This is a genomic window from Gordonia oleivorans (genome assembly GCF_040044975.1).
Taxonomy (GTDB): Bacteria; Actinomycetota; Actinomycetes; order Mycobacteriales; family Mycobacteriaceae; genus Gordonia; species Gordonia oleivorans.
This window is the reverse complement of sequence record NZ_JBDZDI010000005.1, coordinates 229,453-286,673: the sequence shown is the minus strand read 5'-3', so window position 1 is coordinate 286,673 and position 57,221 is coordinate 229,453. Positions and strand designations below refer to the sequence as shown.

At 67.0% G+C, this 57,221-nt stretch carries 51 protein-coding genes, 4 tRNA genes and 3 pseudogenes (2 of these 58 only partly in view); 26 read left to right on the top strand and 32 right to left on the bottom strand.

Annotated features, from left to right (window positions below; genetic code table 11):
* Positions 1 to 384 carry the 5' portion of a DUF1304 domain-containing protein gene (locus tag ABLE92_RS11230; RefSeq protein ID WP_348804831.1) on the bottom strand. It extends 9 nt beyond the left edge of the window, so only the first 384 of its 393 coding nucleotides appear in the window; the start codon lies at positions 382 to 384; the stop codon falls past the left edge of the window.
* 83 nt (positions 385 to 467) lie between these two features.
* Between ABLE92_RS11230 and ABLE92_RS11225 the strand changes: the two genes are divergently transcribed.
* Positions 468 to 1,061, top strand: a complete 594-nt coding sequence (locus ABLE92_RS11225; RefSeq protein WP_348804830.1) for a TetR/AcrR family transcriptional regulator — start codon at positions 468 to 470, stop codon at positions 1,059 to 1,061.
* A 12-nt stretch (positions 1,062 to 1,073) separates the two neighbouring features.
* On the opposite strand, the gene ABLE92_RS11220 is transcribed toward ABLE92_RS11225, so the two are convergent.
* From ABLE92_RS11220 to ABLE92_RS11210, 3 genes are read right to left on the bottom strand one after another with little or no spacing between them, the layout of a single operon-like run.
* Positions 1,074 to 1,886: a mycofactocin-coupled SDR family oxidoreductase gene (locus ABLE92_RS11220; RefSeq protein ID WP_348804829.1), complete on the bottom strand. Its 813-nt coding sequence runs from the start codon at positions 1,884 to 1,886 to the stop codon at positions 1,074 to 1,076.
* A gap of 43 nt (positions 1,887 to 1,929) precedes the next feature.
* Entirely contained in the window at positions 1,930 to 2,559 is a 630-nt protein-coding gene (locus ABLE92_RS11215; RefSeq protein WP_348804828.1) for a TetR/AcrR family transcriptional regulator, read from the bottom strand.
* The gene (locus tag ABLE92_RS11210) at positions 2,556 to 4,784 is read right to left on the bottom strand and encodes an MMPL family transporter (protein ID WP_348804827.1); all 2,229 of its coding nucleotides are present in this window, start codon (positions 4,782 to 4,784) and stop codon (positions 2,556 to 2,558) included. The genes ABLE92_RS11215 and ABLE92_RS11210 overlap by 4 nt, the downstream gene beginning before the upstream one ends.
* Positions 4,785 to 5,036: 252 nt before the next feature.
* Here ABLE92_RS11210 and ABLE92_RS11205 point away from each other — a divergent pair, with 252 nt between their 5' ends.
* A complete protein-coding gene (locus tag ABLE92_RS11205; RefSeq protein ID WP_348804826.1) occupies positions 5,037 to 5,666 on the top strand; it encodes an alpha-ketoglutarate-dependent dioxygenase AlkB in 630 nt (209 codons plus the stop codon).
* A 31-nt stretch (positions 5,667 to 5,697) separates the two neighbouring features.
* Here the strand turns inward: ABLE92_RS11205 and ABLE92_RS11200 are convergent, their stop codons facing one another.
* Both ABLE92_RS11200 and ABLE92_RS11195 read right to left on the bottom strand, forming a co-directional pair.
* On the bottom strand, positions 5,698 to 6,570 hold the full coding sequence (locus tag ABLE92_RS11200; protein ID WP_348804825.1) for an oxidoreductase: 873 nt from the start codon (positions 6,568 to 6,570) through the stop codon (positions 5,698 to 5,700).
* A gap of 69 nt (positions 6,571 to 6,639) precedes the next feature.
* Entirely contained in the window at positions 6,640 to 8,337 is a 1,698-nt protein-coding gene (locus tag ABLE92_RS11195) for an adenylate/guanylate cyclase domain-containing protein (protein ID WP_348804888.1), read from the bottom strand.
* A 228-nt stretch (positions 8,338 to 8,565) separates the two neighbouring features.
* Here ABLE92_RS11195 and ABLE92_RS11190 point away from each other — a divergent pair, with 228 nt between their 5' ends.
* A complete protein-coding gene (locus tag ABLE92_RS11190) occupies positions 8,566 to 9,702 on the top strand; it encodes a GAD-like domain-containing protein (protein ID WP_348804824.1) in 1,137 nt (378 codons plus the stop codon).
* Between the two features lie 19 nt (positions 9,703 to 9,721).
* Here the strand turns inward: ABLE92_RS11190 and ABLE92_RS11185 are convergent.
* Positions 9,722 to 9,794 (bottom strand) — tRNA-Lys (locus tag ABLE92_RS11185).
* A gap of 181 nt (positions 9,795 to 9,975) precedes the next feature.
* Here ABLE92_RS11185 and ABLE92_RS11180 point away from each other — a divergent pair.
* The 5 genes from ABLE92_RS11180 to ABLE92_RS11160 all read left to right on the top strand — a co-directional run bounded on the left by ABLE92_RS11180 (position 9,976) and on the right by ABLE92_RS11160 (position 12,003).
* Positions 9,976 to 10,048 (top strand) — tRNA-Glu (locus ABLE92_RS11180).
* Between the two features lie 34 nt (positions 10,049 to 10,082).
* Positions 10,083 to 10,159: transfer RNA gene (locus ABLE92_RS11175), tRNA-Asp, on the top strand.
* A 27-nt stretch (positions 10,160 to 10,186) separates the two neighbouring features.
* Positions 10,187 to 10,260 (top strand) — tRNA-Phe (locus ABLE92_RS11170).
* 151 nt (positions 10,261 to 10,411) lie between these two features.
* A complete protein-coding gene (locus ABLE92_RS11165; protein WP_348804823.1) occupies positions 10,412 to 10,669 on the top strand; it encodes a helix-turn-helix domain-containing protein in 258 nt (85 codons plus the stop codon).
* Positions 10,666 to 12,003, top strand: a complete 1,338-nt coding sequence (locus ABLE92_RS11160) for a HipA domain-containing protein (RefSeq protein WP_348804822.1) — start codon at positions 10,666 to 10,668, stop codon at positions 12,001 to 12,003. Before ABLE92_RS11165 ends, ABLE92_RS11160 begins: the two co-directional genes overlap by 4 nt.
* Before the next feature lie 35 nt (positions 12,004 to 12,038).
* Here the strand turns inward: ABLE92_RS11160 and ABLE92_RS11155 are convergent, their stop codons facing one another.
* The 8 genes from ABLE92_RS11155 to ABLE92_RS11120 form a co-directional block, all read right to left on the bottom strand.
* Positions 12,039 to 12,794, bottom strand: a complete 756-nt coding sequence (locus ABLE92_RS11155; protein WP_348804821.1) for an enoyl-CoA hydratase/isomerase family protein — start codon at positions 12,792 to 12,794, stop codon at positions 12,039 to 12,041.
* A gap of 18 nt (positions 12,795 to 12,812) precedes the next feature.
* Positions 12,813 to 13,559, bottom strand: coding sequence for an SDR family NAD(P)-dependent oxidoreductase (locus ABLE92_RS11150; protein ID WP_348804820.1), 747 nt, complete (start codon positions 13,557 to 13,559; stop codon positions 12,813 to 12,815).
* The gene (locus tag ABLE92_RS11145; RefSeq protein WP_348804819.1) at positions 13,556 to 14,191 is read right to left on the bottom strand and encodes an acyl-CoA dehydrogenase family protein; all 636 of its coding nucleotides are present in this window, start codon (positions 14,189 to 14,191) and stop codon (positions 13,556 to 13,558) included. The genes ABLE92_RS11150 and ABLE92_RS11145 overlap by 4 nt, the downstream gene beginning before the upstream one ends.
* A complete protein-coding gene (locus ABLE92_RS11140) occupies positions 14,149 to 14,709 on the bottom strand; it encodes an acyl-CoA dehydrogenase family protein (protein WP_348804818.1) in 561 nt (186 codons plus the stop codon). Before ABLE92_RS11140 ends, ABLE92_RS11145 begins: the two co-directional genes overlap by 43 nt.
* A complete protein-coding gene (locus tag ABLE92_RS11135; RefSeq protein WP_348804817.1) occupies positions 14,697 to 15,872 on the bottom strand; it encodes an alpha/beta hydrolase family protein in 1,176 nt (391 codons plus the stop codon). The genes ABLE92_RS11140 and ABLE92_RS11135 overlap by 13 nt, the downstream gene beginning before the upstream one ends.
* Entirely contained in the window at positions 15,869 to 16,978 is a 1,110-nt protein-coding gene (locus ABLE92_RS11130) for a homogentisate 1,2-dioxygenase (RefSeq protein WP_348804816.1), read from the bottom strand. The genes ABLE92_RS11135 and ABLE92_RS11130 overlap by 4 nt, the downstream gene beginning before the upstream one ends.
* Positions 16,979 to 17,049: 71 nt before the next feature.
* The gene (locus tag ABLE92_RS11125) at positions 17,050 to 18,264 is read right to left on the bottom strand and encodes an acyl-CoA dehydrogenase family protein (protein ID WP_348804815.1); all 1,215 of its coding nucleotides are present in this window, start codon (positions 18,262 to 18,264) and stop codon (positions 17,050 to 17,052) included.
* An 11-nt stretch (positions 18,265 to 18,275) separates the two neighbouring features.
* On the bottom strand, positions 18,276 to 19,652 hold the full coding sequence (locus ABLE92_RS11120; RefSeq protein ID WP_348804814.1) for a 4-hydroxyphenylacetate 3-hydroxylase N-terminal domain-containing protein: 1,377 nt from the start codon (positions 19,650 to 19,652) through the stop codon (positions 18,276 to 18,278).
* Positions 19,653 to 19,826: 174 nt separating this feature from the next.
* Here ABLE92_RS11120 and ABLE92_RS11115 point away from each other — a divergent pair, with 174 nt between their 5' ends.
* Positions 19,827 to 20,432, top strand: a complete 606-nt coding sequence (locus tag ABLE92_RS11115) for a TetR/AcrR family transcriptional regulator (RefSeq protein WP_348804813.1) — start codon at positions 19,827 to 19,829, stop codon at positions 20,430 to 20,432.
* A 13-nt stretch (positions 20,433 to 20,445) separates the two neighbouring features.
* Here the strand turns inward: ABLE92_RS11115 and ABLE92_RS11110 are convergent, their stop codons facing one another.
* Positions 20,446 to 21,363: a cytochrome c oxidase assembly protein gene (locus ABLE92_RS11110; RefSeq protein WP_348804812.1), complete on the bottom strand. Its 918-nt coding sequence runs from the start codon at positions 21,361 to 21,363 to the stop codon at positions 20,446 to 20,448.
* 181 nt (positions 21,364 to 21,544) lie between these two features.
* On the opposite strand from ABLE92_RS11110, the gene ppk2 reads away from it, so the two are divergent.
* The 3 genes from ppk2 to ABLE92_RS11095 all read left to right on the top strand — a co-directional run bounded on the left by ppk2 (position 21,545) and on the right by ABLE92_RS11095 (position 23,708).
* Positions 21,545 to 22,393 (top strand): polyphosphate kinase 2, encoded by an 849-nt coding sequence (gene ppk2, locus ABLE92_RS11105; protein WP_348804811.1) that lies wholly within the window; start codon positions 21,545 to 21,547, stop codon positions 22,391 to 22,393.
* 41 nt (positions 22,394 to 22,434) lie between these two features.
* Positions 22,435 to 23,034 (top strand): NUDIX hydrolase, encoded by a 600-nt coding sequence (locus ABLE92_RS11100; RefSeq protein ID WP_348804810.1) that lies wholly within the window; start codon positions 22,435 to 22,437, stop codon positions 23,032 to 23,034.
* 122 nt (positions 23,035 to 23,156) lie between these two features.
* The gene (locus tag ABLE92_RS11095) at positions 23,157 to 23,708 is read left to right on the top strand and encodes a YceI family protein (protein WP_348804809.1); all 552 of its coding nucleotides are present in this window, start codon (positions 23,157 to 23,159) and stop codon (positions 23,706 to 23,708) included.
* A 238-nt stretch (positions 23,709 to 23,946) separates the two neighbouring features.
* Here the strand turns inward: ABLE92_RS11095 and ABLE92_RS11090 are convergent, their stop codons facing one another.
* From ABLE92_RS11090 to ABLE92_RS11075, 4 genes are all read right to left on the bottom strand, one after another.
* Positions 23,947 to 24,621, bottom strand: coding sequence for an RES family NAD+ phosphorylase (locus ABLE92_RS11090; protein ID WP_348804808.1), 675 nt, complete (start codon positions 24,619 to 24,621; stop codon positions 23,947 to 23,949).
* The gene (locus ABLE92_RS11085) at positions 24,618 to 25,313 is read right to left on the bottom strand and encodes a MerR family transcriptional regulator (protein WP_348804807.1); all 696 of its coding nucleotides are present in this window, start codon (positions 25,311 to 25,313) and stop codon (positions 24,618 to 24,620) included. The genes ABLE92_RS11090 and ABLE92_RS11085 overlap by 4 nt, the downstream gene beginning before the upstream one ends.
* A gap of 120 nt (positions 25,314 to 25,433) precedes the next feature.
* Positions 25,434 to 26,345 (bottom strand): alpha/beta fold hydrolase, encoded by a 912-nt coding sequence (locus tag ABLE92_RS11080; protein WP_348804806.1) that lies wholly within the window; start codon positions 26,343 to 26,345, stop codon positions 25,434 to 25,436.
* A 51-nt stretch (positions 26,346 to 26,396) separates the two neighbouring features.
* A complete protein-coding gene (locus tag ABLE92_RS11075) occupies positions 26,397 to 27,971 on the bottom strand; it encodes an MFS transporter (protein ID WP_348804805.1) in 1,575 nt (524 codons plus the stop codon).
* Between the two features lie 119 nt (positions 27,972 to 28,090).
* Here ABLE92_RS11075 and ABLE92_RS11070 point away from each other — a divergent pair, with 119 nt between their 5' ends.
* Genes ABLE92_RS11070 through menC form a run of 3 tightly spaced genes read left to right on the top strand, consistent with a single transcriptional unit; the run spans position 28,091 to position 31,026 of the window.
* Positions 28,091 to 29,035 (top strand): alpha/beta fold hydrolase, encoded by a 945-nt coding sequence (locus ABLE92_RS11070; RefSeq protein WP_348804804.1) that lies wholly within the window; start codon positions 28,091 to 28,093, stop codon positions 29,033 to 29,035.
* A gap of 18 nt (positions 29,036 to 29,053) precedes the next feature.
* Entirely contained in the window at positions 29,054 to 29,920 is an 867-nt protein-coding gene (locus tag ABLE92_RS11065) for a GNAT family N-acetyltransferase (RefSeq protein WP_348804803.1), read from the top strand.
* A complete protein-coding gene (gene menC, locus ABLE92_RS11060) occupies positions 29,917 to 31,026 on the top strand; it encodes an o-succinylbenzoate synthase (RefSeq protein ID WP_348804802.1) in 1,110 nt (369 codons plus the stop codon). Before ABLE92_RS11065 ends, menC begins: the two co-directional genes overlap by 4 nt.
* Positions 31,027 to 31,186: 160 nt before the next feature.
* Here menC and ABLE92_RS11055 read toward each other — a convergent pair whose 3' ends face one another.
* Positions 31,187 to 32,404 (bottom strand): CaiB/BaiF CoA transferase family protein, encoded by a 1,218-nt coding sequence (locus tag ABLE92_RS11055; RefSeq protein WP_348804801.1) that lies wholly within the window; start codon positions 32,402 to 32,404, stop codon positions 31,187 to 31,189.
* A gap of 131 nt (positions 32,405 to 32,535) precedes the next feature.
* On the opposite strand from ABLE92_RS11055, the gene ABLE92_RS11050 reads away from it, so the two are divergent.
* From ABLE92_RS11050 to ABLE92_RS11030, 5 genes are read left to right on the top strand one after another with little or no spacing between them, the layout of a single operon-like run.
* Positions 32,536 to 33,660 carry an MBL fold metallo-hydrolase gene (locus tag ABLE92_RS11050; RefSeq protein ID WP_348804800.1) on the top strand — a complete coding sequence of 375 codons (1,125 nt, stop codon included), beginning with the start codon at positions 32,536 to 32,538 and terminating at the stop codon, positions 33,658 to 33,660.
* On the top strand, positions 33,657 to 34,418 hold the full coding sequence (locus tag ABLE92_RS11045; protein ID WP_348804799.1) for a crotonase/enoyl-CoA hydratase family protein: 762 nt from the start codon (positions 33,657 to 33,659) through the stop codon (positions 34,416 to 34,418). The genes ABLE92_RS11050 and ABLE92_RS11045 overlap by 4 nt, the downstream gene beginning before the upstream one ends.
* A 13-nt stretch (positions 34,419 to 34,431) precedes the next feature.
* Positions 34,432 to 35,829, top strand: a complete 1,398-nt coding sequence (locus ABLE92_RS11040) for a family 1 glycosylhydrolase (RefSeq protein WP_348804798.1) — start codon at positions 34,432 to 34,434, stop codon at positions 35,827 to 35,829.
* 9 nt (positions 35,830 to 35,838) lie between these two features.
* A complete protein-coding gene (locus ABLE92_RS11035) occupies positions 35,839 to 36,774 on the top strand; it encodes a LysR family transcriptional regulator (RefSeq protein WP_348804797.1) in 936 nt (311 codons plus the stop codon).
* Positions 36,775 to 36,777: 3 nt separating this feature from the next.
* Positions 36,778 to 37,653: a LysR family transcriptional regulator gene (locus ABLE92_RS11030; RefSeq protein WP_348804796.1), complete on the top strand. Its 876-nt coding sequence runs from the start codon at positions 36,778 to 36,780 to the stop codon at positions 37,651 to 37,653.
* A 223-nt stretch (positions 37,654 to 37,876) separates the two neighbouring features.
* On the opposite strand, the gene ABLE92_RS11025 is transcribed toward ABLE92_RS11030, so the two are convergent.
* The 7 genes and pseudogenes from ABLE92_RS11025 to ABLE92_RS10995 form a co-directional block, all read right to left on the bottom strand.
* Positions 37,877 to 38,377, bottom strand: a complete 501-nt coding sequence (locus ABLE92_RS11025; RefSeq protein ID WP_348804795.1) for a hypothetical protein — start codon at positions 38,375 to 38,377, stop codon at positions 37,877 to 37,879.
* 39 nt (positions 38,378 to 38,416) lie between these two features.
* Positions 38,417 to 38,626, bottom strand: a complete 210-nt coding sequence (locus ABLE92_RS11020; protein WP_348804794.1) for a helix-turn-helix transcriptional regulator — start codon at positions 38,624 to 38,626, stop codon at positions 38,417 to 38,419.
* Between the two features lie 68 nt (positions 38,627 to 38,694).
* The gene (locus ABLE92_RS11015; protein ID WP_348804793.1) at positions 38,695 to 39,921 is read right to left on the bottom strand and encodes an acetyl-CoA C-acetyltransferase; all 1,227 of its coding nucleotides are present in this window, start codon (positions 39,919 to 39,921) and stop codon (positions 38,695 to 38,697) included.
* Positions 39,922 to 39,967: 46 nt separating this feature from the next.
* Positions 39,968 to 41,612: pseudogene (locus ABLE92_RS11010) on the bottom strand (class I adenylate-forming enzyme family protein).
* Positions 41,609 to 42,373, bottom strand: a complete 765-nt coding sequence (locus ABLE92_RS11005; RefSeq protein WP_348804792.1) for an SDR family NAD(P)-dependent oxidoreductase — start codon at positions 42,371 to 42,373, stop codon at positions 41,609 to 41,611. The pseudogene ABLE92_RS11010 and the gene ABLE92_RS11005 overlap by 4 nt, the downstream one beginning before the upstream one ends.
* A 28-nt stretch (positions 42,374 to 42,401) precedes the next feature.
* Positions 42,402 to 43,537: pseudogene (locus tag ABLE92_RS11000) on the bottom strand (thiolase family protein).
* A 105-nt stretch (positions 43,538 to 43,642) separates the two neighbouring features.
* Positions 43,643 to 45,044 (bottom strand): annotated as a pseudogene (locus ABLE92_RS10995) (MFS transporter).
* Positions 45,045 to 45,331: 287 nt separating this feature from the next.
* Between ABLE92_RS10995 and ABLE92_RS10990 the strand changes: the two are divergent.
* Together ABLE92_RS10990 and ABLE92_RS10985 are read left to right on the top strand one after the other, a co-directional pair.
* Positions 45,332 to 46,528 carry an acyl-CoA dehydrogenase family protein gene (locus tag ABLE92_RS10990; RefSeq protein ID WP_348804791.1) on the top strand — a complete coding sequence of 399 codons (1,197 nt, stop codon included), beginning with the start codon at positions 45,332 to 45,334 and terminating at the stop codon, positions 46,526 to 46,528.
* Between the two features lie 13 nt (positions 46,529 to 46,541).
* Entirely contained in the window at positions 46,542 to 47,699 is a 1,158-nt protein-coding gene (locus ABLE92_RS10985; protein ID WP_348804790.1) for an acyl-CoA dehydrogenase family protein, read from the top strand.
* 31 nt (positions 47,700 to 47,730) lie between these two features.
* Here ABLE92_RS10985 and ABLE92_RS10980 read toward each other — a convergent pair whose 3' ends face one another.
* The 4 genes from ABLE92_RS10980 to ABLE92_RS10965 all read right to left on the bottom strand — a co-directional run bounded on the left by ABLE92_RS10980 (position 47,731) and on the right by ABLE92_RS10965 (position 52,939).
* Entirely contained in the window at positions 47,731 to 48,360 is a 630-nt protein-coding gene (locus tag ABLE92_RS10980) for a TetR/AcrR family transcriptional regulator (RefSeq protein ID WP_348804789.1), read from the bottom strand.
* Positions 48,357 to 49,346: a sterol desaturase family protein gene (locus tag ABLE92_RS10975; RefSeq protein WP_348804788.1), complete on the bottom strand. Its 990-nt coding sequence runs from the start codon at positions 49,344 to 49,346 to the stop codon at positions 48,357 to 48,359. Before ABLE92_RS10975 ends, ABLE92_RS10980 begins: the two co-directional genes overlap by 4 nt.
* A gap of 142 nt (positions 49,347 to 49,488) precedes the next feature.
* Complete coding sequence (locus ABLE92_RS10970) at positions 49,489 to 51,519, bottom strand: NAD(+) synthase (RefSeq protein ID WP_348804787.1); 2,031 nt, start codon at positions 51,517 to 51,519, stop codon at positions 49,489 to 49,491.
* 16 nt (positions 51,520 to 51,535) lie between these two features.
* Positions 51,536 to 52,939: a WS/DGAT/MGAT family O-acyltransferase gene (locus ABLE92_RS10965; RefSeq protein ID WP_348804786.1), complete on the bottom strand. Its 1,404-nt coding sequence runs from the start codon at positions 52,937 to 52,939 to the stop codon at positions 51,536 to 51,538.
* A 157-nt stretch (positions 52,940 to 53,096) separates the two neighbouring features.
* Between ABLE92_RS10965 and ABLE92_RS10960 the strand changes: the two genes are divergently transcribed.
* The 4 genes from ABLE92_RS10960 to ABLE92_RS10945 all read left to right on the top strand — a co-directional run.
* Complete coding sequence (locus ABLE92_RS10960; protein WP_348804785.1) at positions 53,097 to 53,612, top strand: nuclear transport factor 2 family protein; 516 nt, start codon at positions 53,097 to 53,099, stop codon at positions 53,610 to 53,612.
* Between the two features lie 244 nt (positions 53,613 to 53,856).
* Positions 53,857 to 54,849 carry an acyl-ACP desaturase gene (locus ABLE92_RS10955; protein ID WP_348804784.1) on the top strand — a complete coding sequence of 331 codons (993 nt, stop codon included), beginning with the start codon at positions 53,857 to 53,859 and terminating at the stop codon, positions 54,847 to 54,849.
* A 38-nt stretch (positions 54,850 to 54,887) separates the two neighbouring features.
* The gene (gene dusB / locus ABLE92_RS10950) at positions 54,888 to 56,072 is read left to right on the top strand and encodes a tRNA dihydrouridine synthase DusB (RefSeq protein ID WP_348804887.1); all 1,185 of its coding nucleotides are present in this window, start codon (positions 54,888 to 54,890) and stop codon (positions 56,070 to 56,072) included.
* A 506-nt stretch (positions 56,073 to 56,578) separates the two neighbouring features.
* On the top strand, positions 56,579 to 57,221 hold the beginning of the coding sequence (locus tag ABLE92_RS10945) for an LCP family protein (RefSeq protein WP_348804783.1). Its footprint extends 1,727 nt past the window's final position; only the first 643 of its 2,370 coding nucleotides appear in the window; the start codon lies at positions 56,579 to 56,581; its stop codon lies off the right edge, out of view.

The window sequence follows — 57,221 nt, the reverse complement described above, 5'->3', positions numbered from 1 at the left end:
CGGTGAGAGAAGCGCGATACTCAGGGCGACCACCGCGATCAGCGGAAGCGCCGACTGGGTGATGGCTGCCCGCGCCTTGTCCGGCGAGGAGATCAGCAGCACGAGACCCGCGGCGAGCATCGATCCGGCCCCGGCGTAGATCAACGCGGCGCCGACGGCCTCGTCGACGAACCAGGTCACCGCACCGATCCCGGCGATCAACGCCAGGAAGAGGTTGTAGAAGCCCTGATTGAAGGCCATCTCGCGGGTCGCGACCGCCTCGTCGGCGGTGGTGCCGAATGTGGCGCGGGTCGACGGGTGAGTCCAGCGCCACGACTCCAGCACCCAGATGTAGACGTGCAGGGCGGCCGCCAGAGCGGCGAACACGATGGCGACGATACCCACGGCAACTCCTTTGTGAACCGAACGTTCCACAACTATACTAGAATGATCGTTGCACAATCTGTCAACCAGGAATCGAGGAAGTCATGGGACGCGCAGTGACCCACGATCGCGGCAAGCTCGTCAGCGACGCGCGTGACATGTTCTGGCGCAAGGGTTTCGACGCAGTATCCGTGGCCGACGTGGAGGCGGCCACCGGGGTCGGACGATCCAGCATCTACCACGCGTTCGGCAACATGCGCGGCCTGTTCGACGCTGCGGTGACCGACTATCTCGACACCATCGTGCGCCCCCGGCTGCGCCCGATGACCGTCGAGAAGGTCGACGGCGACGCCGTGATCGACTACCTGAGCCGGCTTCGCGATGCGATCGCCGTCATCGACCGGGACGGCGCGGCACCGGCCGGTTGCCTCCTGCTCACGACCGCGGCCGGCAACATCGGCGGCGATGACGCCGTCGCGCAGGTCGTCGCCGCCTATCACCGGGAATTGTCGACGGCGATCGCGCGTGGCGTGCAGGCTCATCTGCCCGACGCCGACGCCACCACGCGGGACCGAATGACCCGGATGACGGTGGCGGCGAGCATCGCCGGGCTCTCACTGGCCCGCGTCGACGCCGACGCGGCCTGCGCCACCCTCGACGCGGCGATCGCGACACTGGCAGAACAGCGCCGCCGGTAAATCATAGTCGGCTCAGAAGTGTTGCGCCCCACCGTCGACGGAGATCGATTCGGCGGTGATGAACTTCGATTCGTCGGAGGCCAGGAACGCCACCGCGTTGGACATCTCCTCCGCCTCGGCCACGAACTGATTGACAAAGGTCATGCCCATGCCCGCCAGCCGCGGGTTGGCCGCGTTGGTCTGCTCGATACGCGCGACCATCTGACCCGAACCCATCGGGGTGGCGACCGCCCCCGGGTGCACCGTGTTGACCCGGATGTCGTGGGCGCCGAGTTCGGCGGCGAAGGCCCGGCCCATCCCGACCAGCGCATGCTTGCTGGTGGTGTAGTGAACCATGAACGGCTGCAGCTTCTTTCCGGCCAGGGAACTGATGAGGATGATCGACCCGCCGCCGCGCGAGATGAGGTGATTCGCTGTGGCCGTCACGGTGTTCCACACACCGATGACGTTGATGTCGATGGTGTCGCGAAAGCTGGTGGGGGTCACCTCGTCCCACGTCTCGGGGATACAGATGCCGGCGTTGGCCACCACGATGTCGAGGCCACCGAGTGCCTCGACACCCTGCGTCACGGCTGCGGTCATTGCCTCGAGATCACGCACATCGCATTGCGTCAGAAGGGCTGTGGCGCCTTGTTCTTCGACCAGCCGGGCGGTTTCGGCGAGATCCTCGGGTGTCGCCGAATCATAGGGCACCCCGGGCAGCGGCCCGGCCAGATCGAGTCCGATGATCTGGGCGCCTTCACTCGCCAGCCGAACCGCATGCGCACGTCCCTGACCGCGCGCCACACCGGTGATGAAGGCGACCTTGCCGCTCAAACGTCCCACGATGCACATCCTTTCCCCGCGGCGTCGTCGCCACGGACCAACACTATCGGCCGCGATCGAGCGGCAGTCCTTGTTCCAGTAGATCGATGGCGTCGAGCAGGGTGCCCAGCACGTCGCCGTCGCGCGGATCGACGACGGACTCGGCGATGTGGAACATCACCCCACTGGTGGCGGCGATGAACACCCGCAGGCACGGATCGTCCACCGGCACATCCAGATACGCGGCGAAGTACTCGGCGCCCTGGGAGATCGACGCATCCGCCTCGATCCGATAAGCCGTCCGCAGCGCCGGTTCGGACCGGATGAGCTGCAACCGTTGTGGATTCGATGCCCACGGATCCTCGAGGGCGATCCGACCCTGCGTGGTGACCAGCGCACGAAGCAGATCGAAGTGCCCGAGCCCCTTCGGAATGGCCGCCGCGGCGGCGTGCCGTTCGTCGTCGAGCCCGTCGGAGATCACCACCTGCTCCTTGGAGGCGAAGTACCGGAAGAAGGTGGTGTGGGACACCTGCGCCTCGCGCGCGATCTGCTCGACGGTCGTCTGCGCGTACCCCTGCGTGGCGAACAGCCGCATGGCCGCATCCCGGATCGCCTGCCGGGTGCGCTGTTTGTTCTTCTCGCGCAGCCCGGCAGGACGAACCGTGGGCGTCACCGTATCCGGCAGGTCGGTCATGACGCCGGCGTCAGGGCCTTGTCGTCCTCGGCGGAGGGCACGCCCCGATCGCGGACGGCCCCGCCCTCGATGTCGAAGTCGAACACCAGCTTGTCCAACCACTTCGGCAGACTCCAGGCACGATCGCCGAGCATCGCGATCACCGCGGGCACCACGGTCATCCGGATGATGAAGGCGTCGAAGAACACCGCGATGGCCAGCGCGAATCCGAGCATCTTGGAGGTGGTGTCCGGGGCGAGCATGAAGGAGGCGAAGACGCTGATCATGATGATCGCGGCGGACGTCACCACGCGCGCACCGTGCCGGTAGCCGGCGATGATCGCGTCCTTGGCACTCATGCCGTGGACGTACTCCTCGCGCATCCGGGTCACCAGGAACACCTGGTAATCCATCGCGAGACCGAAGACCACGCCGATCAGGAAGATCGGCAGGAACGACAGTGTCGGGCGGGTGTCGGAGATGATCCCGAGGTAACCCTCCTGGAAGATCGCGACGGTGACACCGAAGGTCGCCAGCACCGAGAAGATGAACCCGACGGTGCCCACCAGCGGCACCCAGATCGACCGGAAGACACCGATCATGATCAGGAATGCCAGCCCCACCACCACGATGAGATACGGGATGAGCGCCTTGTCGAGCTTGGCCGAGAGGTCCGACATGATCGCGGTCTGCCCGCCGACGTGCATCTCGACGCCGGCCTTGTCGACCTGCGGCCCATAGTCACGGATCGTCTCCATCAGGTCGTGCGTCGCCTGATCCGACGGCGCACTGGTGGGCGTGACCATGATCAACGCCGTGTTGGCACCGACGTTCGGGTTGGCACCGGCGCCGTTGCCCGTCCAGGCCAGCGACGCCGCGTTGGCCACGCCGGGCAGCGTCTTGATGTGTGCGACGGCCTCGTCGGCGGCGGTGGCGACCTGCCCGTCGTCGTCGTGCAGGATCACCAGCAACGGCCCGTTGATGCCCTCGCCGAAGCCCTTCTGCAGCAACGCCGATGCGCGCGCCTCGTCGGCGTTGGACAGGTCCATGCCGAGCTCGAGCTTGCCCACCGGGATCGCCGCGAGGACCAGGACGGCGAGTCCGGCGATGATGAACGGCAGCGGCCGCTTGACCACCTGTTTGCCGAAGCGCACACCGTTGGTCTCGGCGGTCATCGATTCCTCGGCATGCTTGATCCACGGGATCTTCGGGGTGAAGGCGAACCGTCCGGTGGCTCCGAGCAGGGCCGGGATCAGGGTGAGCGCCGCGATGACCGCGATGATCACCGCGACCGCCGCACCGGCACCCATCTGGGTGATCAGGGGGATGCCGACGACGGTCAGTGCCACCACCGCGATCACCACGGTCAGACCGGCGAAGACCACCGCGGTGCCGGCCGTGCCCACCGCACGTCCGGCGGCATCGGCCGGGTCACCACCGCGGTGCCGTTCGGTCCGGTACCGCGACACGATGAACAGCGCGTAGTCGATGGAGACCGCGATACCCAGCATCGTGACGATGCCGGTGGCGGTCTGGTTGACGGTCATGAACTCCGCCGACAGCGTCACCAGCATCATCGTCAACGCGACGCCGACGATGCCGGTGACCAGTGGGATGAAGGCCGCCACCAGGGCCCCGAAGGCCACGATCATCACCACGAAGGCCACGGCGAAGCCGATGAGTTCGGCGGTGCCGCCCTGTTCCATCACCTGCATGAGCGACCCGGTGGCCTCGACCTGCAGTCCGCCGCCCCGGTTCTGTTCGAGTACGTCGATCAGCTGTTGTTTCTGGTCGACCGTCAGGTCCTGGATGTTGGTGGTCACCTGTACCGAGATGAGGCCGACGTGACCGTTGTCGCCGATCACCGACGCGGCCATCTCCGGTTTCGCCTGGGCCACCGCGAGCGGGCTGACCACGGCCTGCGGGTCGGCGATGTCGGAGAGCCCACGCAGGTCGGTGGCAAGCTTCTGCAGCTGTTCGGCATGCGCGTCGAGACCGTCGGCGGCGTACACCACGACCGTCGCCGATCCCTGCGACTGCTGCTCCATGACCTTCGGGAAGTACTCCTGCAGCTGGCTGGTCGCCGTCCCGGAGTCGGTTCCCGGCAGATCGAAATCCTGCGCGAACTTCGGCTTGAGCAGGCCGACCGACCCGATGACCACGACGAGCAGGATCAGCCAGGTGGCGATCACCCACCACTTGTGCCGGAAGGAGAACCGGCCGAGCCGGAAGAGTATGGATGCCATCAGGGAGTCCTCGAAAGACGGGCGAACGGGCGGTGTGTGCGGACGAATCTGGGCCGCCGGGGAGTTCTCCGCGGCATCCCGCCACCCACAAAAGTGTGAGTGACTAACACTTGACAATGTTTACTCCACTTTCGTCGCGACAGCCAGATCGGATCGCGATTGTGGGCGAACCCACTCACGCCGGCGTCGGCCCGCCGGCATCACACCGCGGCCTATCTAGAACATTCTTTCGATCGACGCTAGGCTGGGCGGATGACCGTCGGCATGCAGGGTTCGATCTTCGACCTCACCGAGACCACGCCGGAGATCGGGGCCGTGGCCACCGGAGTGACCCGCCGCGAACTCACCGACGGCGCGTGGGTGGACGTGCGCCCCGGCTGGATCACCGGTTCGGAACTCCTGTTCGACGCACTGCGGGAGAAGGCCGCCTGGCGCGCCGAGCGACGTCGGATGTATGACCGGGTGGTCGACGTCCCACGCCTGCTGGCCACCTACCAGGCCGACGAACCGCTCCCCGATCCTCTTCTCGCCCAATGTCGTTCGATGTTGACCGGCCACTACCGCGACGAACTCCCGGAGGGCTTCGCCACCGCCGGACTGTGCCTGTACCGCGACGGTTCGGATTCGGTTGCCTGGCACGGTGATCGGATCGGACGCGGCGCCACCCACGACACGATGGTGGCGATCCTCTCGCTGGGCTCACCGCGCGCACTGACCCTGCGTCCGCGCGGCGGCGGCGCATCGTTGCGTTTCGTGATGGGTTCCGGTGACCTGCTCGTCATGGGCGGCAGTTGCCAACGGACGTGGGAACACGCGGTCCCCAAGAGCCCGGGCGCCGGAGCACGCATCAGTGTGCAGTTCCGGCCGCCCGGGGTCTGGTGACGGCGTGGTCACGTTCTTCGGCGCGGCGCCCTCAGATCCCGAAGGTGACCCCGGTGAGCTTCTCCGACGCGGCCCAGAGCCCGTCCCGGATGGCCCGATCGTTCGCGCGCCCGGAGTATGACGACACCCCCGGCGCCCCACGCATCCCGAAGAGCGCCGTCGGACCGTAGAAGGTGCCGTTCACCACGTCGGGCGAGGTGGCGGCGTACAGGGTCGGCAGGGCTCCCGACGCCGCCGACTGCGCGAACAGATTGCCCACCTTCATCACCTGATCCATCAGCGATTCGGTGTGCCCCTGCAGTTCGGTCGCGGCGTATCCGGGGTGGGCGATCAGCGACAGTCGGCCGTCGTCGGCGGCGTCGAAACGGTCGGCGAGGTCCATCCCGAACATCAGATTGGCCATCTTCGAATCGCCGTACGCCTGCCACCGCTTGTACCGGCGCGACCGCCAGTCCAGATCGCCGAGGTCGATGCGCCCGAGTTGATGCAGGCCCGACGACAACGTCACCACCCGCTCGGAGATCTTCGGCAACAGCAGCCCGGTCAGCGCGAAGTGCCCGAGATGGTTGGTGCCCATCTGCATCTCGAAACCGTCGGCGGTGCGCCGTAACGGCAGCGCCATCACACCGGCGTTGTTGATCAGCACGTCGGCGGCGGGCGCCGAGTCGGCGAAGGCCCGCACCGACGCGAGGTCGGCGAGGTCCAGGGACGCGACGCGCACGCGGTCCCCGAGTCCGGCGGCGATCGCATCGGCCTTGTCGGTGTTGCGGCACGCCATGACGACGCTCGCGCCGGCGGCCACGAGGGCCTTGGTGGTCTCGGCGCCGAGTCCACTGTTGGCGCCGGTGACGATGTAGGTCTTGCCGGACTGATCCGGGATGTCTGCGGTTGACCATCCGCTCATGTGCGAGTCCCTTCGTGGACGAACGTGACGTTCGTCGCCCAGCGTAGGCGTCGGACGGGCCGGGGCGGGTCAGCGCAGGCGCAATAGTCCGGCCGATCCCAGCCATTTGGTCGGACGCAAGAAACCCGACAGCATCTCACCCATCGACGGCGCGTTCCGGGCGACCAGGTCGGCGGGCGCGAAGATCTCGGTGGGTTCGTTGCGGCCGCGCATCACGCGCCGGTCCAGCAGCGTCCACTTCTGCGTTTCGTCGCCCGCGGCGGTGACCGCGGGCCCGCTGGCCAGCACCGGTACCCGACTGGTCTTGGCCATCTCGGACAGTCGGGCGCATTCGTTGACCGGGTCGCCGATGACGGTGTACTCGTAACGGCGTTCGGCGCCGATGTTGCCGGCGAACACCATCCCGAACGACACCCCGATCCCCCACCGAACATCGAGTGCTTCGGTCAGCCCCGCTGCGAGGTCGCAGGCGGCGGCCAGCGCCGCGCCCGCCGGATTGTCGATGGCGACGGGAGCGCCGAACACGGCCAGGGCCGCGTCACCCTCGAACTTGTTGACGAAGCCGGCGTGATGGTCGACGACCTGCGCGACGATCTCGAAGAACTCGTTGAGCAGCGCCGCGGTGTCCTGCGGACAGCGTTCCTGGGCGATCGTGGTGGAGCCGATGATGTCGACGAGCAGCACCCCGACCTCGGTGTTGGTGCCGTGCAGACCCATCCCGTTCTCGATGGCCAGTTCGGCCACCGTGTCACCCACGTGCCGGGCGAACAGCTCCCGCATGCGCTCACGTTCATCGAGCCCGGCCACCATCTCGTTGAATCCGTGCTGCAGCACCCCGAGCTCCGAGGAGTCGTAGACGTCGACGTGGACATCGAAATCGCCCTGATCGACCTTCTCGACCGCGTCGCGCAACTCGGTGAGCGGATCGATCAACGACTGCCCGACGAGCGCGATGATCCGGGCTCCGGCGGCCAGGCCCACGATCGCCAGCACCACCGACGCCCAGTCGACATCCCCGACCACGGCGGGCAGCAGATGTATCCGCCGGCCGATGTTGAGAATGATCAGGCCGATCATCGGGACCGCCGAGCTGATCGCCCACACCGCGAACATCCGCTCCCGGACACCGTGCACCACACGCGAGGTGGGGTCAGAGGCCAGCGCGACCATCATCAGCGGGCGGGCCGCCCGTTCGGCGAACAGGTACGTCAGACATGCACTCGACATGCCGGCGAGGAAGAAGGCGACGGTGACCCCGACGAGCGTCGACACGGTGAGCGTACGCGCCGCCAGGAGCACGTAACACAGCAGCGAGGCTGCCCACGCGACGCTCGTCCCGATCACCTGCATCATCGGGATACGTTGCACGGCAAGGCGTCTGGCGTGGTCGGCGACCTCTCCGCCGACAAACCAGACGATCTGCGGGCGGAGCAGTACGACACCCAGAACCACATTCACCACGATCGACACCGCGATCGCGGCCACGATCGCCGGGAAGTTGGGCGCACCGATCGTGGCGTCCACGGTCAGCAGTCCACCGTTGTAGGCGAGTTGGACGAGAAGGAAGGTCTCCAGACCGATCAGTGCGTTGCTGCCGACGATCGCGGCCACCGAGACGGCCACCGCCCGGCGGGCCAGGCGCCGGCGTCCGTCGATCCCCAATTGCTCCCACTCGGCCGCGGTCGGCTCGCCGGCCACACCCCAGACCCGGGCGGCGTATCGGCGTCGCGCATTCGACCACCGCAAGCCGTCGAGAGGGGGCCGCATATGCGGTTGCCCGTCGGCGGAACTCGGTGATGGGGTCATGCGCCTTCCCTGCCGATCGATGTCACACGTGAGATTACCGAATGACACCGCTCACAAAAGGGCCCGATGGTCCCGCGGGGGCCGGGATCGCCGTCATTCGGTGGGCGTCGTGCGGCCCGGCCCACCGCGCCGGGCGCGTTATCGTCGCACCGTCACCCACCCCGACACGCCGACACCCGCGGAGGTTTCATGAGCCAGAGCACCCCGCCGAGCAGACGAGAGGCGGTATTCGAACGGTGGCTCGGCCAATTGGATCGCTACCCCGTCACCGACCGCGTCGTGACGATGAGCGAGGTCCATCTGCAGCGGTTCGACGGCGTCGTTCCGGAGTTCCTCATCAGGATCTGGCGTCGCTTCGGGTTCGCCGGGCTCTTCGACGGGGCGATCTGGTTCACCGACCCCCTCGAGTGGGCCGACGTCGCCGCCGAGATGTTGCGCGGTGTGACCGTGCCGGGTTGGCCCGCCGGTTCGCTGGTACTCCCGTTGGCGCGCAGCGCATTCGGAGAGTTCTGGTTCTACAGTCCGGGGAACTCGGGCTGGCTGGGTGTGCATCCGGGCACCGGCCACATGAACGCGGACGGCACCGCGAAGTACGACGGTGAACCCGACGCGGACATCATGTCGTGGTTCAACCGGATCAACGACTACCCCAGCCTGATCGAACCGGAGTTCACGCTGCTCGACGAGGTGTGCGGGACCCTCGCCTACGACGAGTGCTACGCCTACACGCCGGCGCTCACCGCGGGCGGAAAGGCCCGCGACACCCATGCATCGCTGGTCTTGATGCGCGACCACCTGCACCTGCTGGACAACCTTCGACGGCGGCCGAGCGCGACACTGAGTGCCGACTACGGGATGTTTGACCCCGACGGTGAGCTGATCTACCGACTCGAGTCGTACGGACCAAACGAGCGACCCGCCAATCCCTACGCGTCGGGCCGCCCCGATGAGGAGATCATTGCCGATATCGTGACCGCTCTGCGCGTCGTCGCCGACGAGACACTGCCCGACTGGCGATGCGTCGTGCTGGGGCTGGCACGGGTCGGCCGAAAGTCATATCAGTCCGCGGTGATCGCCTACAGCGCCGACGAGGGCAGGCTGTCGCGGTCCGGTCATTGGTCACGTGAGATGCGGCGCAATGTCACCGCACTGCTGACTCCCATGCCCTGGGAGCAGAAGGGACTGAAGCTGATCGTGTATCGGGCCGGCCGGACCCGGATCGAACGGACCGAGGACGCCGCACAGGCCGTATCGTGGACAGCCCGCGGACTCGGATCTCCGCCCGTCGACGTCCTCGTCGAGGCGATGCGACCCAGGATGCTGTGACTCTCGTCGGCACCTGCGGTGCCCCCAGTAGGGCTCGAACCTACGACCTGCGGATTAAAAGTCCGTAGCTCTACCAACTGAGCTATAGGGGCAGTCCTTCGTCGAACGAAGGCGGATGCGAGTTTACCCGGTCGCATCCGACGCCGGTGCGGACGGTGTGCGCTGTGCGTGTCATCGTTGAGAAACCCGCCCTGACATGGCGATTTGTGTTTTCTCCGCGCGGTGTCCTAATCTAAGTCGGCTCCCAACGGAGCGCCTCCGAACGGAGAACCGGCCCCCTTCGTCTAGCGGCCTAGGACGCCGCCCTTTCAAGGCGGTAGCGCGGGTTCGAATCCCGTAGGGGGTACGCTGCGGGTTTCGACCGGCAGATAACTGAACATGGCCCTGTGGCGCAGTTGGTTAGCGCGCCGCCCTGTCACGGCGGAGGTCGCGGGTTCGAGTCCCGTCAGGGTCGCCAAAGGTTTCGGTATGTACCGGACCTTCCGGCCAGGTAGCTCAGTTGGTACGAGCGTCCGCCTGAAAAGCGGAAGGTCGCCGGTTCGATCCCGGCCCTGGCCACAGACATTGCCCCGACTTCGGTCGGGGCTTTTTCTGTTGGTGCTTCTTCCGCAACAAGTCAGTTGATGTGGCGTTTTCTTGACATCTGACATATACGAATCCGATGTGACGTTTTCTTGACATCAGCATCCATGGCCCATAATGTGGCGATATGTCAACATCCGAGGGTATCGACGATGTGCGGGTCCGATCCGCTTCCGCACTGGGCCGAGTCCTCCGGGCCGCACGTCAGTCACGCGGCATGACCCAATCCGATCTCGCCGAGATCTCGCGCACCAACCGTTACACCTTGGCCCAGATGGAGGACGGCGACGCCACCAAGGCCGTCGACCGGCTCTTCGATGTGCTCGCCGCACTGGAACTCGAACTCGCGGTCCGTCCTCGCCGACGACGCCCGGCCGGCGAATGACCGAGCTGGACATCTGGCTCGACGGCGCGATCGTTGCGACGGCCGCGATGACATCTCGAGGCCGCAAGGTCGCGGTGACCTACACGGATGCCGCGACCGAAGCCAACGAGCAAGGCGACCCGATCCTGTCGTGCTCGCTGCCCGCGCTACCGGGAGCAAACCCGCCCGCCGCCTCACGCGCCTTTCTCGAGGGCCTGCTGCCAGAAGGACGGGCGTTGCAGATCGCGGCCGCACATCTGCACGGCGTGGGCCTGGATTCGTCGGGCGCACCCGAAACCGCCGCCGACTCGATCCGACTGTTGGCAGAGTACGGAAGGGACTGCGCGGGAGCCGTGTCCGTCCTCCCGGCCGGCGAGCCGCCTTCGGCGAATGCCCGACCATCCGCACCGTTGACCGACGAAGAACTCGGTTCGCTCATCGTCGATCTTCCGGTCCGGCCCCTGGGCGCGGACCCGGGCAAGGGGATTCGCATGTCCCTCGGCGGAGCGCAAGACAAGCTACTGCTCACCCGGGTGGGCGACGACTGGTGCACACCACTGGACGGCTATCCGTCCACCCACATCCTCAAACCCGCGACCGTCTGGAGTCACAGCGCCGAGAACGAGGCGTTGGTGATGACACTTGCGAGGACATGCACATTGTCCGACACCGACGTCTGGGTCGAATCAATCGGCGGCAGAAGCACATTCGTGACCACACGATACGACCGGATGGTCGGCGAGGACGGGACGATCACCCGCATCCACCAGGAGGACATGTGCCAGGCACTCGGGATACGACCGAAGGACAAGTACCACGTGGGTCGCCCCGCGGAGCGCATGGCGCGGATCCTGCGTGAGTTCGCCGATTCACCAGGGCACGAGGTGCTCAGACTCTTTCGCCAAGTGGCATTCCGGGCCTTGGTGGGCGATGAGGATGGCCACGGAAAGAACTACTCCCTGCTGCTGCGCGGCGGCTCCGCCACCGTCGCCCCCATCTATGACTCGCTGTGCACCCTCTACTACCCCGAACTGTCCGCACGGATGGCACTGCCCATCGGCACCCAGACTTCGTTGGCAAAGGTCGACCGCGCCGCACTGATCGCCGAGGCGAGGGCAATGCTCTTGCGGGAGGCCGATGCTCAAGCGGCCATCGATGACCTGATCGCCGGAGTCCGCGCTGGGCTGGAATCGCTGCCCGACGAGGTGACCTCCGGTTGGCCGTCGCATCGTCTGATCACCACCATCACCGACCGGGCCCGACGCCTGGAATCGGGTCAACCTCTGGGCGGCAACGGTTCCCGTTCACGGAGGCCCACTCTCGACGAGGCCACTGCGCGTCGGCACACACCGTGACCGACCGGCGACCGCAGGCCCGTGACCGGCCCAGGTCACCGATCGGGCGACGCGGCGCCGAACGCCGAGATACCCTCGCGGGCAGCATCACCGGCAATCACCCGGAGCTGATTGTCGGTCTCGGCGCGCAGCGCGCCGGCCAGATCGTGCTCCCAGGTCTGGTTGAGCAACGCCTTGGTGCCGGCGAGGGCCTGACCCGAATACCCGGCCAGGCGACCGGCGATCCCGGACCCCACGGTGATCAGATCGCCGGCAGCGACCACCCGGTTGATCATTCCCATCGCCAATGCCTCCGCCGCCGGGATCTTCTCGCCGAGCAGGCACAGTTCCCGCGTCCGTCGCTCCCCCACCAGTCTCGGCAGTAGCCAACTCGCACCGCTGTCCAGCGACAGGCCACGATGGATGAACAGTTGCGCGAACTGCGCGCGATCGGAGGCGTAGACGAGGTCGCATGCGAGCGCGAGGTTCACTCCCGAGCCGGCGGCGATGCCGTCGACGAGCGCGATGGTGGGCATCGCCAACTGCCGCATCGCCAGTACACACCGATTGGACACGTCGATCCGGTCCGGCAGGGACTCCGGATCATCGAGCAGCCCAGCGACATCCGATCCGCCACAGAAGGCGCCACCGGCGCCGGTGATCACCAGCACCCTGTCCGTGCCGTTGACGTCGAGGGAACCGATGTGCGCGGCGAACATCGCCCACATCTCGTCGGTCATCGCGTTGCGTTTCTGCGGTCGATCGAGCGTGATGGTCACAACTCCGTCAACCCGTTCCAGCCGTACGGTCATCGTGGAATCACCGTGGAATCACCGTGCGGTCCAGCCACCGTCGACGGCCAGGGTCTGCCCGGTCAGGAAGGTGCTCGTCGGTGATGCGAGCAGCAGAAGCGCGCCGTCGAGTTCGTCGAGGCGGCCGGGCCGGCCCATCGGGGTGTTGCGCCGAATCCAGGCCATGGCCCGCTCGTCGGCGAACATGTCGTCGGTCTGCTCGCTCGGAAACCAGCCCGGCGCAATCGCATTCACCCGGATACCGTCCTTGGCCCACTCCGCGCCGAGTTGACGGGTCAGGTTGACCACGCCGCCCTTGGCCGCGCAGTAGGCGGCCTGGTTGATGGGCCAGGCACCGACCAGCCCGAGGATGGAGGCGATGTTGATGATCGCCCCACCGCCCGGCATGGCGTTTCCGGCCGCCTGTGCCACCGCGAAGGTGGCGGTGAGGTCGACGTCGATGGTCCGCCGGAACTCGTCCATCGGGACGTCCTTGGCCGGGTGATCATCACCGAATCCCGCGGCGTTGACCACGATGTCGGGGCCGCCCAGTGCGACGGCGGCGTCGATCAGCGCGGCCACGTCGGGAGCGGCACCGACGTCGCACCCCACCGCGACGGCCGCGTCACCGGCCGCGACGAGGGCGTCGAGACGGTCCTTGCGGCGTGCCGCGGCGACAACGGTGGCGCCGTTGCGGGTCAGCACCGAGCAGAAGTGCGCACCGATGCCACTCGACGCCCCGGTGACCACCGCGACCAGTCCGCTCAGATCGGCGCTGAGGGTCATGAGCGCGCTTCCGAGAGCAACAGGTCCAGGCATCCGGCCCGCACCGCCGCGTCGCGCAGGCGGGCGGGAATACCGCCGAGCGCACCGGTCGCGCGGGCTCGCCGGAAGTAGAGATGCGCGTCGTGTTCCCAGGTGAATCCGATCCCGCCGGACACCTGGATCAGGGCGTCGGAGGCCGCGGCCTGCGCGTCGGCGCTCTCGGCTCGCGCCAACAGGGTGAACTGGGTTGCCGCGGTGTCGTTTCCGCGGTCGATCTCCTCCGCGGCCGCGGCCACCAACGCCCGGGCCGCCGCGATCGACACCGCGGTGCGGGCACAGCGGTGCGAGATCGCCTGATACGTGCCGATGCGTACGCCGAATTGTTCACGGAAGGAGGCATATTCGACCATCTGTTTCAGACATCCCTGGGCGAGGCCGACCTGCTCGGCGGCGAGCAGGAGCATCTGCGCGTTCCGGAAACGTTGCAGGCCCACCATATTCCCGGGTGCGACGAGCACGATCGCGGGGACGTCGACGACCGTGACGTCCGCCAATGGCGTCGCCAGATCGATGGTCGGTACCGCACTGCGTTCGACGGACCCGCCGGCGCTCACCGCGACGGCGGCGATCGCCGGACCGTCCGCGGTCTGCACGGGGCCACGATCACCTCGGCCACGTCACCATGGGTGCACGCGCCGATCCGTCCGGTCACCCCGCCGACCCGGAACTCGGGAACCGCCGACCCATCACCCCGGTCACTCGCCCCGACGATCGCGGTGCCCGCCAGCGCATCCTCGAGGCCTGCGCGTACCGGCGGCGCCACGTCGTCGGGTTCGATGCCGCCGAGCATCCGGGCCAACAGCGTCGCCGCGCGTACCGGCCCGGGATACAGTGCGGCACCGCACTCCTCGACGGCGGCGACCGCGTACGGGACGCCGAGACCGAGCCCACCCCAGGAGACCGGGGCGGTCATCGACGTCAGGCCGACCTGCTGCGCCAGTCGTCGCCAGCCGGCACGGTCGACACCACCGGTCACGGCGTGGGGGTGATCCCGGTTGCGGCGCACCTCGTCGAGACCACTCCCATCGGCGAAGTAATCACGCAGCGCCGCGCGGACCTCGTCGGCGGAGATCTCCTCCGACGAATCACTCTCCGCCGTCACTGCACCCACGACCGCTCCCCCAGCCAGGTGGTGATGGTGTCGACGGCCTCCTTCAGATACGGCAGCTGCGCCCGACCCGAATAGTAGTGGGTGGCACCGGAAATGGTGTGCATGGTCTTGTCCGGATGTCCGACGGCGTCGAAGAGCCGTTGGGTGTGGCTCGGCGTGCAGGCGTTGTCCGCCGAGTTGCCGATCACCAGGGTGGGTATCTCCAGATCGGCGGCACATCGCGGCCCGTCGCCGTTGGCATCGTCATAGCTCCACTGCGACAGCCAACTTCGCAGTGTGGTGAACCGCGCGAGGCCGACCGGCCCCATGTTGACGATGCGCGGATCCCCGAGGTAGCAGCCGAGCGCACGATCATTGGGATCGAGGGTGAGGTCGAGCCACCGCGGGTCGGCCATCGTGCCGTGCACCACGAACCCTTTCTCCATCAACGGTTCTTCCCGCCCACGCAGGTCGTCGAGTTGCTCCTTGACCCACGCGGTGATGCGGCGATTGCGGTCGATCTGGGCGCCGCGATACCGCTGGACGAACTCCTCGGAGTAGGGTGCCTGATTCGGATTGTTCGGGTTGTACAGGTCGAGTTCCGGATCCCGTTTCTCCGGATCGGTCTCGTCGAGGATGGACGCGTCCATCCATTCGGTCAGGGTCCCATGGCGACTGACGTGCGCGGCCAGCAACATCATCCCGTCGGCCGCGGGCAGATCGAGCTCGGTGAGGTCGGGGCCCTCCCCGGCGGGGGTGGCGGTGACCGTCGCGTGTTGGGCCTGCTGTTGGTAGTAGAGCGAGAGCGCACCGCCGCCGCTCCACCCGGCCAGGATGACCGTCGTATAGCCGAGGCGTTCGCGCGCATCCTTGACGCAGGCGCCGAGGTCCTGGACCACCTTCTCCATGATGAGGGCGCTGTCCACGCCGCGGTACCGACTGTTGCAGTAGATGACGTGATGTCCGGCGCGGGGCAGGGCGTTGGTCATCGGCAGGTAGGCGCCGCCGCCGATCGGGTGCATGAAGATGATGACGGTGTCGGAGGGCTTTCCGGTGGGCCGCAACAGGTAGCTCTCCAACACCACCGACTCGGTGACCCCGCCGTAGGTGTCCCGATAGGCCGAGGTGTCGTCGAAGACCACCAGGTACGGGATGCGTTCGTAGTCGAATCGTTCGTCGCTCATACCTGAACCTCCTGCGCGACCTCGACCGGAGCCGAGGCGAACATCGCCGGTGTCGGGGTGAGCCGACGATGGGTGTCGATGGCGATGACCTGCCATTCGACGCGTTGATCCTTCTCGAAGCGACGACGCGCACGTTCCCGCGCACGTTCCGGGATGCCGTGGTGAATCCCCTGTGGCGCATGGGAGATCAGCCCCGCCGGCATGTCGACGCCGAAGACGCTGCCGCCGTGGTAGAAGGCGATCTCGTCGAAATCGGTGTTGCGGTGATACCAGGGCAGACGTTCGGTGCCCGGGCGGCCCTCGACCGGCCGCGGCAGGAAGTTCATCACGTACACACCGGTGGCCTGCATGAACAGATGCACCGTCGGCGGCAGATGCACTGTCTCCGAGGTGATCACGTCGTAGTCCTCGATGTTGAAGGTGAAGGCGAAGTTGTCGCCCTTCCAGCCTTCCACGTCGAGCGGGTTGAACGGGTAGAAGATCGAGGTCTTGCCCTCCCGCTGCCGGAAGCGGACCTCGTACTCCTCGCGGCCGTCGTCGGGGAACACCTCGGCCACCGGGACGGTGACCAGTGACGAGTCGAACGGGAAGAACCGTCCCAGCACCCCGGCCTCCGGTACCCGGAACTCCTCGACCGCCTCGATGATGAGGAACACGCAGCGGTCGTCGGGAACCTGCCGATACGTCGTGCCCTTCGGGATGTAGACGTAATCGCCGGGGCGGTAGGCCAATCGGCCGAACTCGGTTTCGAACTCCCCGGTGCCGGCGTGGACGAAGATGAGTTCGTCACCGTCGACGTTGCGCGTGTAGAAGGGAGCCACCTCGCCGCGGCGACTCAGGGAGATCCGCACGTCGTCGTTGTAGAACATGACCAGTGGCTCACCGGCGGCGTCGATCTGGTCGGTCGGGGTGAGTTCGAATGTCTGCCGATCCAGTCCGGCGTGATCGCCGACGGCCCGGAACGCGGTGGGATCGTTGCGGCGATAGAGGTGGGCGGTGCGACCGGTGAAGCCGTAACGCCCGAGTTCGTCGTCCTTGAGGTCCTCGACGTCTCGGTGCACCTGCCGCGGGGTGCGTCCGCTGCGGTGATGGATGAACGATTCCATGTCTCACATCTCCTGTAGGGGGTGAATCGGATTGCCGGTCAACGGATATGAGTGGCACCGGCTTGGCGTGGTCACTTGCGTGGCAGGCCCAGCCCGCGCTGGGCGATGATGTTGTACTGGATCTCGTCGGTGCCACCGGCGATGTGCAGTGCCGGAACACCGAGGATGAATTCCGACCACGCGAAGGAGTCCTTCGCACCGAGGTCGATGAACGCCGCGTCGCCGAGGACCGCGGCCGCCAGGGTGGCGATCTCGTCGGCCGCGGCGGCCATCAGCATCTTGCTCACCGACCCGGACACCGGTGCCATGGTGTGCGACCAGGATCCGGGGGTGAGATCGGCGGCGGCTCGCATCGCGGTCACCGCGGCGACGGTTCGCGCGATCTGCGGTCGGTGGATCGGGTCGGCCTCGGCGCCGAGCCGACGGACCAGTGCCACAACGCGTTCCATCACATACGGGGTGAGCGGTCCGGCGGCGCCGCTCATGGTGGCGCGTTCGTTGCCGAGACTGGTTGCGGCGACCCGCCAGCCCTGCCCGACATCACCGATCCGATGGGTGTCGGGTACCCGAACCCCGTCGAGGAAGACCTCGTTGAAGGCGGCGCCACCGGTCATCTGGCGGATCGGGCGCACCGTGACACCCGGGGCGTGCATGTCGACACAGAACATGGTGAGGCCGGCGTGTTTGGGGGCCTGCGGATCGGTGCGGACGAGTGCCTCACCGACATCGGCGAGGTGACCCATCGACGTCCACACCTTCTGCCCGGAGAGAATCCAGTCGTCGCCGTCGCGGACCGCCCGGGTGTTCACGCCGGCCAGATCCGATCCCGCGTCCGGTTCGGAGAACAGTTGGCACCCGATGAGCTCGCCGCGGAACAATCCGGTCACCACCCGCTCCCGCAACTCCGGCGGGGCGTGGTGCACCAGCGCCGGAGCGACGATGTTGAGTCCGACGAACAACGCCTCCCGGGATGGGAATCCCAACTCGTCGAGCACCGTGTCGAGCACCTGGTCGTGTGCGGCGGTCAAGCCGAGCCCCCCGAGGTCCACCGGCCCACTGGGCCAGGCGATTCCGGCGGTGAACAACGCACCCTGCAGGGCCCGGACCCGTGCGACGATCTCCTCGTGACCCTCGCGCAGTTCTTCGACGGCCGCGATGCGGTCACCGGAACCGTCGTCGTGGCCGTCGCCGCTCTGCGTGAACTCGCCGACCAGCGAGGCCAACCGCTCGCGCAGGAAAACCGCGAACTCCGAGATACCCTGTGGCGCTATGCCTGTCGTCGTCACCGACGTCACCGTCAGGCCAGTCCCGCGAGTTCGAGCGCGAGCCGTTTGGCCTTGTCCATGTCGTAATGCTTGCGGGCGACGAGCCGCTGGGCGTAAAGCCCACCGCCGGACTGGATCATGGTGACCAACTGCCAACCACCGTAGGCGTCGGCGGTGAAGTCGCGGATCGCATGGAAGAGCCGCGTCCGGTACTCCCCCGAGATACCGTCCTTGGTGGCCATGTACTTCTCGATGAACGGGCCCACCTCGTCGTTACGCAGGTCGGCGACCGACGGTGCGGTGAGGATCGAGCCACCCCCGATGTCGTGCAGGTGGCGCACCATCAGGCTGTATTGCTCGGCGGCGTAATGCTTTGCGGCGTTGGTGTAGAGCTCGCTCGGGAAGTACCAGCCCTCCGGGCTGGGTTCGGCGTTGGCGATCGCCGCCTCCAGCCCGGAGCGCGTCATCGTCGCGTAAATGACCATCTCGGCGATCTTCTCGCGGATGTGATTGATCCGTTCGGTGCCGTTGGCCTCGGCGATGAGCTGGGCCAGACCCACCAGCTGGTCCGCGAATTCGGCCATGTGGGCGGTTCCGCCGAGCCGTTCCCACAACCCGAGGGCGTGGGCGAAGGTGGCCGAATGGCCGGTCTCGCCGGCCAGGAAGACGCGTTCGTTGGGCACGAACACGTCGTCGAAGATGATGAATCCCTCCGGCATGTTGTGCTTTGAGCTGACCGGGAAGTCCTCTTCCCGTTCGCGCGGTGCGTAATTGGTGTTGACGATGCGGACGCCGGGTGCGTTCACGGGCACCGCGCAGGCGACGGCGTAGTCCTCCTCACCGGGCTTCATGTTCTTCGTCGGCATGACCACCAGCTCGTGGCAGACCGCCGCTGAGGAGATGTGCAGCTTGGCGCCCCGGATCACGATGCCGTCGGGACGGCGCGCCACGATGCGTGTGTATACATCCGGGTCGGTCTGCGCACCCGGTGCCAGCCGCCGATCACCCTTGGCGTCGGTGATGGCCTGCACACACCGCAGATCGTTGCGTTTGCAGTACTCGAAGTAGTCCTCGATCCGCGTGGCCAGCTCCGGGTGATCGGCGCGCATCCGGGCCGCCGCGGTGAGCAACGCGAGCAGTCCCTGGCTGGTGGTCACCGTGACCATGTCCCAGCCGAGCAGCTGCTCCAGGATGACCTTGAGATCGTCTTTGCTCTCCGGCACCGCGAAGTACGGTCCACTGGCGTCATCACCGGGGACGTGGTGCTGCTGGTATCCGTCGCCGATCAGTGCGATGGCCGTGGCGAACTGCGGGTGTTCGGCAAGTTGTTTGACCTCTTCACCCTCGGCGAAGATCCGCCTGCCGTCATCGAGCGACGCGATGTAGTCGTCCCTGGTCATCATCGCCATGCGCATTCTCCTTCGGTGGTCACCCGCATTGTTTTCTGATGCTAGATTCAGTTTCAGGAAATCACAAGGAGTCGGCGTCGGACGCGACGAACTCGCCGACACATTCGGCGAACATGCATACTCACAACCACAGGTCGGGGCGCCGACCACGACGAGACGAGGAAGCGGGGTCACGTGCCACCCACCACGAAGGGCCGTCGAACCGAGGCCGCCTTCCTCGACGCGGCGCGTCAGGTGTTCTCCGAGAAGGGATATCTGAACGCGAAGATCTCCGACATCGCCGCCGCGGCCGGCCGATCCACCGGATCGTTCTACAACTACTACGAGAACAAGGAACAACTCCTCGAGGCATTGCTCGAGGAGTTCGGCAGCGAGGTGGTGGCGGGTTCACTGTCGAGCAAACACGCCGATCCGGAGGCCGGGATTCGTGCCGCGGTGACCGCCTACTGGACCACCTACAAGAAGTACCTCCCCGAGATCATCGGCCTGTTCCAGATGTCGATGCTCGACGAGACCTTCCGGCAGCGCTGGCGCAGCAACCGGGCCTCGGGCATCGAACAGATCCTCAGCGGCCTGCAGGGCGCCGAGCGGGCCGGCTACCGCATCGGCCTGCCGCTCGACGCACTCGCCTCCGCCCTGGTCACCACCCTTGAGTCCTATTGCTACACATGGCTTGCCACCGATGGAGACATCGGCGTGGCACGCCCCGACGACGACACCGCCATCGAGATCCTGACCGCGATCTGGTACCGCACGGTGTACGGGCCCGGCACCGGGTAACCCCGGCGGACGCTCAGCGCCACCGCTGCTGCAATTGCGGATCGGCCTGCCACCACAGGCCGGGTGACGCGCTCGGCACGTCCTCGCCGTCATCGGCGGCATCGAGGACGGCGTCCACCGCGTCGGCGCTCTCACGCTCGTCGAGTCGGAATCGGTGAAACAGGACCAGCAGGAACGGCAGGCCGACGAGATCACCGAATATCCAGAAGACTCCCGCGCCGATCGTCTGGTCGGTGCGCAGCGACGGCCCCCACGTCCGGTGCACGGATGCGTAATAAGCTGCAGCAATCAACGGCCCCTGCCACATCACCACGCCGAGTACGCCGTCACCCAACGTCTCGACGATGGTGATCAGCAGCGACAGACTCGGCGAGTACCGTCGCGGCACCGGGTCGAGTTGCAGGCGCGCATAGAAGTAGCCGAAACCGCAGAGCACCAGCAGGATTCGGGTGAGCACATCCATGGCGTCGGAGCGCAGCACGAGCGGATACCAGCCGGTCAGGTAGATCAGCCAGGGCGTGAGCACCACGCCCGCCGATGTCACCACCGGCGATGCGAGGACGCGAACGACCCTCGAGGCGAGCGCATCGTCGACGAGTGATGCGCGATCGGGTCCGAGGGCCCGACACAGGACCGATACCGGCCGGCCGAGGGCCAGACAGAATGGCACGGCGAGCAACACCACGACGAACTGCAACGACCGCACCCAGAACAGGGTGTCGGCGTACACGCCGATGAAGCTGCACGCTCCGATGACCCACAGCACGACACCCGCCGCGAACGCACCGGCCGGCCGCCACCCGATCCCGGCGCGGCGCGCACCCCACGAGTAGGTGAGCGCTATCGCCACGACGAGGAGCAGCGTCGGCAGGTCGGCCCGCCACGAGGCGAACGCCGTGGTGAGTGTCAGTGGGGCAAGCGTCGATGACACGCGACCAGTATGCGCACACCGGGGACCAGGTAATCGACTCGTAAAGTGCAGGACTGCAACCGGATTCGGTTGGCTCAGACATTGCGGGGAAGATGGGGGATCGATTGCCACAGATGACGCCGCAGGCGATCACCGGTGGAATAGGGTGGACCCCACGGATCGTCGACGCGGAGGTCGGAACATGGGCAAGAAGAAGCACAAGCACGACAAGCGCCACGAACCGGCGGCGATTCCGCCGGCTCCGCCATCATCCGACCGTGAACCCATGTCCAACAAGGAGTTTCGCAAGCTCATCAAACCCCTGCACGCCGAGCTCGTGGCCCTGCAGGAATGGGTGAAGTCCACCGGGGCCAAGATCTGCATCGTCTTCGAGGGCCGGGACACCGCCGGTAAGGGCGGGGTGATCAAGGCGCTCACCGAGCGGGTCAGCCCACGCGTCTTCCGCGTCGTGGCGCTGCCCGCCCCCACCGAACGCGAGAAGTCGCAGATGTACATCCAGCGGTACGTGCCGCATCTGCCGGCGGCCGGCGAGGTGGTGATCTTCGACCGCAGTTGGTACAACCGTGCCGGCGTCGAACGCGTGATGGGATTCTGCACCGAGGAGCAGAGCACGCAGTTCCTGGCCGACACTCCCGGCTTCGAGAAGGCCGTGGTCGCCTCCGGGATCATCCTGCTCAAGTACTGGCTCGAGGTTAGTGAGGAACAGCAGACACTGCGGCTGCAGGGGCGGATCGATGACCCGCGCAAGTACTGGAAGCTCTCCCCGATGGACCTGAAGTCCTACACACATTGGGATGACTACAGCCGGGCGCGTGACGAGATGTTCCGCACCACCGACACCGGGTGGGCGCCGTGGTACGTCGCCAACACCGACGACAAGAAACGCGGACGCCTCAACGTCATCCACCATCTGCTCGAGCAGATTCCCTACACGCCGCTCGAACCCCTCGACATCACACTGCCGGAACGGACGGTCGGCGAGTATCGCGCCGCCGACCTTCCACTGCGCCGGATCGCGACGCCGTACTGACGGACCGGCATGGTCACCGAGGGGCGTGGTCAACTGAACGGGTGACCCATCCCGATCGAGACACCCTGACCGCACGCCTGGACGCCTTCGACCGCCGCGGTACCGAGCTCCCCGGTACCGCCGCCGCGGTGGCGGTGGTCATCACCGAGCGCGAGGGCACCCTCGGCATCTGGCTGATGAAACGTCCGGCGACGATGCGTCGGCACGCGGCGCAGTTCGCCCTTCCGGGTGGCCGGTGCGACGCCGGCGAGGACGCCCCGACGGCCGCGTTGCGCGAACTGCACGAGGAGATCGGCATCGCACTCGACGACGACGCCGTCGTCGGCCTCCTCGACGACTACCCCACCCGCTCGGGATTCGTGATCACCCCGGTCGTCTGCTGGGCGGGGGCAACCGAGGACCCCACGCCCAACCCGGCCGAGGTGGCACAACTGTTCTTCGTGCCTCTCGACGACGTCCTGGTCACTCCGCGGTTCCTGTCGATCCCCGAGTCCCCGCGCCCGGTCATCCAGTTGCCGATCGTCGGCGCCCTGGTCCACGCGCCGACGGCCGCGGTCATCCATCAGTTCGCCGAGGTGTGCCTGCGCGGTCGCCACACGCGCGTCGACGGATACGAGCAACCGGTTTTCGCCTGGTCATAGGCCCACGGAAAAAAGATTCGCGAATCCGGGAATGAAATCGGACCGCGGTCCGCTTATACTCGGCGATGGGTCACGACGGCCCAGAGACCACCAAGCATCACCAACCGAGCGTAGGAGCCACCATGAGCACCCCCACCGTCACCGCACCGATCGCCGCCGGCACCTGGACCATCGACCCGACCCACTCGACCGTCGGCTTCTCCGTGAAGCACCTGATGGTCAGCAAGGTCCGCGGCAAGTTCGACACCTTCAGCGGCACCATCACCGTCGCCGAAGACGGCACCCCGTCGGTGCAGGCCGAGATCGACGTCACCTCCATCACCACCGGAAACGCCCAGCGTGACGGCCACATCAAGTCGGCCGACTTCTTCGACGCCGAGAAGTTCCCGACCGCCACCTTCGTCTCCACCGACGTCCGACCCTCCGGCGACGACTACAAGCTCGTCGGCGACTTCACCCTCAAGGGCGTGACCAAGCAGGTCGAGCTCGATCTCGAGTTCAACGGCCAGAACCCGGGCATGGGACACGGCGCCGTCGCCGGCTTCGAGGCCAACACCGTCATCAACCGCAAGGACTTCGGCATCGACATCGAGATGCCGCTCGAGGGCGGCGGCGTGGTCGTGGGCGACAAGATCACCATCACCCTCGAAATCGAGGCCGTTCAGCCTTCCTGAAATCGCAGGCCACTTGATATTCTGAAACTCCCTTCTCACAGGGAGCGGTGACGAACCGATCGGCGTCATCGCACACGAGACCGATACCGCGACCCCCGACTGCGGTATCGGTCTCGTCGTATGTGGGGGATCGTGGCGATGCCTGGCCATATCTCTTGGCGCCGGACCGATGAGCGTGTGTCGCCGAATGACGACGACGGATGTGTGCCGCCGGCCGATGGTGCTGTTGCGGTGTCGGTCAGATGATGAGGGACAGCCCAACGCGGTAGGCGAAGGTTTCGACGGCGGGGCGCAGGGCCAGGTGGTTGAGGGGTTCGTTGAGGTCTGGCCGGTCGGGCAGTGCGTCGGCACCGCGTTCCCAGAGTGCGATGGAGCGGTTGGCCGGTTTGTTCGAGGTGGTGTAGATCAGACCGTCGACCGCACCGGCGCCGGTGTAGTGGTCGTAGATCGCGGAGGCCCACCGGCGGGCCGTGTCGCGGCGGCCACCGGAGATGGCGGCATTGGCACCGGCGATAGTCACCCAGTCACTGTCGGCGAGATCCAGCAGCCGCAGCGGCCGCGTCGGCGTGAAGAGGACGAGGTGTGGGAGATCTGTGGATGCGTCGACGGTGCCGGTGTCGCGGAAGCATTCCACGAGCGCGGTTTCCAGGACGGACATCGTGTACCGGCTGTCGGTGAGGGCGGGTGCGAGGTACATGATGGCGCGGCCGGTGTGTACGCGTGCCGGCGGTTGGTGATGGTCGAAACGCGACCCTGTCGGGCCGAACCACCGGAAGTCGTCCCACACTGCCGGGAACGGGCCGCCGGCGAAGTAGATGCGGCCGACCGGCACGCCGGGCCTGATGAGCTGCACGTGCTCGTCGGCGAGAACGGGGAACCGGGTCGGGTCCGGCGGCGGGAGGTATTCGGTCACGAAGCGTGCACAGCGAACGCGGTCGTGATGAGGTCGACGACGCGGTCGATGTCTCCGCCGCCGGCCAGCCACTGGCTGGGCGACAGGGATTCACCGGCGGCGGTGAGATCAGGATGTGGGGTCTGCATGAACCAGGCGACGGCGGTCGGGTGCGCGGTGGAGGGAAAGGCCGGCGCGACCCGATCCCATCCGGGGAGTTCACCGTCATCGGTGAACTGGAAGGCCGGAAGCCGATGTGCGGCACCGACCTTCACCGCAAGGAGGGTGCGATTCGACAGTCGTTGACGTACTCGTCCCGCAGTGACCCCCAGTCTGACGGCGGCCTCGTCGGTGCTCAGCGCGGTCGCGAGTAGGTCACCGGTGCGGTGCAGGGCGGTCGTCGACGCCCGTTCCTCCAGGGGTGGCATCTCGTCGACGAACGATCCCGCGGCCCGCAACGCCGCTTCCTGATCGGCGGTCATCATCCGCGACACCGACGTTGACGGAGCGGCTGCGAGGTTGTCTGCGAGGACCCGGAGAACGTCGACCATCGGTACGCCGAGGGACTGTTCGATCTCGTGCAGACTCGTCACGATCGCGCCGAGCTCGCCGGGTTGCGAAGGCCCGGTCATCGCCGGGCGCACGATCGAGTCGAGATCCCGCATCCCCCGACTGACCAGGGCGTCGCGGTGGGCGCGTGCCGGAGTACCCATCACACCCCTTTCCTATCGCGAATGCGTCAATGATCGCGCGCGATAGAACGGGGAAGGCCCTGGTGAAGAGACGAGTAATTGCACATCGGCGCCGGCCGCGCGGGAAGTCCGACCGCCGACTCAGGGCAGGATGAGCCGCGGCGGTGTGCTCACATTGGCCGCGCTCACAACCGCGTCGACCGCATTGAGGAACTGCGGGACGAATTTGTCGGCGCCGAGAACACAGCAGGCGTGCCCGCCGTCGACGTCGAAACGTTGCGCGCCGGGGATGCCATCGACGAGGAGCTGCTGACGTTCGGGCGATACGGTCTTGTCGCGGGTCGAGACGACCACGGCGGTGGGAACGTCGATCGTCTGCAGCCACTCACGAGAATCGAAGCGGCCCAAGCCTTCCCCGAAGTCGCCGGTGTGCGACAGCGGCGTGGACAAGAACTGGCGCATCCCCCACACCATGGTGTTGGAGGTCGGCTTGTCCAGGGTCTGCCCCGTCGGCCGCGGGATCACCTTGTAGACGGGCTTGAGCATGCGGCCGGTGCGATTGGCCTGTTCACGCAGCCGTGGATCGTTCGTACTGAAGAACGGACCGGTCGAGCACAGCACCAGGCCGGCGACGCGATCGGCATGCCGGCGCCACGCCAGCTGCGAGATGCCACCACCCATCGAGAACCCGGCTGCGACAAAGCGTTCGACGCCCAGGACATCGGCCAGTGCCGCCACGTCGTCGGCGCAGTCGAGCAGGTTGAACTCGGTGGACCGGATACCCCGGCCGTGCCAGCGGTGGTCGAGCGTGATCACCCGGTACCGCTGATTCAATTCGGGGATGGTCGGGTACCAGCACAACAGGCCGGTCGTCATCACCGAGTGCTGCAGGATGATCACCGGGGCGTCGGCCGGACCGGAATCGGTGACGAAGGTGGCACCCCGACCCGGGAGTTCGACCATGCGGCCGGCCGGCAGATCACGGACCCGCGGGTAGGGCGACTGCCCCAACGGCAAGGCTCGTGCCACCCGATCCACCACTGACGTACTCACCGGTACGACGGTACGCGAGGATCCTTCCCGGGACCTGTGGACAGGCGCGTCCTAACCCACCGGCACGCAGAACAGATGTTCCTGACGGGACCGCCCGTCCTCGGTGAGGGCGAGCGCGTCGGCCACCCGCTGATGGTCGTACTCGGTCCAGCGGTCGATGCGCTGACGCTGGTACTCCGACCACGAGCCGACGACGAACTGCTCGACGAATGCGTCGGCATCGGCTCCGTCGCGGAACAGATGCCAGTTGCGCGCGCCGGTCCGCCGCCGCGCCTTGGCCACGGCCGCCATCCGGTTCATGAACTCGTCGTGATGGTCGGCCGCGACTCGATAGAACGCGCTCACCTGCACCGGGCCGTCGTCGGGAGCGGGTTCGAAGATCAGCGTCGGTTCCGGCCATGCCGCCGAAACGGTGCGGTCGAGCGTCCCGGTCTCGGCGTGGATCGGCAGCGCCACCACGCTCACCGCGGTCACCACGAGGCCCACCGCGGCGATGATCAGAGCCCACCGCACGCTCAGTGCGCCGCCGACCGCGCCCCAGACGAGCGAGCCGACACCCTGCGATCCCATGAACACCAGCAGGTAGGCGGCCATACCGCGGGCGCGCACCCAGGTTGGCAGGGTCAACTGCATCTCGGCGTTGAGAGTGGACAGCGTCGCAATCCAGGCGATGCCGGTGGGGATGAACACGATGACCGCCACGATCGCCGGGGCGACGGCGGCGGCCAGGGTGCCACCGGCGAACACCACCGCCGAGGACGCGAGGATCACGTTGGGCGGCAGGTGATCACGCATCCAGGGCAGCGCGAAAACACCGATGATGGCGCCGGCACCCAGAACGCCCAACACGATCCCGTAGCCGGTCGATCCCCACCCGAACGAGTCGGAGACCACCACCGGCAGCAACGCCCACAACGCCGACGCCGGAAACGCGAAAAGCCCGGAACGCACCAGGATGCGCCGAACGATCGGTGCGGCGATCACGTACCGCACGCCGACCACCAGCGATGTCCCGAGGTGCTCGGGTTCCAGTTGCGCAGTGGCCGCCGGACGCCGCCACGTCAGCAGCGCCGCCACCACCGCCACGTAGGAGAGCGCATTGATCGCGAACACGACCCCGGCACCGCCGACGGAGAACAACACACCGGCCAACGCCGGTCCGACGGCGCGGGCCACGTTGATCGACATGCTTCCCAGGGATGCCGCGTCGGCGATCTGCTCGCGGGGCACGAGATCGGGATTGACCGCCTGAAAGGCCGGCGCCGCCAGCGCCGACCCCGCTCCCAGCAAGAACGTCAGGATGAGCAGGGTCACCGGATCGAGCAGATCGGCCCAGGCCAACACCGCCATGACCGCGGCGACCACCGTTGCATACGCACTCATCACGACCAGCAGCCACTTGCGATCCAGGATGTCGGCCAGCACCCCGGCGAGCAGGGATAACAGCACCGTGGGGATCAGGCTCGCCGTTTGGACCAGTGAGATCACCGTCGGGCCGGCGTGCGCGTCGACGAGGAACCACTGTGCGCCGACGGTCTGCATCCAGAGGCCGATGTTGGACACCATCTGGGCGATGAAGAGGTTGCGGAACACCCTGTTGCGCAGTGGCGCCATTCCCCATGACATACAAACCCCATTTCGTTCGCCGGGCGAATTGTTCTCCACAGTGCCCTATTCGCGTTCATCGGGACACCGACCGTCGACCCGCCTTCCCCGACGCGACCCCACAGTGCGATCCTGATCACATGATGGAAATCGACCGCCCGAAGATCGAGGGTTCGGTGGCCGTCGACGCCGGACGACGCCGTATCGGGTTTGCCGAGTTCGGCTCGGCCACCGGCCGCGCCGTGATCTGGCTGCACGGTACGCCGGGTGCACGCAGGCAGATCCCGACCGAGGCGCGCGCCTACGCCGCCGAGAACCACATCCGCCTGATCGGCCTCGACCGGCCCGGTGTCGGCAGTTCCACCGCCCACCGCTACCAGCGGGTCGCCGACTTCCCCGCCGACCTCGACCCGGTCCTCGAGGCACTGGGCATCGAGAAGTTCGTGGTGATCGGCATGTCCGGCGGCGGCCCATACGCCCTGGCCTCCGCCTACGCCTTCCCCGACCGGGTGGTGGCCGCCGGGATCGTCGGCGGCGTCGCACCGACCGTCGGCCCCGAGGCCATCGGCGGCGGGGCGATGCGACTGGGGACACTCGCCGCACCGATCGTCGGTGTGGCAGGTGCGCCGGTGGGCAAGATCATCAGCTCGTTCCTGGGAGTGGCCCGGCCGATCGCCGATCCCGCGATCCGTCTCTACGGGCAACTATCTCCGCGAGCCGACCGCGAACTCCTCGCCCGCCCGGAGTTCCGGGCGATGTTCCTCGACGACCTGCTCCACGGCGGGAGCCGCCGGATGGACGCGCCGTTCGCCGATATCCTGGCGTTCTCCCGCGACTGGGGTTTCCGCGTCGCAGACATCTCCACCCCGGTACGGTGGTGGCACGGCGACCACGACCACATCATCCCGTATGCTCATGGGACACATATGGTTTCGCTGTTGAGTGATGCCAAGCTGTACGAGCTTCCCGGTGAGAGTCACCTCAGTGCGCTGGGTGCCTCCACCCAGATCCTCGCCGAACTGATGGCCCTATGGGATTCCGCTGACGCCGCCGAGGAACCCGCCGGACTTCTCATCGAACCCTGACCGAGGGGTCGGCCCGCCATGACCGCAGACTCCATGTTCCCCAACGACTTTCCGGGCGTCCGGATACGCGAACTGAGTTCCACCGACGACCTCGATGCGCTCACCCGGGTGTTCGACGATGTGTGGCACCCGGATCCGACGAATCGTCCGGTGAGCGTCGACATGCTCAAGGCGTTGTCGCATGCCGGCAACTACGTCGTCGGAGCATATGTCGACGGCGAACTGGCCGGCGGGACCGTCGCCTTCTTCGGCGCCCCGGTCGGTGAAGTTCTGCACAGTCACATGACCGGGGTGTCGCGCCGCGGCATCGGACGTCGGGTCGGATTCGCGCTCAAACTGCATCAGCGCGACTGGGCGCGCGCGCAGGAACTGGCGCGCATCACCTGGACCTTCGATCCGCTGGTGGCACGCAACGCCTACTTCAACATCGCCAAACTCGGTGCCGTACCGGTGGCCTATCATCGTGACTTCTATGGCGCGATCGGCGACGAACTCGGCGGCGCCGACGAATCCGACCGGATGGTGATGAGCTGGGCGATCGATGGACCGGACACGGTGGGCCGCAACGGCATCGCCACGGTGGACAGCCTGCGTGCCGCCGGTGCGGTCGTCGCGATCGACACCACCGACCCCGCACATCCCGTACAGTCCCTCGAGGAGCCACGACCGGACGACACCGTGCTGGTGGAGATCCCGCGGGACATCGAGGCGATGCGTCGAGCACATCCCAGAGAGGCGTCGCGCTGGCGGCAGGTGACGCGAGACGCGTTGTCGCCGTTGCTATCCGATGGGCCGTTTCGTCCGGTGAGCTTCCTGAGATCGGGGTGTTATGTCTTCGGTCCGGCAACCGAGCGCGAACTCGACCCGATGAACGGAGCGTCGTGAAGATCACCGGAGTCGAGTTGCGGCGGGTGGAACTCCCGCTGGTGTCACCATTTCGGACATCCTTCGCCGTCGAGCACAGCCGCAACGCCCTTCTCGTGCGGGTGGTCACCCCGGGCGCGGAGGGGTGGGGTGAATGCGTCAGCATCGACGAGCCGGTGTATTCGTCGGAATACACCGACGGAGCGATCGACGTCCTGCGGCGCTTCCTGATTCCGGCAGTGACCAACGGCGACGACGTCACCGCGGTTGCGGTGGCGCCACGCCTGGCCCACATCAAGGGACACCGCATGGCCAAGGCGGCGTTGGAGGCAGCGGTACTCGACGCCGAATTACGTTCGGCGGGGATGTCATTGGCGTCCCGACTGGGCGGCACCGCGACGTCGGTGCCGGTCGGGGTGAGCGTCGGCATCAAGGACGACATCGGCGCCCTGCTCGATGAGGTCTCCGGATACCTCGAATCCGGTTACGGCCGAATCAAACTGAAGATCCAGCCCGGATGGGATGTGGAGCCGGTCGCGGCCGTGCGGGACCGCTGGGGTCCACGCCTCCCATTGCAGGTCGACGCCAACACCGCCTACACCCCGGCCGATCTGCGTCATCTGACCCGCCTCGACGAGTACGACCTCCTGCTCATCGAGCAGCCGTTCGACGAGGAGGACATCGCCAGTCACGCACGGCTGCGCCAGATCTCGACGACACCGGTGTGCCTGGACGAATCCATCCTGTCGGCCGCGGGCGCGGCCGACGCGATCACCCGCGGGGCCGTCGACATCGTCAACATCAAACCGGGCCGCGTGGGCGGATACCTCGAGGCTGCCCGCATCCACGATGTCTGCGCCGCGCACGGAATCCCGGTGTGGTGCGGCGGCATGCTCGAGACCGGGATCGGTCGCGCCGCCAACCTCGCACTGGCCTCACTGCCCGGCTTCACCCTGCCCGGCGACATCTCGTCGTCGGCACGCTACTTCCACACCGACATCACCGAACCCTTTGTGGCACAGGACGGTCGGATGACCGTACCCACCGGACCGGGTATCGGCGTCACACCACTGACCGATGCCCTGGCGGCCCTGACCACCTGGAGTGAGTGGATCACCGGGCCGTGAGCGTTTCGGCCACTGCGACCAGCGATCTCACCGCCGCTCGACCGCGCCGCCACCCCCGCCGGTCGAGTGCGCCGCGCGAGCGAAGCGAGCTCGTCGCGTATCGAGACCTCGCAAGCCGAAAGCCCGACGCACCCCACAGCTTCCGCTTGCACAGATGCCGTTACGGCGCGTCGTCGGCGTCGAGTTCGGCGAGGATGGCGTCGGTGTGCTCACCGAGGGCGGGGACCGCACCCATCGACAGTTCGACGTCCTCAAAGGTGATGGGCGGCAACAGTGCTCGGATCGGGCCGATCTCCGTGTCGACGGTGCGCCACCGATCGCGGGCGGAGAGCTGCGGATGTTCCACCAGGCCGGCGACGTCGCGGATCTGTGCGGCCGGGATGCCGGCCTTCGCCAGCCGCTCATCGAGGTCTCCGCTGGAGAAGTCGCAGGTGCAGTCGGCGACGAGTCCGTCGACCTCGGCGCGGCGGGCGACCCTCTCGATGTTGGTGGCGTAGCGCGGGTCATCGGCGAGTTCGGGGCGACCGAACACGTCGGTCACCAGAGTGCGCCAACCGCGGTCGTTCTGAACGCCGATGAGGATCTCACCGTCACGCGTCGGGTACGCGTCGTAGGGAACGATCGCGGCGTGCCCCACCCCGCAGCGTGGGATCTGCCGATCCTCGTACATCTGGATGTACATGGCGTGGCCCATCCACTCGACGGTGGCGTCGAACATCGACACCGAGATGCTCGCGCCGCGTCCGGTCACCCCGCGACGCACCAGCGCCGACAGGATCGAGGTGAGCGCATACATCCCGGCGGCGATGTCGGAGGTCGGTACGCCGGTCTTGGTGGCGTGCTCGGCGGTACCGGTCACCGAGATCAGCCCGGCCTCGGCCTGCACCAGCATGTCGTAGGCCTTGCGGTCACGCATCGGGCCGGCGGTGCCGTAGCCGCTCATGTCGACCACGATGAGTTCGGGATGACCGGCCCGCAGTGTGCCCGCATCCAACCCGAGACGGGTCGCGGCGCCCGGCGCCAGATTCTGCAGGAAGACATCGGCGCGGTCGATGAGGCGGCGCACCTGCAGCTTACCCAGCTCGGACTTGAGGTCGACCGCGAAGGACTCCTTACCGCGGTTCAGCCACACGAAATGCGACGCCAGCCCCTCGACGGCGGCGTCGTAGTTGCGGGCGAAATCCCCCTCACCGACACGCTCCACCTTGATGACGCGCGCTCCGAGGTCTGCCAGGTGCCGGGTGGCCAGCGGCGCGGCAACCGCTTGCTCGACGGCCACGACGGTGAGGCCGGCGAGCGGCAACCCGTCTTCGGTGCCAGAGTCACCGGCGCCGGAATCACCGGCGGGGTCAGCAGCGGTCGCATCATCGAAGCCCACTGCGCCACCCTGACCGTCGCACTGTCGGCGTGTCAACGTCCGAGCACATCTGTGACACATAGGGTTTACCTCACGATGCATGAGCCCAGAAATGGTTGCCCGATGCACCTATCCCGTGATCGTATGGATCGATGAGCACTGCATCGGATACCGAGCCGACGGGCTTGTCGGTGGTGGTCACCGGCCACCGACAGCGCGAGGCCTGGGCCGAGAAGGTTCTCCCACCGGTCGAAGAGGTCCGCCCCGGCCTGTTCTCCATCCCGGTGCCGATGCCGGGCAATCCGCTGCGCTACATCCTGGTGTACGCGCTGGTCACCGCCGATGGCGGACTGGCTCTCATCGACACCGGCTGGAACACCGACGAGTCGTGGGACACCCTGGTCGCGGGGATTCATGCCACCGGGCACGACCTCTCCGACATCACCGATGTCTTCATCACCCACCTGCACCCCGACCACTTCGGCCTGGTCCCCCGCCTGCTCGAGCACACCGATCCGCGGCTGGGTATGCACCGCAACGACGCCCGGTTCCTGCGTCATCACGACGAGGAGGAGGTGGCCCGTCAGGTCGCCGACGCCCAACTCGATCTCCTGGAGCTGGGCGCCCCCACCGAGATCGTCGACGCCGGAATCCGTGAGATCGTGCGTCTGCCGAAGGGCCGCACGATGGACGTCGAACTGGACGGCGGCGGGCCCCTGGACATCCCCGGCTGGAACCTGCGTGCGATCTGGACCCCCGGTCACACGGCCGGCCACCTGTGTTTCGCCGACGACGACGCCGGGGTGATCTTCACCGGCGATCATCTGCTCCCCCGGATCAGTCCGAACGTGTCGACCAACCCGTTCCAGGGCCGGAGTCCACTGGCCGACTACCTGACCTCACTGGCCAATACCGAGCACCTCGGTGATCTCGAGGCGATGCCGTCACACGAGTACCGATTCCGCGGCCTGTCCGACCGCGTCACCGATCTGCTGTCCCATCACGAGGAGCGGCTGACCGAGATCGCCGAGACCATCACCGACGCACCGGGATCCACCGCCTGGGAGATCACCCGGTCGGTCACCTGGTCGCGGCCGTTCGAGCAGCTGTCACTGCCCCTGAGCCGGATGGCGTTGCGCGAGACCAATGCCCACCTGGTGGTATTGGCCGAACGCGGACTCATCAGGGGCGTCGGCACCGAACCCATCGGGTGGTTCCCGACCGCCCCGACCTCGACTGAACCCCATCCCCCTGCTCGAGAGGACATTCCCCGATGAGTCCGGTCACCACCGAATTCGCCGACGGCGTCGCCGTTTTCACCATCAATCGGCCCGAGGCACGCAACGCGGTCAACCGTGAGGTCGCCGAACTCCTCGCCGCTGCCATGGACGAGTTCGATTCCCGCGACGACATCACCGTCGGCATCCTCACCGGAGCGGGTGGAACCTTCTGCGCCGGAATGGACCTGAAGGCCTTCACCCGCGGTGAGGTTCCGAGCGTTCCCGGTCGCGGCTTCGGCGGCATCACCGAGAAGCCGCCGAGCAAGCCGTTGATCGCCGCGGTCGAGGGCTGGGCCCTGGCCGGCGGTTGCGAGCTGGCCCTGTCCGCGGATCTGATCGTCGCCGCCGACAACGCGAAATTCGGTCTGCCGGAGGTGAAGCGCGGACTCGCCGCCGCTGCCGGTGGACTGCTGCGGCTGCCGAAGATCCTCCCCTATCAGCTGGCCATGGAGATCGCCCTCACCGGAGACCCGATCACCGCGCAGCGTGCGCACGATGCCGGCCTGGTCAACGTCCTCACCGCCCCCGGCGGGGCGCTCGACGGTGCGCGGGAACTCGGCGCACGCATCGCCGCCAACGGCCCACTCGCGGTCCGCGCCACCAAGGAGGTGGTCGGCATGGCGATCCGCTACACCGATCCCGACCTCGTCACCGCACAGCGCAGTGTCCTCGACCCGATCTTCGCCTCCGCCGACGCACAAGAAGGCGCGTTGGCCTTCGCCGAGAAACGTGCGCCGAAGTGGACCGGGAGTTGAGTACTCTGCTCCCATGAGCACCCCGGCGCCGCACCATCCGAGCGTGTCCCGCAGACAGCTCCTCACCGGCGCCGGGCTCGGTGCCGCTGCACTGGCAGTTGGAGCGCTGGGCACCGCCAAAGCACCTGCCGCGCCCGCAGATTCATCCTTCGCCTCCCCGACACCGGTAGCCGGATGGACCGAAGGCTTCCACTTCGGTGCCGCCAGTTCGGGTTTCCAATGCGAGGGATTCAACCCGGACTCCAACTGGCGACGCTACACCGACCGGGCGGCGAAGGCCGGCACCGTCGATCCGGTGCGCAACGCCGCCGACTTCCGGCACCGCTACGCCGAGGACCTGGAACTGGCGAAGGGGATGGGACTCAACACGTTCCGGATCGGCATCGAATGGGCCCGCGTCGAACCCCGGCGCGGCCACCATGACCCCGCCGCACTCGCCTACTACGACTCGGTGATCGCGACAATCCGGTCGCTGGGCATGAGCCCCATGATCACCCTGGTGCACTACGTGTACCCGGGCTGGGTGGCCGATCAGGGCGGTTTCCTCGCCGCGGCGACCCTACGCGACTTCGAGCGGTACGCCCGCATGATCACCGCCCGCTACGCAGACGCGTGCACGATGTGGATCAGTTTCAACGAGCCGTTGGTGTTCTACGGCCACGAGACGGAGATAGGCGCGATCACCACCGCCGACCTGCCGCGCTTCCTCGACGCCATCGCCGATGGGCATCGCATCGCCCACCGGGTGGCGCATGAGGCCAATCCGGATGCGCGGGTGGCCGTCAACGAGGCATTCCTGCCGGCGGTGACGCCGGTGACCGACGCGATGTTCTTCGATCGGGTCGTCGATGTCCTCGACTTCGTCGGCATCGACTACTACTACGGCGCCGCGCTCAGCAATCTCACCACCATCTACGGCGCCACCAGCGAATTCGCCCGCATCACACCACAACCCGACGACATCTATCAGGCCTGCCACCATTACGCGCACGCGTTCCCCGGGAAACCGCTGTACATCGTCGAGAACGGGATGCCCACCGACAACGGCCAACCGCGACCCGACGGCTACACCCGCGGAAACTTCATCCGCGACAGCCTGTTCTGGTTACAGCGGGCCCGCGGCGAAGGCCTGCCCGTCGTCGGATACAACCACTGGGCGATCACCGACAACTACGAATGGGGTACCTACGATTCACGTTTCGGTCTGTACCAGGTCGACGTACTGACCGATCCGAGCCTGACCCGGAAGCCGACGACCGGCGTCGACGCATATCGGGAGATGACCGCGCAGTCCGGTCCACGCGCCGGATACCGCCCCGTGATGGCCCCGGCCACCGGGTCCTTCGCCCGCATACCGCAGTCCTGGACGTCGCCCTCGGTGGTGGCCGGGCCGCGGGCGCGGCTGGCCTAGGATTATCGGGTGGACCTGCATCTCGCCACCTACTTCGTCGCGGTCATCGACCACGGGGGCATCACCAAGGCGGCGCAGGCTCTCTACATCTCCCAGCCGTCGCTGTCGCAGGCCATCCGCACTCTGGAACGTCGCCTCGGGGTCACCCTGTTCGACCGCACCGGACGCCGCCTCGAACTCACCGACGCCGGACGCCGGGTGGAGGTGGCCGCGCGACGCATCCTGGCCGACGTCGACCGCGCCAAGGCCAAGGTCGCCGCGGTCCGCGAATTGCGTTCGGGACGTGTGGACATCGTCGCCGACGCCTCCTTCGCGATCGATCCGCTGGTGTCGCTGGTACGGGCCTTCCGCACCCGGTTCGATCACGTCCTGGTGCGGATCACCGCCGCCGACGGCCCGGCCGGCATCCTCACCGCACTGCGCAGCGGCGACGCCGAGATCGGGGTGATGGATTCCGACGCCGACCACGCGAGTTTCACCGCGCTGCCGCTGGGGACGCAAGAGCTGGTGCTGGTCGCCGCGCCGGGCATCGTCGACGACGATCTACCCGACGCCGACGGCACACTGTCACACCCGAGCGTTCGTGACCTGCCGTTGATCGTCGATCTGTCCGATCAGGCCAGTGCTGCGGTTCTCGCCGGGATCGTCGCCGACGGCGCCCGCAATGTGGTCGTGGATTCGGCGCATCCCAACGTGACGTGGGATCTGGTGTCACGCGGGGTCGGTGCGACCATCGCGCCGCGGGCGGTGGCCGCCGACGAGGCACCGGCATTGCCCGTCTACGAGTTGCGGCCGCCGCTGCGACGCCACTACGGCCTGGTCCTGCGGTCCGGTCAACCCTCGCCCGCCGCGGCGGCGTTCATCGCCACCGCGCGCGGTGTGCTCGGTTCGCCGTCGGCACCCGGCTCGGAACCCGGTCCACTCGACGACGTGGCGGTGTGGTGAGCCATGGAGTTACGTCAGATCGAGTACTTCCTCGCGGTCGTCGAACACGGCGGCATCGGCGGCGCGTCGACCGCGTTGGGCGTCACCCAACCGACTGTGTCCCAGGCACTTCGGGCTCTGGAACGGGAACTCGGGGTGCAACTGTTCCACCGCATCGGACGCGGTATGGTGCCGAGTTCCGCCGGCCGCGCCCTGGTGGGCAGCTCACGGCAGATCATCCGCGACGTCGGCGCCGTCGACGATGCACTGTCGGCTGCCGGCGGCGAGGTGACCGGCCGGGTGGAGATCCTGGCCTCGCCCTTCGTCGAGGGACAAGCCGTCACCGACCTGATCCAGCGCTTTCGGCTCGACCATCCCAGTGCCACCGTTCATCTCGGCGACCTTCGCGACGAGGAGCTGGCCGCGACCATGCTCGAGGAGGGTCGCTGCGAGTTCGTGATCACCCACTTGTCCACGGTGTCCGACGATCTCGACGCCATCGTGCTCGGTGAGCACGAGTACTGGCTGGTCTGCCCACCGGGCACCGAGCTTCCCGACGGTCCGGTGGCGGTGGCCGACATGCCGCTCATCCCGATGATCTTCGTCCCGCGGGGCGGTTCGGTGGCCGACGAGATCGAAAGCGCCATAAGCGAATCCGGGGTTCGGCTACCCCTCGCGGTGATCTCCGCGCATCGGCAGGAACGCTTGCCGATGGTGCTCGCCGGGATCGGCGGCAGCCTCCTCGAACGGCAGATCGCCGAATCGGTCGCCGACCGCGCCGTCGTGCGCCCGATGAGTCCGCGTTTCGCGCGGACCTTTGCGCTCGTCTTCGATCCGGGCGCTCTGTCGTTGGCGGGTCAGGCGTTTGCCGATACCGCGCGGGCGATGGTCGGCGGCTGACGAGCCGTATCCGCCGGGCCGAGCTTCTCGAGGTCGAGGCCACTGCTGGTGGGTCGAAGCGGTTGCTTGCGTGACGCTCTCGTCTTGCGGAAGTGGCCTCGATACGCCCCTCGTTCCTCGGGGCTACTCGACCAGCGGGTGAGGCGCACCCAACCAGCAGGTGGGGCTGAATCGACCAGCGGGTGGGCCACTTCGGTGACTGGGCGCCGGTGCGTGCGTGGGGTCAGTGGTCGACGTCGTCGCCGGCATCGGCGGTCGCCATCGTCGCCTTCGCGCGACGACGTTTGGCCAGGAAGGTCACCGACCCACCGACCGCACCGCCCACAACGCCACCGACGATGGTCCAGACGACCAGACCCGATGAACCGTCGTCGGGCACCACAGCGCCCCATACGGCGAGGCCCATCGACACCGAACACGCCCCGACCAGCACACTGAGCAGGACCATACGCGTGCGCGCCGCGCGCGCATACGCGAGTGCCTGGGCGTCGACACCGCGCGCCTTCGCGAAGCGTTGCCACTCCCACGCGGGCACCACCAGCACCAGCCACAGCGCGATGGTCACCCAGATCGGGATGAACCAGGCCGCCACTGCCCCCAGCACCCAGAGCGCGATAGATCCCAGGATGTAGATATACGCGTAGCCGTCCAGCAGGACCGATCGCTCCCGCTCGTCGCCCCATGACCCGTCATCCGGACCCAGCAGCAGTTCCGGCACAGTCATTTTCGTCGAACCCATCTCACTTACCCCGTTCGTGAATCGTCATTCGTCGTCGGACAACGGAAACAGTTCCTCCACGGTCGCACCGAGAGCTCGTGCGATCCGCAACGCCAAGTACACCGACGGCGCGTAATCGCCACGTTCCAGCGACACGATCGTCTGCCTGCTCACCCCGACCGCCGATGCCAGATCGGCCTGTCGCATGGCGTTCCGGGTCCGCGCCACCCGTACCGGTGACTCCCGATCCGCCATGCCACGAGTAAAGCCCGCTTGACATGACATGTCAAGCGGGCTTTACACAGAACGTGTGGCTACGGGTGTCAGCTCACCCGCTCGAACACAGCCGCCAGACCCTGACCACCGCCGATACACATGGTCTCGAGACCGTAGCGGGCCTCTCGGCGGTGCAGTTCCCGGGCCAGCGAGGCGAGCATCCGGCCGCCGGTGGCACCGACCGGATGCCCCAGCGAGATACCGGAGCCGTGGACGTTCGTGCGCGCGAAATCCGCACTGTCGGTGGAGAACCGACCGAACCCCCATTCCCGGGTGACCGCGAGGGCCTGCGCCGCGAATGCCTCGTTCAACTCGATGACGTCGATGTCCGACAACGCCAAACCCGCTTTGGCCAAGGCCTTTTCGGTGGCCGGAACCGGACCGATACCCATCGTGCGAGGCGGTACGCCCGCCAGACCCCAGGACACCAGCCGCACCAGTGGTCGCAGCCCATGCTTCTCGGCAACATCGGGGGTGGTGACGATGCACATCGACGCGGCGTCGTTCTGGCCGCTGGCATTGCCCGCGGTCACCGTGGCATCGGGGTCGGTTTTGCCCATGATCGGCCGCAGACCCGACAGTGCCTCGAGCGAGATGTCGGCCCGCGGATGTTCGTCGGTGTCGATGACGTTCTCGCTCTTACGGTTCCGTACGGTGACCGGGATGATCTCCTCGGCCAGGATGCCGTCCTTCTGTGCGCGGACGGCCCGCTGATGGGATTCGACGGCGAGTTCGTCCTGCTCGGCGCGGGAGATGTCGTACTCCGCACGCAGGTTCTCGGCGGTCTCGATCATCCCGCCGGGCACCGGGTAGTTCTTACCACCGGCGGTCGAACGCGCGCGAACGAGACTGTCGTGCATGGTGATTCCGGTGCGTGCGCCACCCCAGCGCATGTCGACGGAGTAGAACGACGCGTTGCTCATCGATTCGGCCCCACCGGCGATCACCAGATCGTTGTCACCGGCGGCCACCTGATAGCCGGCCTGGATGACGGCCTGCAGGCCGGAGCCGCAGCGGCGGTCGATGTGCATGCCGGGTACCGTCGTCGGCAGTCCGGCGTCCAGCGCCACCACCCGGCCGATGGCCGGCGCCTCGCTGTTGCCGTTGCAGTGTCCGAGGATCACATCCTCGATGACGTCCGGCGCGGTACCGGTGCGCTCGAGCAGGCCGGACAGTGCGCTCACCCCCAGCTCGACGGCGGTCAACGCCTGAAACATGCCGCCGTAGCGGCCGATCGGGGTGCGAACCGGTTCACAGATGACCACGTCGCGCATGGGGTCTGCCCTTCTCCTTCGTGAACGATCAAAAGAATGTCGTGATTCAGCATGCCGCGAGCTGGGCCCGCAACGCCACCTTCTGGATCTTGCCCGCCGCCGACGTCGGCAGGGCGTCGACGACGATGACGTCGCGGATCTTCTTGTACGGCAGCACCTGTTCGGCGACGAAGCCGATGACGGCATCGGGGTCGACGTGATGACCGCCCTCGGCCACCACGAACGCCACCGGTTCCTGCCCCTTGGCGCCGGCCTCCCGGGCCACCACCGCGGCACTGGAGATGTCGGGGTGGGTCACCAGGATCTCCTCGAGCTCCCGCGGATATACGTTGTAGCCCTTGTAGATCAGCATGTCCTTGGCGCGGTCGCAGATGTAGAGGTGGCCGTCGTCGTCGAGGTAGGCGATGTCGCCGGTGTCGAGCCACCCGTCGACGTACTGCGCGGCGGTGACATCGGGATGATTCAGGTAGCCGGCGGTCACCTGCGGGCCGCGCACCCAGAGCCCGCCCCGCTCGCCCGGTGCGAGCACCGTCGCCTGATCGTCGAGCGAGCGGATCTGCACCTGGGTGTCGAAGGTCGGCAATCCCACACTGCCGAAACGGTAGTCACCGATCCCCGACGCACCGGCGGTCAGTGGCGCCGACGACACCAGGCAGGTGGCCTCGGTCAGACCGTAACCCTCCACCACCGAGCCGTGCGGGAACGCGGCGGCCAGCCGCTCGAGGGTGACGTGGTCGATCGGTGCGGCCCCCGACGAGACCACCCGCACCGACGACAGGTCCCGGGTCCCGACGTCCGGATGCGCGGCCAGCGCATGCCACATCGTCGGGCTCCCGGTGATGTAGGTGGCGCGGTGGGTCTCGATGAGCTCGAGCATCCGCGCCGGATCGAACCGCTGCGCGCCGGTCACCGCCAGCGCATGGGTGGCGCCACACAACAGCAGGAAGGACATGTTGATCAGGGCGTGGGCATGGAACAGCGGTGAGACCACCACGGTCGCGGCAGCTCCCGGCACCACGCCGCGATTCGAGTCTTCTCGAGCCACCAGCGTGAAGCCACCGTCGGCGTCCTCGGTCACGGCGTGTCCCGCCCGCCAGGCGATCATCTGCGTGGCGTTGGCGATCACGTTGCGGTGCAACACCTGCACGCCCTTGGACACCCCGGTGGTGCCGCCGGTGAAGGCGAGGTGAGCGACGTCGTCCCCGGTGATCGTGAGCTCGGGAACCCCGGTGGCGTCGGCGGTCAGTTCGGCGAGGGTGATCACCCCGGCCGGGGCCGCCTCGCCGTCGACGAGGATCACCGCACGCAACGCGGAATCGGCTGCGGCCAAAAGGGTGTCGAGTTGCTGCGCTCCGGTGAACACCGCCACGGCGGCGGTTTCGACGAGCTGGGTCCGCAGACCCGGCACCGGTTGTGCCGGGTTGATCAGCGTGACCGCGGCACCGGCCCGCAACGCACCGTAATAGGCGACGACGAACTCGATGCTGTTGGTGAGATGCAGTGCCACCACATCGCGTTCGGCCACCCCGGCCGCCCGCAGCCCGGCGGCCACCGCGGCGGTACGCACGTCGAGGTCGTCGTAGGTGAGGACGGTGACACCGTCGACGACCGCCGCACGTCCCGGGTAGAGGTGCGCCATGCCGGCCGGGGGGGTCGGCGAGAGTGAGTGCCGGGTAATGGAGTTCGCTCATCGGGGCGCCATCCGGATGGCGCCGTCGAGCCGGATGGTCTCGCCGTTGAGGTAGCTGTTCTCCAGGATCGACACGGCCAGCTCACCGAATTCCGACGGCTTGCCCAGCCGCGACGGATTGGGGATGCTCGCGGCCAGCGACGCGCGTACATCGTCCCGCAGACGCGCCAGCAGCGGTGTGTCCATGGTGCCGGGGGCGATGGTGTTGACGCGGATCAGCTTGCTCGCCAGGTCACGCGCGGCCACCAGCGTCATGCCGACGATGCCGGCTTTGGAAGCGCTGTAATTGATCTGGCCGATCTGGCCCTCGAAGGCGGCGACCGAGGCGGTCATGACGATGGCGCCGCGTTCGCCGTCGATGTCGTCGAGGCGGGCCATCCGTTCGGCCCCCAGCGAGAGGGCATGGAAGGAACCGATCAGGTTGAGGCGGATGACGAACTCGAAGTCGTCGGCCGACCCGGCCTTGCCGTCGCGGTCGAGGATGCGCATGCGCCGGCCCGCGCCGGCGCAGTGCACCAGCGCCCGAAGCCCACCCCGGCCGTCCGCGACGTCGAGGGCGGCCGCGAACTGTTCGGCGTCGGTGATGTCGGCGGCGGCGAAAGCTGCTGCCGGGCCGAGCGATTCGGCGACAGCGGCACCGTCGGAGGTGGGCAGATCGATGAGGGTGACCTGCCCGCCGGCATCGATGATGCGTTGTGCGGTGGCGAGTCCGAGACCGGACGCGCCACCGGTGACGGCGGTCGAGAGACCTTTGAGTTCCATGTATCCTCCTGAGAATTGAGGCGAGTGTTCAGCCGAGCAGTTCGTAGATCGTGGCGTTGGCCATGCCACCCGCCTCGCACATCGTCTGCAGGCCGTGGCCGATACCGTTGTTGCGCATGTGGTGGACCAGCCGGGTGGCGAGGATGGCCCCCGAACCGCCGAGGGGATGGCCGACGGCGATGGCCCCACCGAGCGGGTTGAGGGCCTTCTCGTCGGCACCGGTCTCGATCTGCCACGCCAGCGGCACCGGCGCGAATGCCTCGTCACCTCGAAGGCGCCGATGTCGCCGATCGAGAGTCCGGATCGCGCAAGGGCTTTGGCGGTGGCCGGGATCGGTCCGGTCAGCATGACCACCGGGTCGTCGCCGGTGACGACGGTGGTGTGGATGCGGACCAGCGGCGTCAGGCCGCGGGCGGCGGCCTGAGCACTCGACATGATCAGCAGCGCGCCGGAACCGTCGGAGATCTGGGAGGCGTTGCCCGCGTGGATCACTCCGTTCTCGTCGAAGACCGTGCGCAGCTTGGCCATCGATTCCAGCGAGCCGCCGCGCCGGATTCCCTCGTCGCCCTCGAGCACCCCGGGTAGCGGGGCGAGTTGCCCGTCGAAGGCTCCGGCGTCGGAGGCGGCCGCGGCGAGTTCGTGTGAGCGCAGCGAGTATTCGTCGAGTCGGGTGCGGGAGAGGCCCCAGCGGCGTGCCATCGTCTCGGCGCCGAGGCCCTGACTGAAGCGGTCCACACCGTAGCGGTCGAGGACGGTCGACGGTTGGTGTTCCCCGTTGGGGGCGGCGCTGCCCATCGGGACGCGACTCATCGATTCCACCCCGCCGGCGACGACCACGTCGAGTTGACCGGAGATGACCGCGGCGGCCGCCATCGCGATGGCCTGCTGACTCGAGCCGCAGGCGCGGGTGATGGTGGTGCCGGGAGCACTCTCCGGCCAGCCGGCGGCCAGGATCGCGGTACGCGCGATGTTGCCGGCCTGCTCGGCATGCTGACTGACGCATCCCCACATGACGTCGTCGATGTCGGCCGGATCGATGCCGGTGCGTCCCACGAGCGCCTCGAGGACGTGGGCGGAGAGGTCGGCCGGGTGGATTCCCGACAACGCTCCCCCGCGTCGTCCGATCGGTGTGCGGACCGCGTCGACGATCACTGCGTCGGTCATGGTCGTGTCCTTCCCTTGCTGCCGGTCCTTCGAATCCACCATGACCGGTGTTGCTTCACAAGTAGATTCACGTTCATGCGGTCATAGCCGTGGCCTATGGTCGCCTCACGCATCGGCGTACACCGTGGTCCGGATCGCCCTCTTGTCGCGGTCGGGATCGACGAAGATCAGCGCCAGCACCGCGGTCACCGCGGCGACGAGACCGAGGATCTGGAAGGCGGTGGCATAGCCCGCGGCCTTGCTCGAGGCGGCGTCGACAATCAGCCCGGTGGCGTACGGCGCGATGAGTCCGCCGATGGCCATCACCGCGAGAAACGCGCCCAGGGTGCCGGCCATCTGGCGCGGCGGGCAGATCTCCGAGATCGCCGAGTTCAGCAGCGGGAAGACGATCGCGGCGAATCCGTACCCGACGGAGACCACCATCACGGCGACGATCGGGGTGCCGATCGACGGCAGCAGCGCCAGCATCGCACCGCAGAACAGGACCCCGGCCGCGGGCACGATCACCCGGACCTTGCGTGACGACGACCCGGCCGCGAGCATCCGATCGCCCACCGACGTCGACACCAGCATCAGGATCAGACCGACGATCGAGGGCAGCGCGAACATCGATCCGGCCTGCACGCGGCTGTAGCCGAGGCCGACCTCGAAGTACGACGGCAGCCAGGTCAGCACGACGGTGACCAGCGCGTACACACTCATCACCAGCAGCGCCCCGAAGACGAAGGTGCGTGAGGTGACGATCCGGCGCCACGGCACCGTCGGTTCCTCGGCCACCTCGGTGGCACCAGTGTCGTCCGACGCCTTCTTCACGCCACCCTTGGTGTACGGACCCTCACGCCACGTACCCAGCCAGATCACGCACCAGACCACCCCGGCCACCGACAGGCAGATCAGTGCGGCGCGCCAGCCGAGGCTGACGGTGACGACGGCCAGGACGGGGGCGATGGCGATCTTGGCGATCGATGCCGCGCCCGCGAGCAACGCCGACGGCACACCACGCCGGGCGGGCGGATGCCACGAGTAGGCGGCCGTGTGCAGCAGCGCCGAACTCGGTCCCTCGGCCAGGCCGAGCAGCAACCTGCTGACGATGAGCACACCGAACGACGCGACCGCCACCAGCGGCAGCATCGCCACCCCCCCAACACAGCGCGAGCAGGATCAACGCCCATTTCAGGGTGAGCCAGCGGTTGAGCAGTCCGGCGAAGAAGCCGCCGATGGTGAAGGTCAGGAAGAACAGGCTGCCCACCAAACCGATTTGCGCCGAACTCAATCCGATCTCGTCGGCGAGTGGCTGGGCGATGATGCCGAGGACAGCCTTGTCGGCGTAGTTGACGACGTAGAGCGCCACCAGGAGGCCGGTGAGTCCCCACGCGGTGCGACGCGATTCGCCGAAACCACCGGCCGAGCCACCCGCGGGGGTGGCGGCCGGGATGTCGGTGGTGGACGGGGCCGTGGCGAGCGTGGTCGTCGGTTCGGGAGTGCCGTCGGGGGCGGCGAGGGTCATGGGGTCCTCCGGGGGTTCTGGCGGCGGGGATGAGATCCGGGAGCGAGTGTGGCGGCGCCACCCGATGCTCGAATGAGTGCGCTGGATCACAGCCGCAGTCCCATCAGAACCGACGGTCCGTTTTGCCGACAATGCCCAAGTTGGCGATGGAGCCGGAAGGCCGAACCTATATGCGCAGGTCGGGCGCCGAATCCCGGTGGTTTCCGGGTCATCCATTGTCTGGCCCTATCGGAGCGTTAGCCGGAGACCACGTTCCTGATACCTGCCTCGCGGGGCATGCTGTGTCCATGGCCCGCCTCGCCCAGACCCTGGGACTCACCGATATCCAGACCGAGATCGTCGCCAACGTGCGCCGGTTCGTCGACACCCAGATCATCCCGAACGCGCAGGAGCTCGAGCACACCGACACCTACCCGCAGGAGATCGTCGACGGCATGCGGGAGATGGGGCTGTTCGGCCTGATGATCCCAGAGGAGTACGGCGGTCTCGGCGAGTCGCTGCTGACCTACGCCCTGTGTGTCGAGGAACTGGCACGCGGCTGGATGAGCGTGTCCGGGGTGATCAACACCCACTTCATCGTCGCCTACATGGTGCGTCAGCACGGGACCGAGGAGCAGAAGCAGCGTTTGCTCCCGCGGATGGCGACCGGCGAGGTGCGTGGCGCCTTCTCGATGAGTGAGCCCGATCTGGGTTCGGACGTCGCAGCCATCAAGACCTCCGCCAAACGCGACACCGAGGGTGGATACACCATCAACGGCGCGAAGATGTGGCTGACCAACGGCGCGTCGTCGACGCTCGTCGCCGCACTGGTCCGCACCGACGAGGGCGCCGAGAAGCCCCACCACAACCTGACGACCTTCCTGATCGAGAAGCCCGCCGGATTCGGCGAAGTGGTTGCGGGACTGACCATTCCCCGCAAGATCGAGAAGATGGGCTACAAGGGCATCGACACCACCGAGCTGATCTTCGACGGGTACCAGACGTCCGCGGACAACATTCTCGGCGGCGTTCCCGGCCGTGGCTTCGCCCAGATGATGGACGGCGTGGAGGTGGGCCGGGTGAACGTGTCGGCCCGCGCATGCGGTGTGGCACAACGCGCTTTCGAGTTGGCGATCGACTACGCCCAGCAGCGACGCACCTTCGGCAAGCCGATCGCCGAGCATCAGGCGGTCGCGTTCAGTCTGGCCGAGATGGCCACCAAGGTGGAGGCCGCCCATCTGATGATGGTGAATGCCGCGCGGCTCAAGGATTCCGGCGAACGCAACGACGTGGCCGCCGGGATGAGCAAGTACCTGTGCAGCGAATACTGCGCCGAGGTCACCCAGGCAAGCTTCCGCATCCACGGCGGATACGGGTACTCCAAGGAGTTCGAGATCGAGCGACTGATGCGCGAGGCGCCCTTCCTGCTGATCGGTGAGGGTACCAGCGAGATCCAGAAGCAGATCATCTCCAAGGGACTCCTCCGCGAGTACCGGACCAACTGAGAGGCGAAAGAACATGCAGCGCACCGTTTTCAACGAGGATCACGACGCCTTCCGCAAGACCATCCGGGACTTCATCGCCAAGGAGGTGGTGCCGGTCCATCACGAGTGGGAGAAGCAGGGGCATCCGCCCCGCGAGTTCTACAACAAGCTCGGCGAACTCGGCGTGCTCGGCATCGAGGCACCCGAGGAGTACGGCGGCGGCGGCGAACACGACTTCACCTACTCCCTGGTGATCAGTGAGGAATGCGCCGCGGCCGGGGTGACCTTCGGCAGCTATTCGGTGCACGCCAACCTGATCCTGCCGTACCTGATGGAGTACGCCACCGACGAGCAGAAGCAGCGGTGGCTGCCCGGATTCTGCTCCGGCGACCTGATGTTCGCGATCGCCATGACCGAACCGGGTACCGGATCCGATCTCGCCAACATCTCGACGACGGCCAAGCTCACCGAGGACGGCACGCACTACATCCTCGACGGCGCCAAGACCTTCATCACCGGCGGCGCCCTCGCCGACCGCATCCTCGTGGTCTGCCGCACCTCGCCCTTCGATCCCGACAACCGTCGTGCCGGACTGACGATCCTGGTGGTCGACACCACCTCCGAGGGTTTTGCCGTCGGCCGCAAGCTGGAGAAGATCGGCCTCAAGGCCTCCGACACCGCCGAGTTGTCGTTCAGCTCCGTGAAGGTCCCGGTGGCGGATCGACTCGGCGACGAGGGCGCCGGATTCCGTTACCTCACACACAATCTCGCGCAGGAGCGGCTGACGATCGCGATCGGTTCGTCGGCGACGGCCGCGGCGGCACTGCAGCATGCGCTGGCCTACACCCGCGAACGCGACGTCTTCGGACGGCCGGTCGCATCGTTCCAGAACACCAAGTTCGTCCTCGCCGAATGCTCGGCCGAGGTGGAGGCGATCCAGCACTTCGTCGACCGCGCACTGACCCTGCACAACGCCGGCGAGCTATCCGTCGCCGACGCCGCACGCGCCAAACTGTTCGCCACCGACACCGCGGGCAAGGTCATCGACAAGTGTCTGCAGTTGCACGGCGGCTACGGCTACATCACCGAATTCCCCATCGCCCGTCTGTACGCCGACACCCGCGTCTCCCGGATCTACGGCGGCACAAGCGAAGTGATGAAGACGATCATCGCCAAGGATCTGGGGCTCTGAGGCATGTCTCCCGAGCCGCGGCCGAGGCCCGCTACGGCGCCGGGGTCTCCAAGCGCCCGATGACCGCGAGCAACCGGTAGCACCGTTGCGTCATCTGCGCCGCGGTCTGATCCGGATGACGCAACCACCACTGCACCATCGCGGTGACCACGGCGATCCAGATCTCCGAGAGCACGGCGAGATCGTCGACGTCGAGTTCGCCGGTGACCGAGTCCGGCACCGAGGCGGCCAACGCCGCGACACCACGGGCACCCTGGCCGGTGATCCGGTGACGTTGGTCCCGCGCGGCGTCGTGGGCGGCGGAGCCGCGCTCCACGGTGCGATCGTGCAGCACCGTCCAATCGTGCGGCCGCGCCTGCAGCCCGGCGAAGATGGCGGCGAGCGTGTCGGCGGCCATGGACAGTGACGGCGCGTCGGTGGCGAGTACGGGCTCGATGCGCGTCGCGAGGTTCTCCCCCGCCCGCGTGACGCACGCGATGTAGAGATCCTCCTTGGAACCGAAGTACCGCATGACCAGTGGCTTGGACACGTCGGCCGCGTCGGCGATCGATGACACGGTGGCGCCCGCATAACCGCTCGCACCGAACTCGCGGACCGCCGCGTCCAGGATGAGTGCCTCCCGCTCGGCGCGCGGCATTCCGCGAGTACCGGTGGCGCTCATACCGACTCGACCGCCGCGGCCTTGTCGGCCACCATCGTCGACGGGGTCTGCGCCTCGCTCTGCCGCAACCGTTTGGGCTGCCATCCGGGAGGTGCGAACACGTAGCCGAGACGTTCGGACCAGGACTGCGCCGATCGCAGGTCGCGGGCGATGTTCGCGTACTCGAAGTACTCGAGTTTGAACGGGTTGTAGGTGGTCACCGGCTTGGTCAGCCCGTACTTCGGGGTGTGGAGTTCGGGCTGGAAGGTGCCGAACATGCGATCCCAGATGATGAAGATCCCGCCGTAGTTCTTGTCCAGGTACTCGGCGTCGCTGGCGTGGTGGACCCGATGATGCGACGGCGTGTTCATCACGAGCTCGATCGGCCGCGGCAGCCTGCCGATGGTCTCGGTGTGGCTGAAGAACTGGTAGATCAGGTTGAAGGCGAATGCCACGTAGATCGTCCACGGCGTGAAACCCAACAGCGGCAGCGGCAACCAGAAGATGGCCTCCGACCACGGATTCCACTTCTGCCGCAACGCGGTTCCGAGGTTGAAGTACTCACTGGAGTGATGCGCCTGATGGGCGGCCCAACCGATGCGCACACGGTGGGAGAACCGGTGATTGCAGTACCAGGTGAGATCGACGGCCACGAACAGCAGAATCCAGCTCCACCACGTCACCGGGATCTGCCACGGTGCGATGTAGGTCCAGATGAAGACGAACAGCACCAGGGTCAGCGATTTGAACACCAGCATCGCGATCAGTGCGCCGGAACCCATGAAGAGGCTTGTCCGGGTGTCCGCGGCCGAGTAGCCGGTCTTCGGCGTCCGCGCGGGCGCCGCACCGAGGACTCCGCCGTCGGTGCGCTCGGCGGCTTCCTTGGCCTCGCGACGCTCCTCGAGGACGAGCATCACCGCCTCCGCGATCAGCAAGGCGAAGAAGAACGGGATGGCGTACACCAGGGGATTCTCGATGTGCTCCCATATCGTGGCCAAGATCGACATCAGTACCTCCGTCTGCGTCCGGGTGGTTCGAACGTGAAGTGACCAGTTGGTCACTTCGGAAGTTACCAGATGGTCACTTACCTGACAACAGGCAATGTCACATCAGTGGCAGGAACGCGGCGCGGAACCGCGTCTCCGCAGGTCACCGAGAGCCGAGCTCGTCCAGCCAGGCCCGCGCCGACGCATCCGACGGTGACCGCCAATCGCCACGCGGCGACAGCGATCCACCCGAACCGATCTTCGGCCCGTTGGGCATGGCGGTGCGCTTGAACTGATTACCCATGAATCGCTTGCAGAACACCGACAGCCACTTCTCGATCGTCTCGTCGTCGTAGACGTTGTGCGCGTCGACCGATTCCCGATCCCACTGCGCGCCACGGTCGAGTGAACCCCACGCCTGCCGCGCGAGGAAGGCGATCTTGCTGGGGCGGTAGCCGAAACGGGTCAGGTGATACAGGAAGAAGTCGTGGAGTTCATACGGTCCCACCGCGTCCTCGGTGGACTGGATGGCACCGTCCTCGCCGGGCGGCACCAGCTCGGGTGAGATCACGTCGGCGAGGATCTCGGTGAGCGCACCGGTGGTCTCGGTGGAGTAGTCGCCATTGCCGATCATCCATCGGATCAGATGCTGGACAAGGGTTTTGGGCACCGAGGAGTTCACGTTGTAGTGCGACATCTGATCGCCGACGCCGTACGTGCACCAGCCCAGCGCCAGTTCGGACAGATCGCCCGTCCCGAGCACGATCCCGCCGTTGTGGTTCGCCAGCCGGAACAGGTGCGACGTGCGTTCGCCGGCCTGCACGTTCTCGAAGGTGACATCGAAAACCTTCTCGCCCTTGACAAACGGATGGCCGAGATCGGCCAGCATCTGCTCACACGACGGCCGGATGTCGATCTCGGAACCACTGACCCCCAGCGAATCCATCAACACGTGTGCCCGGCGCAAGGTGGCGTCGCCGGTGGCGAATCCCGGCATCGTGTACGCGAGAATGTTGGTGCGCGGCAAACCGAGTCGATCGAAGGTGTCGACGGCCACCAGTAACGCCAGCGTGGAGTCGAGGCCACCGGAGACGCCGATGACGATCTTCTCCAGTCCCGTCGCCCGCAGTCGCGCGGCGAGCCCCTGCACCTGGATGTTGCCCACCTCGCGGCAACGTTCATCGAGATCCGCGGTACCGCTGGGCACGAACGGAAAGCGCGGGATCGGGCGTCGCAGCATGCCTGCGGCGGAACCGGAAGCGATGTCGCCGAACGTAAATGACACACGCCGCATGCCTTTGAGAGCTTCCCGGTGGTCCCCGACCTGGTCCCGCACACTGGTCATTCGCATACGTTCCTGCCGAAGGCGGTCCAGATCGATGTCGGCACTGATGATCTGGGCGCCCATCTCGAACTGCCGGCTGCGCGTCAGCAGTGACCCGTTCTCGGTGATCAACGCGTCACCATCCCAGGCGAGATCGGTGGTCGACTCGCCGAACCCGGCCGCCACATACAGGTGCGCGGCGATGCACCGCGCGGAATGGCTGGTGCTCAACAGCTTTCGATACGATTCCTTGCCCACGGTGACCGGCGAGCCGGACAGATTGGCCAGCACGGTGGCACCGGCCAACGACGCCCACACGCTCGGCGGGATCGGCACCCAGCCGTCCTCGCAGATCTCCACATGTACCGCGAAGCCGGGCACATCGTCGGCGACGAAGATCAGGTCGGCACCGAACGGCACATCAGCGCCGAAGAGCCGCACCGAGTCGGTCGGCGCATCACGCGCGGCACTGTAGTAGCGCTTGTCGTAGAACTCCCGATAGTTGGCCAGATACGACTTCGGCACGACGCCGAGGATCTGCCCGTCGCGGATCACGACACCGCAGTTGTACAGCCCGTCGCCGACCACCAGCGGCGCCCCGACCACCACCAGTGCCGGACACCCCGCACTGGCGTCGACGACGGATGCCAACGCCTGCAGGCACCCGTCGAGGACGGCATCTTGCTGGACGAGGTCGTCGATGCTGTAGCCGCACAGCCCCATCTCGGGGAAGACGATCAACGCGGAGCCGTCGGCAGCGGCGTCGGCCATCAGCTCGATGGTGGCCTCGGCGTTGGCGCGGGGGTCGGCGATACGGACCACCGGAACGGCTCCGGCGACGCGTGCGAAGCCATGGTCATAGACGGACACGCGATAAGCGTATCGGTCAGTCGTCGCACGCCTCGATCAATGCCTTGAGCTGATGTTCGAAGGCCTCGGCGATCTCGTCGACGTCGGGTACCTCATCGGGACAGGTGAGGATGCCGACGTTGAGGTGACCGTCGACGGAGAAGACCGTCACGTTGAGCGCCAACCCGTGGAAGATCGGCCCGAGCGGGTACACCGCAGTGACCTTGGCGCCGCAGAAGTACATCGAGAAATCCGGTCCGGCGACGTTGGAGACGGTCACGTTGTACACCGGCGGGTGATTCATCGACAGTTTGCGGTCGCCGTAGAACTTCATCAGCGTCGACATCGTGGTGCCGGGCGCGAACTGCGCCCATGCCCGCAGGATGTTCGCGTCGATGTCGGCGTGATGTTCCTTGGCACGCCGGGACAGTTCGCCGGCACGTTCCAGCCGGGCGACGGGATCGGCGACGTCCGACGGCAGTTCGGTGAACATCCCGGTGACCTTGTTGGTGCCGTTGACCACGAGGTCACGTTCGTCGGCGCCGTGCACCGAGACCGGTACCAGCGCCACCAACGGTTGATCCGGCAGATCGTCGTGACGGTCGAGGTACTCGCGCAGCGCGCCGCCCACCATGGCGAGCACGACGTCGTTGACCTTCACCCCGAAACGGTTCTTGACCCGTTTGACGTCGTCGAGGGACAGCTGGGTCGTCGCGATGCTGCGATGCGGCGAGATCGGGCCGTTGAACACCGTGCGCGGGGCCGCGAACGGTGCCGGCATGCTGGTGTGCGAGCGGGATCGGCGCAACCATTCGAACGGCACCGACACCGTCTGCGGTATCAGCTTCGCCATCGCGATCGGGCGGCCGACGAAGTAGTTGAGCGCACCGGAGACCACCATGCCGGTGCGATTGGGCCCGCCCGCGGTCTCCTGCAACTTCGCCGAATCGGCCTCGTCCTCGTCCGGGGTCAGGGTGCACAGTTGCCCGAGCACCTCGGCGGTGGTGACACCGTCGACGCTGGCGTGGTGCATGCGCAGGAAGGCGCACAGCGAACCGTCGGCACTGCCCTCGATGATCCACATCTCCCACAGCGGTTTTCCGCGATCGAGGGTCTGACCGGCCAGATGCCCGCACAGTTCGTGCAGTTCCCGCTTGCCGCCCGGTGCCGGCAACGCGACCCGATGCACGTGCCGGTCGATGTCGAAACGCTCGTCCTCCACCCACACCGGGTGATCGATGTTGAGGGTCGAGTTGTCGAGCTTGCGCCGCAGCATCGGCATTCCGGCGACCCGACGCGAGATCTGATTGCGCATCCGGATGAAGGAGTAGCCACCCGGAATCGTGGACGGGTCGAGTTCCATGATCCCGACGACGTGCATCAGCTGGGACCGGGTCTCCAGATAGAGGAACGACGCATCCAACCCACTCAACCGCTGCACTGCGGACCTCCGGTTCCAGCCCTCACGTCACCGAGCAGTCACTCGGCGATCACATCCATTCTGCTCTCCTGCGTCGTGGATCCCCACCACTTGTCGAGATTGGCGAATCGTCGTCGATACCCGGTCGAAAACTGGAACACGTTCTAGTGTGTGCCCCATGGGTGCCACCTTCACCGCCGCAGAACTCGACGACGCCTTCGCCTCGTTCCAGCGAACCGTCGCCGAGGTCGGCGTCAGCCGCGACTGGGATCGCTTCGCCGACATGTTCACCGTCGACGCCGACTACGTCGAGCACGCCCTGGGCGTCATGCACGGACGTGCGGAGATCCGCACCTGGATCTGGAAGACGATGACGGCCTTCCCCGGCAGTCACATGACGGGATTCCCCGCGCTCTGGCACGTCTGCGACCCGACGACGGCCCGGGTGATCTGCGAGGTCGACAATCCGATGCGCGATCCCGGCGATGGGACCCTGATCACTGCGACCAACATCACCATCCTCACCTATGCAGGTGAGGGCCTGTGGTCGGCCGAGGAAGACGTATACAACCCTCTCGAGTTCGGCGCGGCGGCCATGAAATGGTGCGAAAAGGCCGCCGACCTCGGTACTCTCGACGACAGCGCGGAGAAGTGGATGCGACGGATCGGGCCGGCGTTTGCCGCGCGACGATGACCTGCCGATCCCCTGTGAGTACGGGCCGCGGGGTGGACGGTCGGATTCGATCCACGCACGATGGTGAGTCGGAACCGGGCACGTAACGCCCGGCACCCCGACGACGACAACCCACACGGTTCGGTTACGCCCCCGTAGGTCGAGACTTGGGCCGACCCGGCCCGGTGCCGTAGCCTGGTCCCTTGACCTACGCGCGTGCGCACCGAACCCACAACGCATGCGACCACCGTTCGGAGGAATCTTTATGGCACGTGCACTGACTCAGCTGGAGCTCCTACAGGAACTCGCTCCGGTTGCCGAAGAGAACGTGAACCGTCACCTCAAGACCGCGCGTGACTGGAATCCGCACGACTACATCCCGTGGGATGAGGGACGTAATTACGCAGCACTCGGCGGCAGCGACTACGACCCGGAGCAGTCGCAGCTCAACGAGGTCGCCAAGGCCGCGATGATCACCAACCTCCTCACCGAGGACAACCTGCCCTCGTATCACCGCGTCATCGCCGACAACTTCTCCATGGACTCCGCGTGGGGCCACTGGGTCGGCCGCTGGACCGCCGAAGAGAACCGGCACGGCATCGTGATGCGCGACTACCTCGTGGTCACCCGCGGCGTCGACCCGGTCGCCCTCGAGGCCGATCGCATGGTCCACATGACCAACGGCTACGACCCGATGCTGGCGGCCGCCGGGCGCGTGGACGAGTTGGAGGAGCACGCCGACGAACTGGGCATTCTGCACTCGGTCGCCTACGTGACCTTCCAGGAACTCGCGACCCGCGTGAGCCATCGCAACACCGGCAAGGCCTGCAACGACCCGATCGCCGATCGGATGCTGCAGCGCATCGCCGCCGACGAGAACCTGCACATGATCTTCTACCGCAACATCTGCGGGGCGGGTATGGACCTCGCCCCGGATCAGACGCTGCGCGCGGTCACCGACATCGTCACCGACTTCCAGATGCCCGGCGCCGGCATGCCCAACTTCCGTCGCCACGGCGTGCTGATGGCCAAGCACGGCATCTACGACCTGCGTCAGCACCTCGAAGAGGTCGTGCAGCCGGTGCTGCGCAAGTGGAATGTCTTCGAGCGCGAGGACTTCAGCGCCGAGGGCGAGAAGACCCGTGAGGAGCTCGCCGCCTTCCTCGAGCAGCTCGAGAAGGACACCATCCGCTTCGAGGAGATGCGCGACCGCGCACTCGCCCGTGAGGCCAAGAAGCGGGAACGGCAGGCGTCCTGAGCACCACCACGCACCCGATCACCGCGCCGGCGCCCTCCATCTCCACCGAGGGCGCCGGTGCGCTGTCGTCTGCCACCCGCGCGACGCCGCTGCGTATCGGGTCCATCGAACTCGCCAGCCCCGTCGTGCTGGCCCCGATGGCCGGCGTCACCAACGTGGCGTTCCGGACGTTGTGCCGCGAGCTCGAGCTGGCCCGCACCGGGACCGTGTCGGGACTCTATGTGTGCGAGATGGTCACCGCCCGCGCCCTGGTCGAACGGCACCCGGTCACGATGCACATGACCACGTTCGGCCCGGACGAGAACCCGCGGTCGATGCAGCTCTACACGGTCGACCCGCGCTACACCTACGAGGCCGCGAAGATGATCGTCGACCAGGGTCTCGCCGACCACATCGACATGAACTTCGGCTGTCCCGTCCCCAAGGTCACCCGCAAAGGCGGCGGATCGGCCATCCCGTTCAAGCGGGTGCTGTTCCAGAAAATCGTCGCCGCCGCCGTCCGCGCGGTCGAGGGCACCGATATCCCGGTCACCGTCAAGTTCCGCATCGGTATCGACGACGAGCATCACACCCACCTCGACGCCGGGCGTATCGCGGCCGCAGAGGGAGCGAAAGCCGTTGCGCTGCATGCGCGTACCGCATCCCAGCGGTACTCCGGTGAGGCCGACTGGGGCGAGATCGCCCGGCTGAAGGACCACGTGACCGAGGTTCCCGTCCTCGGCAACGGCGACATCTTCGAACCGGCCGACGCGGTGGCGATGATGAACCAGACCGGCTGCGACGGCGTCGTCATCGGACGTGGCTGCCTGGGCCGGCCGTGGCTGTTCGCCGAACTCGCCGCCGAACTCAACGGTCTGCCGGCACCGGCGCAACCGACACTCGGCGACGTCGCCGCGATCATCGTCCGCCACGGCCAACTCCTCGCCGATCATCACGGTGAGGACAAGGGGATGCGCGAGATCCGCAAGCACGTGGCCTGGTACCTACGTGGCTTTCCCGCGGGTTCGGATCTGCGGCAACGCCTTTCACTGGTGACCACGCTCGACGAGCTACGTGAACTCGTCGCGTCACTGCCGGCCGATGCCCCCTTCCCCGAGGACGGCCACGGCCCACGCGGCCGGCAGGGATCACCCGCGAAGGTCGCCCTCCCCGAGGGATGGCTCGACGACCCGTACGAGGACGTCGTCCCCGAGGGCGCCGAAGTCATGCACTCCGGCGGCTGAGCGGTCGCTCCCCCGCCGCGTTGACAGCGCTCTCCTCATCACTGACAGCGCCCTGTCCCGCGTTGACAGCGCTCTTCCCTGCGTTGACAGCGCTTGCCACGTCGATCACAGCGCTTTCCTCATCACTGACAGCGCTCTGCACGTCGTTCACCGCGCTCATGTGCCCTACATCTGAACGAGTCGGCGTCGAACAAAGCGCTGTCGGTGACAGAAAGAGCGCTGTCAACTCCCGAGAGAGCGCTGTCGACGGCACGCAAAGCGCCGTCAGTGATAGCGAGAGCGCCGTCGGTGACTCGGAAAGCGCCGTCAGTGATGGCGAGAGCGCTGTCAACGCCGGAGAAGGGCACCCCACATCACACGAGCCGTGAGCTGAGGATGCCTCTCAGCCTCGACCAAGTACGATGTCGCAAGGCCCTGCCGCGGCAGGTTCCACCAGAGGTACGTGCCGCAGGCGTCAACCCCCGACGCCGTGGTTCACCAAGTAGCGGGGGATGAGGATCTGTCAGTTGAGTCGTTGGACGCGTAACAGGGGCGGCGCATCGGGCGACGACGAGCCCACCGCCGGGCGCGAAACCGCCGGCGGGCGACGCCGTCGCGAGAACCGCGGCGGCTCCGGCGACGACCTCGGTTCGATGTTCTCCGCACCACCGGCCGGCGAGACCCCCGAATCCGACCGCCTGCGCGAACCACGCTCCGCCGACCGCTTCGTCCGCGGCCGCAACCGCATCACCGTGCGCGAGCTGATGGAACAGATGAACGCCGCCGGCGAGCATCCCGACGGCAATCGCGCCCACCAGGGTGGTCCCGCCGACGAATCGCCGACGCAGGCCATCCCGACCGCCCGCTCACGCTTCCGTCCCGCCCGCAGCAATCATCAGCCGGCCCCGCCCCGCCCCGAGCAACACCGCCCCGAGCCGACCCGGCCCGAGCCTCCCCGTCCCGACGCTCCTACCACGGCGCTGCCGCCGATACCGCGCGTCGAGGGCAACGACGTCACGCAGAAGATCCCACCGGTGGGCGCCGACGGCCCGGGACCCGACCTGTCCGATCGCGCGACGACGCGCCGGGCCATCGAGGAGTCCCGCGCGCAGGGCGGACAACCCGTCCCCGGCCCCGTCGCGCCCGAGGAGACCGCCGCCGGCGAATCCT

Excerpts from the sequence above, each read along its gene's own strand:
- ABLE92_RS11225 (WP_348804830.1), top strand. The coding sequence starts at position 468 with ATGGGACGCGCAGTGACCCACGATCGCGGCAAGCTCGTCAGCGACGCG.
- ABLE92_RS11215 (WP_348804828.1), bottom strand. The coding sequence starts at position 2,559 with ATGACCGACCTGCCGGATACGGTGACGCCCACGGTTCGTCCTGCCGGG.
- ABLE92_RS11210 (WP_348804827.1), bottom strand. The coding sequence starts at position 4,784 with ATGGCATCCATACTCTTCCGGCTCGGCCGGTTCTCCTTCCGGCACAAG.
- ABLE92_RS11205 (WP_348804826.1), top strand. The coding sequence starts at position 5,037 with ATGACCGTCGGCATGCAGGGTTCGATCTTCGACCTCACCGAGACCACG.
- ABLE92_RS11200 (WP_348804825.1), bottom strand. The coding sequence starts at position 6,570 with ATGAGCGGATGGTCAACCGCAGACATCCCGGATCAGTCCGGCAAGACC.
- ABLE92_RS11195 (WP_348804888.1), bottom strand. The coding sequence starts at position 8,337 with ATGCGGCCCCCTCTCGACGGCTTGCGGTGGTCGAATGCGCGACGCCGA.
- ABLE92_RS11190 (WP_348804824.1), top strand. The coding sequence starts at position 8,566 with ATGAGCCAGAGCACCCCGCCGAGCAGACGAGAGGCGGTATTCGAACGG.
- ABLE92_RS11165 (WP_348804823.1), top strand. The coding sequence starts at position 10,412 with ATGTCAACATCCGAGGGTATCGACGATGTGCGGGTCCGATCCGCTTCC.
- ABLE92_RS11160 (WP_348804822.1), top strand. The coding sequence starts at position 10,666 with ATGACCGAGCTGGACATCTGGCTCGACGGCGCGATCGTTGCGACGGCC.
- ABLE92_RS11155 (WP_348804821.1), bottom strand. The coding sequence starts at position 12,794 with ATGACCGTACGGCTGGAACGGGTTGACGGAGTTGTGACCATCACGCTC.
- ABLE92_RS11150 (WP_348804820.1), bottom strand. The coding sequence starts at position 13,559 with ATGACCCTCAGCGCCGATCTGAGCGGACTGGTCGCGGTGGTCACCGGG.
- ABLE92_RS11135 (WP_348804817.1), bottom strand. The coding sequence starts at position 15,872 with ATGAGCGACGAACGATTCGACTACGAACGCATCCCGTACCTGGTGGTC.
- ABLE92_RS11130 (WP_348804816.1), bottom strand. The coding sequence starts at position 16,978 with ATGGAATCGTTCATCCATCACCGCAGCGGACGCACCCCGCGGCAGGTG.
- ABLE92_RS11120 (WP_348804814.1), bottom strand. The coding sequence starts at position 19,652 with ATGGCGATGATGACCAGGGACGACTACATCGCGTCGCTCGATGACGGC.
- ppk2 (WP_348804811.1), top strand. The coding sequence starts at position 21,545 with ATGGGCAAGAAGAAGCACAAGCACGACAAGCGCCACGAACCGGCGGCG.
- ABLE92_RS11095 (WP_348804809.1), top strand. The coding sequence starts at position 23,157 with ATGAGCACCCCCACCGTCACCGCACCGATCGCCGCCGGCACCTGGACC.
- ABLE92_RS11085 (WP_348804807.1), bottom strand. The coding sequence starts at position 25,313 with ATGGGTACTCCGGCACGCGCCCACCGCGACGCCCTGGTCAGTCGGGGG.
- ABLE92_RS11075 (WP_348804805.1), bottom strand. The coding sequence starts at position 27,971 with ATGTCATGGGGAATGGCGCCACTGCGCAACAGGGTGTTCCGCAACCTC.
- ABLE92_RS11070 (WP_348804804.1), top strand. The coding sequence starts at position 28,091 with ATGATGGAAATCGACCGCCCGAAGATCGAGGGTTCGGTGGCCGTCGAC.
- ABLE92_RS11065 (WP_348804803.1), top strand. The coding sequence starts at position 29,054 with ATGACCGCAGACTCCATGTTCCCCAACGACTTTCCGGGCGTCCGGATA.
- ABLE92_RS11050 (WP_348804800.1), top strand. The coding sequence starts at position 32,536 with ATGAGCACTGCATCGGATACCGAGCCGACGGGCTTGTCGGTGGTGGTC.
- ABLE92_RS11045 (WP_348804799.1), top strand. The coding sequence starts at position 33,657 with ATGAGTCCGGTCACCACCGAATTCGCCGACGGCGTCGCCGTTTTCACC.
- ABLE92_RS11040 (WP_348804798.1), top strand. The coding sequence starts at position 34,432 with ATGAGCACCCCGGCGCCGCACCATCCGAGCGTGTCCCGCAGACAGCTC.
- ABLE92_RS11030 (WP_348804796.1), top strand. The coding sequence starts at position 36,778 with ATGGAGTTACGTCAGATCGAGTACTTCCTCGCGGTCGTCGAACACGGC.
- ABLE92_RS11025 (WP_348804795.1), bottom strand. The coding sequence starts at position 38,377 with ATGACTGTGCCGGAACTGCTGCTGGGTCCGGATGACGGGTCATGGGGC.
- ABLE92_RS11020 (WP_348804794.1), bottom strand. The coding sequence starts at position 38,626 with ATGGCGGATCGGGAGTCACCGGTACGGGTGGCGCGGACCCGGAACGCC.
- ABLE92_RS11015 (WP_348804793.1), bottom strand. The coding sequence starts at position 39,921 with ATGCGCGACGTGGTCATCTGTGAACCGGTTCGCACCCCGATCGGCCGC.
- ABLE92_RS11005 (WP_348804792.1), bottom strand. The coding sequence starts at position 42,373 with ATGGAACTCAAAGGTCTCTCGACCGCCGTCACCGGTGGCGCGTCCGGT.
- ABLE92_RS10990 (WP_348804791.1), top strand. The coding sequence starts at position 45,332 with ATGGCCCGCCTCGCCCAGACCCTGGGACTCACCGATATCCAGACCGAG.
- ABLE92_RS10985 (WP_348804790.1), top strand. The coding sequence starts at position 46,542 with ATGCAGCGCACCGTTTTCAACGAGGATCACGACGCCTTCCGCAAGACC.
- ABLE92_RS10980 (WP_348804789.1), bottom strand. The coding sequence starts at position 48,360 with ATGAGCGCCACCGGTACTCGCGGAATGCCGCGCGCCGAGCGGGAGGCA.
- ABLE92_RS10975 (WP_348804788.1), bottom strand. The coding sequence starts at position 49,346 with ATGTCGATCTTGGCCACGATATGGGAGCACATCGAGAATCCCCTGGTG.
- ABLE92_RS10960 (WP_348804785.1), top strand. The coding sequence starts at position 53,097 with ATGGGTGCCACCTTCACCGCCGCAGAACTCGACGACGCCTTCGCCTCG.
- ABLE92_RS10955 (WP_348804784.1), top strand. The coding sequence starts at position 53,857 with ATGGCACGTGCACTGACTCAGCTGGAGCTCCTACAGGAACTCGCTCCG.